Annotated in this window: 52 protein-coding genes and 1 tRNA gene (1 of these 53 only partly in view); 24 read left to right on the top strand and 29 right to left on the bottom strand. The window is 67.6% G+C overall.

Annotated elements, in window-relative coordinates; all coding sequences use genetic code 11:
- From nuoG to ABL840_RS13540, 16 genes are all read right to left on the bottom strand, one after another.
- Positions 1-1,905 carry the 5' portion of an NADH-quinone oxidoreductase subunit NuoG gene (gene nuoG, locus ABL840_RS13615; protein WP_093300646.1) on the bottom strand. Its footprint begins 267 nt before the window's first position, so 1,905 of the gene's 2,172 nt are visible here — the first part of the coding sequence; the start codon lies at positions 1,903-1,905; its stop codon lies off the left edge, out of view.
- Positions 1,906-1,922: 17 nt separating this feature from the next.
- On the bottom strand, positions 1,923-3,263 hold the full coding sequence (gene nuoF, locus ABL840_RS13610) for an NADH-quinone oxidoreductase subunit NuoF (protein ID WP_093204812.1): 1,341 nt from the start codon (positions 3,261-3,263) through the stop codon (positions 1,923-1,925).
- Positions 3,263-3,820 carry an NADH-quinone oxidoreductase subunit NuoE gene (gene nuoE, locus ABL840_RS13605; RefSeq protein WP_176947429.1) on the bottom strand — a complete coding sequence of 186 codons (558 nt, stop codon included), beginning with the start codon at positions 3,818-3,820 and terminating at the stop codon, positions 3,263-3,265. The genes nuoF and nuoE overlap by 1 nt, the downstream gene beginning before the upstream one ends.
- 10 nt (positions 3,821-3,830) lie before the next feature.
- The gene (locus tag ABL840_RS13600) at positions 3,831-5,084 is read right to left on the bottom strand and encodes an NADH-quinone oxidoreductase subunit D (RefSeq protein WP_093204809.1); all 1,254 of its coding nucleotides are present in this window, start codon (positions 5,082-5,084) and stop codon (positions 3,831-3,833) included.
- 5 nt (positions 5,085-5,089) lie between these two features.
- Complete coding sequence (locus ABL840_RS13595; protein WP_093204806.1) at positions 5,090-5,701, bottom strand: NADH-quinone oxidoreductase subunit C; 612 nt, start codon at positions 5,699-5,701, stop codon at positions 5,090-5,092.
- A 13-nt stretch (positions 5,702-5,714) separates the two neighbouring features.
- A complete protein-coding gene (locus ABL840_RS13590) occupies positions 5,715-6,194 on the bottom strand; it encodes a NuoB/complex I 20 kDa subunit family protein (protein ID WP_007837763.1) in 480 nt (159 codons plus the stop codon).
- A 15-nt stretch (positions 6,195-6,209) separates the two neighbouring features.
- Positions 6,210-6,569, bottom strand: a complete 360-nt coding sequence (locus tag ABL840_RS13585; protein ID WP_012748607.1) for an NADH-quinone oxidoreductase subunit A — start codon at positions 6,567-6,569, stop codon at positions 6,210-6,212.
- 67 nt (positions 6,570-6,636) lie between these two features.
- Positions 6,637-6,721, bottom strand: a tRNA-Leu gene (locus tag ABL840_RS13580).
- A 119-nt stretch (positions 6,722-6,840) separates the two neighbouring features.
- A complete protein-coding gene (gene secG, locus ABL840_RS13575) occupies positions 6,841-7,242 on the bottom strand; it encodes a preprotein translocase subunit SecG (protein WP_093204804.1) in 402 nt (133 codons plus the stop codon).
- Positions 7,243-7,279: 37 nt separating this feature from the next.
- Positions 7,280-8,044, bottom strand: a complete 765-nt coding sequence (gene tpiA / locus ABL840_RS13570; RefSeq protein ID WP_371287190.1) for a triose-phosphate isomerase — start codon at positions 8,042-8,044, stop codon at positions 7,280-7,282.
- A 20-nt stretch (positions 8,045-8,064) separates the two neighbouring features.
- Entirely contained in the window at positions 8,065-9,063 is a 999-nt protein-coding gene (locus tag ABL840_RS13565) for an NAD(P)H-quinone oxidoreductase (RefSeq protein WP_093300648.1), read from the bottom strand.
- Between the two features lie 91 nt (positions 9,064-9,154).
- Positions 9,155-11,470 carry a polyribonucleotide nucleotidyltransferase gene (gene pnp / locus ABL840_RS13560; RefSeq protein WP_093204797.1) on the bottom strand — a complete coding sequence of 772 codons (2,316 nt, stop codon included), beginning with the start codon at positions 11,468-11,470 and terminating at the stop codon, positions 9,155-9,157.
- A gap of 206 nt (positions 11,471-11,676) precedes the next feature.
- Positions 11,677-11,943, bottom strand: a complete 267-nt coding sequence (rpsO, locus tag ABL840_RS13555; RefSeq protein WP_007837783.1) for a 30S ribosomal protein S15 — start codon at positions 11,941-11,943, stop codon at positions 11,677-11,679.
- An 88-nt stretch (positions 11,944-12,031) separates the two neighbouring features.
- Positions 12,032-12,979: a DMT family transporter gene (locus tag ABL840_RS13550; RefSeq protein ID WP_093300649.1), complete on the bottom strand. Its 948-nt coding sequence runs from the start codon at positions 12,977-12,979 to the stop codon at positions 12,032-12,034.
- Between the two features lie 78 nt (positions 12,980-13,057).
- Positions 13,058-14,218, bottom strand: coding sequence for a pyridoxal phosphate-dependent aminotransferase (locus ABL840_RS13545; protein WP_093204792.1), 1,161 nt, complete (start codon positions 14,216-14,218; stop codon positions 13,058-13,060).
- 32 nt (positions 14,219-14,250) lie between these two features.
- On the bottom strand, positions 14,251-15,540 hold the full coding sequence (locus tag ABL840_RS13540) for a branched-chain amino acid ABC transporter substrate-binding protein (protein ID WP_093300651.1): 1,290 nt from the start codon (positions 15,538-15,540) through the stop codon (positions 14,251-14,253).
- A 124-nt stretch (positions 15,541-15,664) separates the two neighbouring features.
- Here ABL840_RS13540 and ABL840_RS13535 point away from each other — a divergent pair, with 124 nt between their 5' ends.
- Both ABL840_RS13535 and ABL840_RS13530 read left to right on the top strand, forming a co-directional pair.
- Complete coding sequence (locus ABL840_RS13535; RefSeq protein WP_019653399.1) at positions 15,665-16,036, top strand: Hsp20/alpha crystallin family protein; 372 nt, start codon at positions 15,665-15,667, stop codon at positions 16,034-16,036.
- Positions 16,037-16,225: 189 nt separating this feature from the next.
- A complete protein-coding gene (locus tag ABL840_RS13530; RefSeq protein ID WP_093204785.1) occupies positions 16,226-16,984 on the top strand; it encodes an alpha/beta hydrolase-fold protein in 759 nt (252 codons plus the stop codon).
- On the opposite strand, the gene tsaD is transcribed toward ABL840_RS13530, so the two are convergent.
- Positions 16,920-17,981 carry a tRNA (adenosine(37)-N6)-threonylcarbamoyltransferase complex transferase subunit TsaD gene (gene tsaD, locus ABL840_RS13525; protein WP_093300652.1) on the bottom strand — a complete coding sequence of 354 codons (1,062 nt, stop codon included), beginning with the start codon at positions 17,979-17,981 and terminating at the stop codon, positions 16,920-16,922. The two genes, ABL840_RS13530 and tsaD, sit on opposite strands and share 65 nt — an antisense overlap.
- A 117-nt stretch (positions 17,982-18,098) precedes the next feature.
- Between tsaD and ABL840_RS13520 the strand changes: the two genes are divergently transcribed.
- The 4 genes from ABL840_RS13520 to ABL840_RS13505 all read left to right on the top strand — a co-directional run bounded on the left by ABL840_RS13520 (position 18,099) and on the right by ABL840_RS13505 (position 22,714).
- Entirely contained in the window at positions 18,099-19,364 is a 1,266-nt protein-coding gene (locus ABL840_RS13520; RefSeq protein ID WP_418116264.1) for a nitrate- and nitrite sensing domain-containing protein, read from the top strand.
- A gap of 359 nt (positions 19,365-19,723) precedes the next feature.
- The gene (locus tag ABL840_RS13515) at positions 19,724-20,968 is read left to right on the top strand and encodes a CmpA/NrtA family ABC transporter substrate-binding protein (protein WP_093204781.1); all 1,245 of its coding nucleotides are present in this window, start codon (positions 19,724-19,726) and stop codon (positions 20,966-20,968) included.
- A gap of 10 nt (positions 20,969-20,978) precedes the next feature.
- Positions 20,979-21,908 carry a nitrate ABC transporter permease gene (gene ntrB, locus ABL840_RS13510; RefSeq protein WP_093301181.1) on the top strand — a complete coding sequence of 310 codons (930 nt, stop codon included), beginning with the start codon at positions 20,979-20,981 and terminating at the stop codon, positions 21,906-21,908.
- On the top strand, positions 21,905-22,714 hold the full coding sequence (locus tag ABL840_RS13505; RefSeq protein WP_093300654.1) for an ABC transporter ATP-binding protein: 810 nt from the start codon (positions 21,905-21,907) through the stop codon (positions 22,712-22,714). Before ntrB ends, ABL840_RS13505 begins: the two co-directional genes overlap by 4 nt.
- Positions 22,715-22,861: 147 nt before the next feature.
- On the opposite strand, the gene ABL840_RS13500 is transcribed toward ABL840_RS13505, so the two are convergent.
- A complete protein-coding gene (locus ABL840_RS13500) occupies positions 22,862-24,139 on the bottom strand; it encodes an ANTAR domain-containing protein (RefSeq protein ID WP_418116263.1) in 1,278 nt (425 codons plus the stop codon).
- Positions 24,140-24,408: 269 nt separating this feature from the next.
- Between ABL840_RS13500 and ABL840_RS13495 the strand changes: the two genes are divergently transcribed.
- Positions 24,409-25,674 carry an MFS transporter gene (locus ABL840_RS13495; RefSeq protein WP_093204770.1) on the top strand — a complete coding sequence of 422 codons (1,266 nt, stop codon included), beginning with the start codon at positions 24,409-24,411 and terminating at the stop codon, positions 25,672-25,674.
- A 20-nt stretch (positions 25,675-25,694) separates the two neighbouring features.
- On the opposite strand, the gene ABL840_RS13490 is transcribed toward ABL840_RS13495, so the two are convergent.
- Positions 25,695-27,407 (bottom strand): bifunctional protein-serine/threonine kinase/phosphatase, encoded by a 1,713-nt coding sequence (locus ABL840_RS13490; RefSeq protein ID WP_093301182.1) that lies wholly within the window; start codon positions 27,405-27,407, stop codon positions 25,695-25,697.
- A 78-nt stretch (positions 27,408-27,485) separates the two neighbouring features.
- Here ABL840_RS13490 and nirB point away from each other — a divergent pair, with 78 nt between their 5' ends.
- From nirB to ABL840_RS13410, 16 genes are all read left to right on the top strand, one after another.
- Positions 27,486-29,918 (top strand): nitrite reductase large subunit NirB, encoded by a 2,433-nt coding sequence (nirB, locus tag ABL840_RS13485; protein ID WP_093300657.1) that lies wholly within the window; start codon positions 27,486-27,488, stop codon positions 29,916-29,918.
- Positions 29,919-29,932: 14 nt separating this feature from the next.
- A complete protein-coding gene (locus ABL840_RS13480; RefSeq protein WP_093300659.1) occupies positions 29,933-30,733 on the top strand; it encodes a type IV pili methyl-accepting chemotaxis transducer N-terminal domain-containing protein in 801 nt (266 codons plus the stop codon).
- A gap of 16 nt (positions 30,734-30,749) precedes the next feature.
- The gene (gene nirD / locus ABL840_RS13475) at positions 30,750-31,148 is read left to right on the top strand and encodes a nitrite reductase small subunit NirD (protein WP_093204762.1); all 399 of its coding nucleotides are present in this window, start codon (positions 30,750-30,752) and stop codon (positions 31,146-31,148) included.
- A gap of 3 nt (positions 31,149-31,151) precedes the next feature.
- The gene (locus ABL840_RS13470; RefSeq protein WP_093300660.1) at positions 31,152-33,950 is read left to right on the top strand and encodes a nitrate reductase; all 2,799 of its coding nucleotides are present in this window, start codon (positions 31,152-31,154) and stop codon (positions 33,948-33,950) included.
- 62 nt (positions 33,951-34,012) lie between these two features.
- The gene (ybiB, locus tag ABL840_RS13465; protein WP_093300662.1) at positions 34,013-34,924 is read left to right on the top strand and encodes a DNA-binding protein YbiB; all 912 of its coding nucleotides are present in this window, start codon (positions 34,013-34,015) and stop codon (positions 34,922-34,924) included.
- Positions 34,921-35,730, top strand: coding sequence for a uroporphyrinogen-III C-methyltransferase (gene cobA, locus ABL840_RS13460; protein ID WP_093204754.1), 810 nt, complete (start codon positions 34,921-34,923; stop codon positions 35,728-35,730). Before ybiB ends, cobA begins: the two co-directional genes overlap by 4 nt.
- A 95-nt stretch (positions 35,731-35,825) precedes the next feature.
- Positions 35,826-36,947, top strand: a complete 1,122-nt coding sequence (locus tag ABL840_RS13455; protein ID WP_093300663.1) for an ABC transporter ATP-binding protein — start codon at positions 35,826-35,828, stop codon at positions 36,945-36,947.
- A gap of 70 nt (positions 36,948-37,017) precedes the next feature.
- Positions 37,018-38,286: an ABC transporter substrate-binding protein gene (locus tag ABL840_RS13450; protein ID WP_093204748.1), complete on the top strand. Its 1,269-nt coding sequence runs from the start codon at positions 37,018-37,020 to the stop codon at positions 38,284-38,286.
- A gap of 152 nt (positions 38,287-38,438) precedes the next feature.
- Entirely contained in the window at positions 38,439-39,356 is a 918-nt protein-coding gene (locus ABL840_RS13445) for an ABC transporter permease (protein WP_093300665.1), read from the top strand.
- A gap of 1 nt (position 39,357) precedes the next feature.
- On the top strand, positions 39,358-40,248 hold the full coding sequence (locus ABL840_RS13440) for an ABC transporter permease (protein ID WP_093300666.1): 891 nt from the start codon (positions 39,358-39,360) through the stop codon (positions 40,246-40,248).
- A gap of 62 nt (positions 40,249-40,310) precedes the next feature.
- On the top strand, positions 40,311-41,435 hold the full coding sequence (locus ABL840_RS13435; RefSeq protein WP_093204740.1) for a sterol desaturase family protein: 1,125 nt from the start codon (positions 40,311-40,313) through the stop codon (positions 41,433-41,435).
- A complete protein-coding gene (locus ABL840_RS13430; RefSeq protein ID WP_093300668.1) occupies positions 41,435-42,223 on the top strand; it encodes a YaeF family permuted papain-like enzyme in 789 nt (262 codons plus the stop codon). Before ABL840_RS13435 ends, ABL840_RS13430 begins: the two co-directional genes overlap by 1 nt.
- On the top strand, positions 42,220-43,464 hold the full coding sequence (locus ABL840_RS13425; RefSeq protein ID WP_093300669.1) for an NAD(P)/FAD-dependent oxidoreductase: 1,245 nt from the start codon (positions 42,220-42,222) through the stop codon (positions 43,462-43,464). The genes ABL840_RS13430 and ABL840_RS13425 overlap by 4 nt, the downstream gene beginning before the upstream one ends.
- Before the next feature lie 228 nt (positions 43,465-43,692).
- Positions 43,693-43,905, top strand: a complete 213-nt coding sequence (rpsU, locus tag ABL840_RS13420; protein WP_007833691.1) for a 30S ribosomal protein S21 — start codon at positions 43,693-43,695, stop codon at positions 43,903-43,905.
- A gap of 109 nt (positions 43,906-44,014) precedes the next feature.
- Positions 44,015-44,464: a GatB/YqeY domain-containing protein gene (locus ABL840_RS13415; RefSeq protein WP_093300671.1), complete on the top strand. Its 450-nt coding sequence runs from the start codon at positions 44,015-44,017 to the stop codon at positions 44,462-44,464.
- A gap of 2 nt (positions 44,465-44,466) precedes the next feature.
- Positions 44,467-44,937 (top strand): NUDIX domain-containing protein, encoded by a 471-nt coding sequence (locus ABL840_RS13410; RefSeq protein WP_093300672.1) that lies wholly within the window; start codon positions 44,467-44,469, stop codon positions 44,935-44,937.
- A 13-nt stretch (positions 44,938-44,950) separates the two neighbouring features.
- Here ABL840_RS13410 and ABL840_RS13405 read toward each other — a convergent pair whose 3' ends face one another.
- Positions 44,951-45,706, bottom strand: coding sequence for a sulfite exporter TauE/SafE family protein (locus ABL840_RS13405; RefSeq protein ID WP_176947448.1), 756 nt, complete (start codon positions 45,704-45,706; stop codon positions 44,951-44,953).
- A 109-nt stretch (positions 45,707-45,815) separates the two neighbouring features.
- Between ABL840_RS13405 and ABL840_RS13400 the strand changes: the two genes are divergently transcribed.
- On the top strand, positions 45,816-46,727 hold the full coding sequence (locus tag ABL840_RS13400; protein WP_093300675.1) for a LysR family transcriptional regulator: 912 nt from the start codon (positions 45,816-45,818) through the stop codon (positions 46,725-46,727).
- Here ABL840_RS13400 and ABL840_RS13395 read toward each other — a convergent pair.
- From ABL840_RS13395 to ABL840_RS13355, 9 genes are all read right to left on the bottom strand, one after another.
- On the bottom strand, positions 46,711-47,709 hold the full coding sequence (locus ABL840_RS13395; protein ID WP_093301184.1) for an SDR family oxidoreductase: 999 nt from the start codon (positions 47,707-47,709) through the stop codon (positions 46,711-46,713). The genes ABL840_RS13400 and ABL840_RS13395 overlap by 17 nt on opposite strands.
- On the bottom strand, positions 47,706-48,608 hold the full coding sequence (locus ABL840_RS13390; protein ID WP_093204723.1) for a bile acid:sodium symporter family protein: 903 nt from the start codon (positions 48,606-48,608) through the stop codon (positions 47,706-47,708). The genes ABL840_RS13395 and ABL840_RS13390 overlap by 4 nt, the downstream gene beginning before the upstream one ends.
- Positions 48,609-48,640: 32 nt before the next feature.
- Positions 48,641-49,978: a flavin-containing monooxygenase gene (locus ABL840_RS13385; protein ID WP_093300677.1), complete on the bottom strand. Its 1,338-nt coding sequence runs from the start codon at positions 49,976-49,978 to the stop codon at positions 48,641-48,643.
- Positions 49,975-50,796 carry an SDR family oxidoreductase gene (locus tag ABL840_RS13380; protein ID WP_093300678.1) on the bottom strand — a complete coding sequence of 274 codons (822 nt, stop codon included), beginning with the start codon at positions 50,794-50,796 and terminating at the stop codon, positions 49,975-49,977. Before ABL840_RS13380 ends, ABL840_RS13385 begins: the two co-directional genes overlap by 4 nt.
- Positions 50,797-50,911: 115 nt before the next feature.
- Positions 50,912-51,961 carry an NAD(P)-dependent alcohol dehydrogenase gene (locus ABL840_RS13375; RefSeq protein ID WP_093204717.1) on the bottom strand — a complete coding sequence of 350 codons (1,050 nt, stop codon included), beginning with the start codon at positions 51,959-51,961 and terminating at the stop codon, positions 50,912-50,914.
- A gap of 37 nt (positions 51,962-51,998) precedes the next feature.
- Entirely contained in the window at positions 51,999-53,111 is a 1,113-nt protein-coding gene (locus tag ABL840_RS13370) for an ABC transporter ATP-binding protein (protein ID WP_093300680.1), read from the bottom strand.
- Between the two features lie 32 nt (positions 53,112-53,143).
- Positions 53,144-53,986: a carbohydrate ABC transporter permease gene (locus tag ABL840_RS13365; protein ID WP_093301185.1), complete on the bottom strand. Its 843-nt coding sequence runs from the start codon at positions 53,984-53,986 to the stop codon at positions 53,144-53,146.
- The gene (locus ABL840_RS13360) at positions 53,983-54,867 is read right to left on the bottom strand and encodes a carbohydrate ABC transporter permease (protein WP_093300681.1); all 885 of its coding nucleotides are present in this window, start codon (positions 54,865-54,867) and stop codon (positions 53,983-53,985) included. The genes ABL840_RS13365 and ABL840_RS13360 overlap by 4 nt, the downstream gene beginning before the upstream one ends.
- Positions 54,867-56,111, bottom strand: a complete 1,245-nt coding sequence (locus ABL840_RS13355; RefSeq protein WP_176947449.1) for an ABC transporter substrate-binding protein — start codon at positions 56,109-56,111, stop codon at positions 54,867-54,869. The genes ABL840_RS13360 and ABL840_RS13355 overlap by 1 nt, the downstream gene beginning before the upstream one ends.
- Between the last annotated feature and the right edge of the window lie 135 nt (positions 56,112-56,246).

Genomic DNA, 56,246 nt, shown 5'->3' with positions numbered 1-56,246 from the left:
CAGCAGGTTGGCCAGCACGCGCAGCACCTTCCAGGCCGGACGCGTTTCGCCCTGCGGCTTCACGACGGCGTGGAAACCTTGCAGGCGGCCTTCGGCATTGACGAAGGTGCCAGGGGTTTCGGTGAACGGTGCGATCGGCAGCAGCACGTCGCTGAATTCGAGGTTGGCCTTGAAGGGGCTCAGCGTGACGACCATCTGCGCATTGCCGATGACATCGGCGGCGGCAGTACCTGCGGCCGAGTCGAACACCGGCTCGGTGTTCAGCAGCAGCACGGCCTTCAGGCCGGAGCCGGCGGCGAGCATGCGGCCGGCATCGAGGCCGCCGTTCTTCGGGAATGCGCCGACGATCTGCGCGCCCACGGTGTTGGCGGCTTCGGTCAGGTAGCCGACGGTGGCGCCGGTCTGCGCGCCGATCCAGTTGGCCAGCGCCAGCAGGCTGCTCGCCTGGGCGTGGTGCGCGGCGGCGTTGCCGAGCAGGATGGCCTTGCGCTCGCCGCTCAGCAGCGAGGCGGCGATCGCCTTCGCGGTGGCATCAGGTGCGTTCTTCGGTGCCAGCGGCGCAGCTGCACCGTTGGTCTCGCCGATGGCGGCGGCCACTGCTGCGAGTGCTTCGACCCACTGGCCGGCTTCGACGATGGACGACTGCGCCACGTTGATGGCCCAGGCGTCGCGGTCGGCCATCAGGCTTGCCGACGTGATCACCGACAGCGCGGCGCCCTTGCGCACGGCCTGGCGGATGCGTTGCGCGAACAGCGGGTGTTCCTTGCGCAGGTTCGAGCCCACGACCAGCGCGCGCTGCACTTGCGTGAGCGAGGCGATCGAGGTGCCGAGCCAGCGCACGCCTTCGAAGGCCGAGAATTCGGCGTTGCGCAGGCGGTAGTCGATGTTGTCGCTGCCGAGCTCACGCGTGAGCATGGTGGCGAGCTGCAGCTCTTCGAGCGTGCTGTGCGGGCTGACCAGCGTACCGATGCTCTGCGCGCCGTGATCGGCCTTGATCTGCTTCAGGCCATTGGCGACGTACTCGAGCGCCGTCTGCCAGTCGACCTGCTGCCACTGGCCGCCCTGCTTCAGCATGGGCTGCGTCAGGCGTTCCGGGCCGTTGAGGGCTTCGTACGAGAAGCGGTCGCGGTCGGCGATCCAGCATTCGTTGACGTCTTCGTTCTCGAGCGGCACCACGCGCATCACGCGGTTGTTCTTGACCTGGACGATCAGGTTGGCGCCGGTCGAATCGTGCGGGCTCACCGACTTGCGGCGCGACAGTTCCCAGGTGCGGGCACTGTAGCGGAAGGGCTTGCTCGTGAGCGCGCCGACCGGGCAGATGTCGATCATGTTGCCCGAGAGCTCGGAGTCGACCGAGTCGCCCACGAAGGTTTCGATTTCGGAGTGCTCGCCGCGGTTCGACATGCCGAGCTCCATCACGCCGGCCACTTCCTGGCCGAAGCGGACGCAGCGCGTGCAGTGGATGCAGCGGCTCATCTCTTCCATGCTGATCAACGGGCCGACGTCCTTGTGGAAGACGACGCGCTTTTCCTCTTCGTAGCGCGAAGAGGAACCGCCGTAGCCGACGGCCAGATCCTGCAGCTGGCATTCGCCGCCCTGGTCGCAGATCGGGCAATCCAGCGGGTGGTTGATCAGGAGGAACTCCATGACCGACTGCTGCGCCTTGATGGCCTTCTCGCTCTTGGTGCGGACGATCATGCCCTGCGTGACGGGCGTGGCGCAGGCCGGCATCGGCTTGGGCGCCTTTTCCACGTCCACGAGGCACATGCGGCAGTTGGCCGCGATGCTCAGTTTCTTGTGATAGCAGAAGTGCGGGATGTACGTGCCGGCCTTGTCGGCCGCATGCATGACCATGCTGCCTTCGGCGACTTCGACCTTCTTGCCGTCGAGTTCGATTTCAACCATATGTGTGTTTCTCGCGCTCAGGCCTTGACGGGCGCTTTCGGTACGTAGCCCGGGATCAGGGCCTCGAACTCGTGACGGAAATGCTTGATCATGGCGCGCACCGGCATCGCCGCCGCGTCGCCGAGGGCGCAGATCGTGCGACCCTGGATGTTGTCGGCCACCGAGTTCAGCAGGTCCATGTCGGACGCCCTGCCCTGCCCGTTGTGGATGCGGTCCACCACGCGGTAGAGCCAGCCCGTGCCTTCGCGGCAGGGCGTGCACTGGCCGCAGGACTCATGCATGTAGAAGTACGACAGGCGGCGCAGCGACTCGACCATCGAGCGGCTGTCGTCCATGACGATGACCGCGCCCGAGCCCAGCATCGAGCCGGCCTTGGAGATGGAGTCGTAGTCCATCGTGCAGTCCATCATGATCGACGCAGGCAGCACCGGGGCAGACGAACCACCGGGAATCACCGCCTTCAGCGTGCGGCCCTTGCGCACGCCACCGGCCAGCTCGAGGAGCTTGGAGAACGGGGTGCCCATCGGGACTTCGTAGTTGCCGGGCAGCTCGACGTCACCGCTCACCGAGTAGATCTTGGTGCCGCCGTTGTTCGGCTTGCCGCACTCAAGGTATGCCTGGCCACCGTTGCGGATGATCCAGGGCACCGCCGCGAAGGTCTCGGTGTTGTTGATGGTGGTCGGCTTGCCGTACAGGCCGAAGCTCGCCGGGAACGGCGGCTTGAAGCGCGGCTGGCCCTTCTTGCCTTCGAGCGATTCGAGCAGCGCGGTTTCCTCGCCGCAGATGTAGGCGCCGAAGCCATGAGCCGCGTGCAACTGGAAGTTGTACGTGCTGCCCATGATCTTGTCGCCGAGGTAGCCGGCGGCGCGCGCTTCTTCAAGCGCTTCCTCGAAGCGATCGTAGGTCTGGAAGATCTCGCCGTGGATGTAGTTGTAGCCCACGCTGATGCCCATCGCGTATGCGGCGATGGCCATGCCTTCGATCACGATGTGCGGGTTGAACTGCAGGATGTCGCGGTCCTTGCACGTACCCGGCTCGCCTTCGTCCGAATTGCAGACAAGGTACTTCTGGCCCGGGAACTGGCGAGGCATGAAGCTCCACTTCAGGCCCGTCGGGAAACCGGCGCCGCCGCGGCCGCGCAGGCCCGAGGCCTTGACTTCGGCAATCACCTGGTCGGGCGTGAGGCCCTCGGTGAGGATCTTGCGCAGGGCCTGGTAGCCGCCGCGCGCCTCGTAATCAGCCAGGCGCCAGTTGGTGCCATCGAGGCCCGCGTAGATCTGCGGCTCGATGTGGCGGTCGTGGAAACAGGTCTGGACACCCGTCGCCTGGAACTGCTGGAGCACTTGTTCGGGTGACATCAGGAAGCCTCCCCCTTGGTGGCCGGCGCGGCGTTGCGCAGGCCGTCGACCAGCTGGTCGAGCTTCTCGTTGCTCATGAAGCTGCACATCGTGCGGTCGTTGACCAGCATCACGGGCGAATCGGCGCAGGCGCCGAGGCATTCGCTCTGCTGCAGCGTGAACAGGCCGTCGGCCGTGGTCTCGCCCATCTTGATGCCGAGCTTCTTCTCGAGATGCACGAGGGCGGTGACTCCATCGCGCAGCTGGCAAGGCAGGTTGGTGCACACGTTGAGCTTGAACTTGCCCACCGGATGCTGGTTGTACATGTTGTAGAAGGTCGTCACCTCGTGCACGGCGATGGGCGCCATGCCGAGGTAGTCGGCGATCTCGCGCTCGCGCTGCAGGCTGACGTAGCCCTCGTCCTGCTGGACGATGGACAGGCAGGCCATCACGGCCGACTGCTTGCCCGCTTCGGGGTACTTCGCCACCTCGCGCGCAAAGCGCTCGAGGATCGCAGGCTCCAGAGGGGCAGAAGGCGCCGAGGGCGCCGTGTCATGGTGGTGGGTCGAGGAAGTCATTCGCTCTTTCTCACCTGTCGATCTCGCCGAACACGATGTCCATCGTGCCGATCACCGCGACAGCGTCGGCGATCATGTGACCGCGCGACATTTCGTCGAGGGCGGCGAGGTGCGGGAAACCAGGGGCGCGGATCTTCAAGCGGTACGGCTTGTTGGCGCCGTCGCTCACGAGATAGATGCCGAACTCGCCCTTCGGATGCTCGACGGCGGCATACGCCTCGCCTTCGGGCACATGGAAGCCTTCGGTGAAGAGCTTGAAATGGTGGATCAGCTCCTCCATGTTCGCCTTCATCGATTCGCGCGCAGGCGCGGCGACCTTGTGGTTGTCGGTGATGACAGGACCGGGGTTGGCGCGCAGCCAGGCCGAGCACTGCTGGATGATCCGGTTGGCCTGGCGCATCTCTTCGACGCGAACCAGGTAGCGGTCGTAGCAGTCGCCGGTCTTGCCGACGGGCACGTCGAACTGCATGCGGTCGTAGACGTCGTAGGGCTGCTTCTTGCGCAGGTCCCATTCGATGCCCGAGCCACGCAGCATGGGGCCGGTGAAGCCGAGGTTCAGCGCGCGCTCCGGCGAGACCACGCCGATGCCCACGGTGCGCTGCTTCCAGATGCGGTTGTCGGTGAGCAGCGTCTCGTACTCGTCGACCATCTTCGGGAAGCGCTTGCAGAAGTCGTCGACGAAGTCGAGCAGCGAGCCCTGGCGGTTCTCGTTGAGCTTCTCGATGGCCTTCGCGTTCTTGACCTTGCTGACCTTGTACTGCGGCATCGCATCCGGCAGGTCGCGGTACACGCCGCCCGGACGGAAGTACGCCGCGTGCATGCGCGCGCCGGAGACGGCCTCGTACATGTCGAACAGGTCTTCGCGCTCGCGGAAGCAGTAGATGAGCATGTTCATCGCACCGCAGTCCAGGCCGTGAGCACCGAGCCACAGCAGGTGATTCAGCAGGCGGGTGATCTCGGCGAACATCACGCGGATGTATTGCGCGCGCTCCGGCACCTCGAGGCCCAGCATCCGCTCGATGGCGAGGCAGTAGGCGTGCTCGTTGCTCATCATCGACACGTAGTCGAGACGGTCCATGTACGGCAGCGACTGGATGAAGGTGCGCGATTCGGCGAGCTTCTCGGTGGCGCGGTGCAGCAGGCCGATGTGGGGGTCGGCACGCTGGATCACTTCACCGTCCAGCTCGAGCACGAGGCGCAGCACGCCGTGCGCTGCCGGGTGCTGGGGACCGAAGTTGAGTGTGTAGTTCTTGATTTCGGCCATATCAGTCAGTGCAAACCGCCGCCGTAGTTGTCTTCGCGGATCACGCGCGGGGTGATTTCGCGCGGCTCGATGGAAACCGGCTGGTAGACCACGCGCTTCTGTTCTTCGTCGTAGCGCATCTCGACGTGACCCGACACCGGGAAGTCCTTGCGAAACGGATGGCCGATGAAGCCGTAGTCGGTCAGGATGCGGCGCAGGTCGTCATGACCTTCGAACACGATGCCGTAGAGGTCGAAGGCTTCGCGCTCGAACCAGGTGGCAGCATTCCAGACGGACTGCAGCGAGTCGACGACGGGGAAGTCATCGCTGTCCGCGAACACCTTGAGGCGCAGGCGCTGGTTGAGGCTCACAGACATCAGGTGGGAGACGACGCCGTAGCGCGCGCCCTGCCACTCGCCTTCGCGGTAGCTGGAGTAGTCCATGCCGCAGAGGTCGATCAGCTGCTCGAAGCGGCAGCCGGGCGCATCGCGCAGCAGCAAGGAGGCTTCGAGATAGTCGGCGGCGCCGACCACGACGGTCACTTCGCCGAGGGCAACGGTCACGCTCTTGGCCTTGGCGCCGAGAGTCTCGGCGACGGTGGCGCGCAGCACCTCCGGCGAAATTGCAAAGTCAGTCATCGTCGGCAATCCCTCAGGCGCGGGCAATGGTGTTGGTGCGGCGAATCTTCTGCTGCAACTGGATCACACCGTAGAGCAAGGCCTCGGCAGTGGGCGGGCAACCCGGAACATAGACGTCGACCGGCACGATGCGGTCGCAGCCGCGCACGACCGAATAGCTGTAGTGGTAGTAGCCACCGCCATTCGCGCACGAACCCATGGAGAGAACCCAGCGCGGCTCGGGCATCTGGTCGTAGACCTTGCGCAGAGCCGGAGCCATCTTGTTGCACAACGTGCCGGCCACGATCATCAGATCGGACTGGCGCGGGCTGGGGCGGAACAGCATGCCGAAGCGGTCGATGTCGTAGCGGGCGGCGCCCGCATGCATCATCTCCACCGCACAGCATGCAAGGCCGAAGGTCATCGGCCAGAGAGAACCAGTCTTCGCCCAGTTGACGACCGAATCGTAGGTCGTGGTGACGAAGCCTTCCTTGAGAACGCCTTCAATGGCCATCGTGTTTCTTCCTTGTCATTCCCAGTCGAGCGCACCCTTTTTCCACTCGTAGGCGAAGCCCACGACGAGGATGGCGAGAAAGATCATCATGGCCCAGAAGCCGACAGCACCAATCTCCTTGAGCGCAATGGCCCACGGAAAGAGAAAGGCAATCTCGAGATCGAACAGGATGAAGAGAATCGCAACGAGGTAATAGCGCACGTCGAACTTCATGCGCGCATCCTCGAAGGCTTCAAAGCCACACTCGTAGGGAGCGTTCTTTGCGGCGTCGGGCCTGTTGGGGCCGAGAATGTATCCGATGACCTGAGGGGCGACGCCTACGCCGACTCCGACCAGAATGAACAAAAGGACGGGGAGGTAGGAGTCGAGATTCATCGAGAGTTTTTCACCGCTTGCCACCGGCAGGAAGAACCTCTGGATGAGGTTTTCTGCCGATGAGATTTGGTGCGGTCGGCGAGACTCGAACTCGCACAGCTTTCGCCACTACCCCCTCAAGATAGCGTGTCTACCAATTTCACCACGACCGCGGTTTTTTCTGTTCGGATGGCATGAGGTACCTGCAAGAGGAATTTGGCTTTCCGAACAGATTTAGAGTTTACCCTGAAATGGAGCCATTTCTCACGGGCAACTCATGAAAACGAGTTGATTACTTGCTCGGAATCTGGCCCGCACCCGAAACAGGGGCTGCAGGAGCCGAAGCAGGAGCATTGGGAGCAGCAGCACCAGGAATTTCGTTGGCCGCACCGGAGGTCGGCGCAGCAGGCGCACCCACCGTTGCACGCTCCAGAAGACTGCCGCCGCCAGCGGGACGCGCGTGGCTGAAATAGGCAAGCAGCAGCGTGCATGCGAAGAACACGGCAGCGAGCACCGCCGTGGTGCGCGAGAGGAAGTTGGCACTGCCGCTGGCACCGAACAGGCTGCCCGCACTGCCGCTGCCGAAGGCCGCGCCCATGTCGGCGCCCTTGCCGTGCTGGATCAGGATCAGGCCGATCATTGCGAGGGCAGCCAGCATCTGCACGCCGACCAGAAGGTTGAGGACCAGGTTCATTCGTTCTTACTCCTAATTTGATGCAGCCGTTGCGCGTTCAGCGCGCAGCGGCGGAAATGATCTGCAGAAAGTCGGGCGCCTTGAGCGATGCGCCACCGATGAGGCCGCCGTCGATGTCGGCCTGTGCCAGCAGCTCGGCGGCATTCGCCGCATTCATGCTGCCGCCGTAGAGGATGCGGATGCCGGCGGCATGCTCGCTCGCCGCGTGATGCAGCTGTGCGCGCAGCACCGCGTGCACAGCCTGCGCCTGTTCAGGCGTGGCCGTCTTGCCCGTGCCGATGGCCCACACAGGCTCGTACGCCACGACGATCTCGCTGATGCAATGGCCGTTCACATGAATGACCGCAGCCAGCTGGCGCTTGACGACTTCTTCGGTCTGCCCTGCTTCGCGCTGTGCCAGCGTTTCGCCCACGCACACGATCGGCGTGATGCCGCCGGCCAGCGCCGCAGCCGTCTTGGCAGCGACCACATCGTCGGTCTCGCCGTGATACTGCCGGCGCTCCGAATGACCGACGATGGCATAGCGCACACCGAAGTCCTTCAGCATCGCGGCCGACTGCTCGCCGGTGAACGCACCTTGCGGATGCGCCGAAATGTCCTGCGCACCGAGCCCCAGCGCCGGCGAACCCGCCAGCAGCGATTGCAGTTGCGCGAAGTAAGGCGCGGGCGCGCACAGGGCCACGTCGCAAGCCGCCGGGCTTGCGGCCAGGCCCTGCTGCAGGGCCTTCACCAGCGCCTCGTTGGCAGCCAGGCTGCCGTTCATCTTCCAGTTGCCGGCGATCAGCTTCTTCTTGGTTGTCATCGCGTTCGTCTTCTCGTCACTCACCATGTCAGCACGATCTTGCCGATGTGCTGGTTCGATTCCATCAGCGCATGAGCCCGGGCCGCGCCGCTGGGCTCACCTGCTGCAGCAAAGGTGCTATGGATCACGGGCTTGATCGCGCCGCTTTCCAGCAGCGGCCAGACCTTCTCGCGCAACGCCTTGGCGATGGCACCCTTGAACGCCACCGGCCGCGGACGCAGCGTCGAGCCGGTGATCGTGAGCCGCCTGCGCAGCACGAGGCCCGCATTGATCTCGCTCTTCACGCCGCCCTGCACCGCGATGATGACCAGACGACCGTCTTCGGCCAGGCATTCGACCTCGCGCGCCACGTAATCGCCCGCAACCATGTCGAGCACCACGTCCACGCCCTTGCCACCAGTGAGCTTCTTCGCCTCTTCGACGAAGTCGCTCGTGCGGTAGTTGATGGCGTGGTCGGCGCCGAGCTTGAGGCAGGCTTCGCACTTGTCGTCGCTGCCGGCCGTGACGATCACGATGGCGCCGAGCGCCTTGGCGATCTGGATCGCCGTGACGCCGATGCCGCTCGAGCCGCCCTGGATCAGCAGCGTCTCGCCCTTCTGCAGGCGGCCGCGCTCGAACACGTTGCTCCAGACGGTGAAGAAGGTCTCGGGCAGCGACGCCGCCTCGAGATCGCTCCACCCCTTGGGCACGGGCAGGCACTGCGCCACGGGCGCCACGCACAGCTCGGCATAGCCGCCGCCGGCGATCAGCGCGCAGACGCGGTCGCCGACCTTGAAGCCCGCCTCGGCCAGCGCCGCGGCGTCGCCCGAGACGATCTCGCCAGCCACTTCGAGGCCTGGCAGATCGGACGCGCCCGGCGGCACGGGATAGTGCCCCTTGCGCTGCAACACGTCCGGACGATTGACGCCACTCGCCGCGACGCGGATCAGCAGCTCGCCTACGCCCGCCACAGGGTCGGGACGCTCGGCGACGCGCAGCACCTCGGGGGCGCCGTACGAAGTGATTTCAATGGCTTTCATGGTCTTTCGGCCTCCAACGCCCGCAGATGGGGCGAAGCTTGACGTTCAAAAGATAGCAGCGGCGGCCACAGGGACCGCCGTTGCGCCCTTCTTACTCCTGAGGCTCGCGCGGGGCCTGCTGCGGCTGCTCGCCGGCTGGGGCTTCGCTGCGCGGCTGCTGTTGCTGCTCGCCGTTGAAGCGCGGTGCGCGTTCGCCACGGTCGCCGCGATCACCACCACGGTCACCGCGATCGCCACGGTCGCCGCGTTCACGACGCTCGCCGCGGTCACCACGGTCTTCGCGGGGCGGGCGCTCGCTGTATTCCATGCCGGCCGGACGCTCGGTCAGGGCCTTCATGGACAGCTTGACGCGGCCCTTCTCATCCGTTTCCAGGACCTTGACCTTCACGATCTGGCCTTCGCTCAGATAGTCGGTCACCTTCTCGACGCGCTCGTGCGCGATCTGGCTGATGTGCAGCAGGCCGTCCTTGCCGGGCAGCAGGTTGATGAGCGCGCCGAAGTCCAGGATCTTGGTGACCGGGCCTTCGTAGACCTTGCCGATTTCGACTTCGGCCGTGATCTGCTCGATGCGCTTCTTGGCCAGCTCGGCCTTTTCCGGATCGGTCGAGGCGATGGTGATGGTGCCGTCTTCGTCGATGTTGATCGTCGTGCCGGTCTCTTCCTGCAGGCCGCGGATGACGGCGCCGCCCTTGCCGATCACGTCGCGGATCTTCTCGGGGTTGATCTTCAGCGTGGTCAGGCGCGGAGCGAACTGCGACACGTCGGCCTTGGCCTCGCCCATCGCTTCCTGCATCTTGCCGAGGATGTGCATGCGCGCTTCCTTGGCCTGTGCCAGTGCGACCTGCATGATTTCCTTGGTGATGCCCTGGATCTTGATGTCCATCTGCAAGGCGGTGATGCCGTTGGTCGTGCCGGCCACCTTGAAGTCCATGTCGCCCAGGTGATCTTCGTCGCCCAGGATGTCGGTCAGCACCGCGAAGCGGTTGTCTTCCTTGATCAGGCCCATGGCGATGCCTGCCACATGCGCCTTCATGGGCACGCCGGCGTCCATCATCGAGAGGCAGCCGCCGCACACCGATGCCATCGACGACGAGCCGTTCGACTCGGTGATTTCCGACACCACGCGAACCGTGTACGGGAACTCTTCCTTGTTCGGCAGCACGGCGACGAGCGCGCGCTTGGCCAGGCGGCCGTGGCCGATTTCGCGGCGCTTGGTCGAGCCCATGCGGCCCACTTCGCCGGTGGCAAAGGGAGGCATGTTGTAGTGGAACAGGAAGCGGTCTTCGTACTCGCCGGCCAGCGCGTCGATGCGCTGCGCGTCGCGTTCGGTGCCGAGCGTGGTGATGACCAGCGCCTGCGTTTCGCCGCGCGTGAACAGGGCCGAGCCGTGGGTGCGGGGCAGCACCGAGTTGCGGATCTCGATGGGGCGCACGGTGCGGGTGTCGCGGCCGTCGATGCGGGGTTCGCCCGACAGGATCTGGCTGCGCACGATCTTCGATTCGATGGCGAACAGCAGGTCGCTGACCTTGCCGGAGTCGAATTCGGCGCCTTCGGCCTTCAGGGCCTCGAGAACGCTGGCGTTGGCTTCGCGCAGGGCTTGCGTACGCGCCTGCTTGCTGCGGATCTGGTAGACGGCGCGCAGCTTGTCTTCGGCCAGGCCCTTGACCTTGGCGACGAAGGCTTCGTCTTCGGCGGGCGCCTGCCAGTCCCACACGGGCTTGCCGGCGTCGCGCACGAGTTCATGGATCGCGTTGATGGCGATGTTGGCCTGCTCGTGGCCGAACACCACGCCGCCCAGCATGATTTCTTCGCTGAGCTGCAGGGCTTCGGATTCGACCATCAGCACGGCGGCTTGCGTACCGGCGACGACGAGGTCCATCTGCGAATCCTTGCGGGCGGTCTGGCCCGGATTCAGCACGTACTGGCCGTTGATGTAGCCCACGCGGGCGGCACCGATCGGGCCGTTGAACGGCACGCCGGAGATCGACAGCGCGGCGCTCACGCCGATCATGGCGGCGATGTCGGCGTCGACTTCGGGGTTCAGCGAGATCGTGTGGATGACCACATGCACTTCGTTCAGGAAGCCTTCGGGGAACAGCGGGCGGATCGGGCGATCGATCAGGCGGCTGGTCAGCGTTTCGTGTTCGCTGGGCTTGGCTTCGCGCTTGAAGAAGCTGCCGGGGATCTTGCCGGCGGCGTAGGTCTTCTCGATGTAGTCGACGGTTAGCGGGAAGAAGTCCTGGCCGGGCTTGGCCGACTTGGAGGCGACCACGGTCGCGAGGATGACGGTGCCGTCGATGTCGACGAGCACTGCACCGCTGGCCTGGCGGGCGATTTCGCCCGTTTCCATGACCACGGTCTTGTCGCCCCATTGGAACGACTTGGTGACTTTGTTGAAGAGGCTCATGTTTTGCTCCTGTTTTGATAGCGAACTACACGGAGTCCGCAGGTGACGGAGGCTTCTCAGAACACGATGCCATTCCAGCGAAGCTCGGGGAGAACTTCATTGGAATGACACAGCTTCGCTCTGTTTGGGCACTCCGAAAGTGGATCGCGAAGTAAAAAACGCCTGAGCTAGCGGACTAACCCAGGCGTTTTTTCATGCGATTTGGATTACTTGCGCAGACCCAGCTTGGCGATCAGCGCGGTGTAACGGTCGGCGTCCTTGGACTTGAGGTAGTCGAGGAGCTTGCGACGGCGGCTCACCATGCGCAGCAGGCCGCGACGACCGTGGTGGTCCTTGGCGTGCGTCTTGAAGTGGGGGGTGAGCTCGTTGATGCGGGCGGTCAGCAGTGCGACTTGCACTTCGGGGCTGCCGGTGTCGTTGGCGGCGCGGGCGTTGTCCTTGACAACTTCGGCCTTGATGGAGGCTGCGATCATGTTGATTTCCTTGTTCCGGGATGTTTGACTTGCGGCGGGGACTGGAACTGCCCTCGCCGTGCGCCTTGCGGCATGCAAAGCCTTGGGATTATAGCCCGACCGCCCTTCCCGGGCTTTTCGCCCCCTTGGAAGGCCCGGAAGGCCTTCCGTCGAGCGACGCCAGCCCCACCGCACCCAGCACGCAGGCGGCCCCGCCGATCTGGCCCGGGCTGATGCTTTCGCCCAGCCAGAGCGCCGCCAGCACCAGCGCCGAAACCGGCAGCACGGCGGTGAAAAGCGCCGCCTCGGCCCCATTCAGCCGGGAAGATCCGGCGAACCACAGCACGAAGCCCAGCACCGTGGGCACCAGCGCGTAGTAGGCGACACCGGCCAGGGCGTCCGCAGGCAGGGGCTGCACCCAGGCCCGCTCGAACAGGGCGGGCACCAGCGACAGCAGCAGCCCGAAAGCCGTCATCAGCGTGGACAGCGCCAGCGGACTCACCGGCACCCGCAGCCGCTTGTTGAGCAGGATGAACATCGCCTCGCAGACCACGGCGCCCAGCACCAGCAGGTTGCCGATCAGCGCCGCAGGGGATTTCGAGTCCCCTGCCGAAACCGCCCCCGCCCCAGGCCAGCTGATCGCCAGCACCCCAGCCGTCGCCAGCACGATGCTGCCCACCAGATACCGCCCCGGCCGCTCGCGCAGCGCGATCACCGCCACCAGTGCCGCCACCGCCGGCAAGGTGCCCGCCACCACGCCCGCGCTGGCAGCCGGCGCCCAGCGCACGCCGAGGATCAACAGCACGGTGTAGCCCACGCTTCCCAGCCCGGCCTGGCACACCAGCAGCGCCAGGTCGCGCCGATCGGGCCTCGGCCACGGCGTTCGGGTCAGCCGCAGCAGCACCAGGAACACCGGCAGCGCCAGCGCGAAGCGCAGCGCGGTCGCGGTGAAAGGCGGCAGCCCCGCCGCGATGACCTTGCTGGCCACCACCGTGCTCCCGACCGTGACCATTGCCAGCGCGCAAAGCGCCATGCCTTTCAACCGTTGCGACGACATCCCGGGCCTTTCCGAAAAGAAAACCCGAGCTTCGCGGCCCCTGCGCGCCGCGTATTGAACGAAATTGCAGCCGGCGGACTACTTCTGCCGCGCCAGCCAGTCGCGCAGCCGCTCCACGCCCTTCACCAGCCGCTGCGGGTCCTTCGAGGCGAAGCACCAGCGCAGCCAGCCCTGCGCCTCGGGCGCGAAGGCATTGCCCGGCGCGAGCCCCAGGCCCGCCTCGGCCACCAGCCGCTTGGCCACCTCGAGCGAATCGCCGAAGCCTTCCAGACGGAAGAAGGCGTACATGCCGCCCTTGGCCGGCGCCACCTGCACGCCTGGCAGCGCAGCCAGCAGCGGCACCAGCGTGTCGCGGCACTGCTTGAGGTGCGCCACCACGCGCGGCGTGATCTCGGCCGTGTGCTCGATGGCGGCGATGGCGGCGCGTTGCGTGAACACACTGGCGCACGAGGTGTTGAACTCGATCAGCTTGCCGATGCCGTCCACCATCGAGGGCGGCAGCACCAGCCAGCCCAGGCGCCAGCCGGTCATCAGGAAGCTCTTGGAGAAGCTGTGCGTGACCACCAGGCGGTCATCGGGCTTCGAGATGTCGAGGAAGCTCGGCGCGCAGGCGTTGGGCGTGGGCTCGAAGTAGAGCCGCTCGTACACCTCGTCGGCCAGGATCCAGGTGCCGGTCTGGCGGCAGTGATCGAGCACGGCCTGCTGCTCCTCGCGGGTCATGGTCCAGCCCGTGGGATTGTTCGGCGCGTTGACGATCAGCAGCTTCGTCTTCGACGTGACCGCCGCGCGCAGCGCCGGCAGGTCGAGCGTCCACTGGCCATTCACCGGCACCAGCGGCAGCGTGCGCACGTGCGCGCCCATGATGGCGGGCTGCGCCGTCAGGTTGGGCCACACGGGCGTGACGGCGACCACGTCGTCGCCCGCGTCGACCAGCGCCTGCACGGCGAGCATCAACGCGCTCACGCCGCCCGAGGTGACGGCGATGCGCGCCGCATCGATCGTCGGATGCAGCGCGCTCGAATAGCGCGCGATGGCTTCGCGCAGCTCGGGCAGGCCGAGGTTGTGGGCGTAGAAGGTCTCGCCGCGCTGCAGCGATTCGATGGCCGCCTGGCGGACCACCTCGGGGGTGACTTCGTCGCTCTCGCCGAACCAGAAGGCCAGCACGTCGTCGCGGCCCATGCCGGCATTGGCGACTTCGCGGATCTTCGATGCTTCGAGGTTGTGGATGGCTTCACGCATGTCCGGTGTTCCTGTTCTTCGTCAACTTCAGGTCAAGGTTTCTTCATCTTGCACGAGGTCGGCAGCTCGGCGCGTTCGGGGGCGATCGTCTTGACCACGCGGAAGCCGTAGCCGGAGCCTTCCACGTCGAACTGCACGCCCGGCCTGCCCTGCCGGTCCATCACGCCGACCACGAGCTGCTGCTGGAACTGGTGGTCCGCCGCGCGCATGCGCCCGCGCTGGCCGTACAGGCTCACGTCGGCCTGCTCCAGCGCGCGCGCCACCGGCACCGCCTCGACGCTGCCGGCGCGCTCGACGGCCTGCACGAGCGCCTCGATCATCAGCTGCAGCCGCATGTGCACGTAGTCGTCGGATGGCTTCGGAAAGCGCGCCCGGAAGGCGCGATAGAAGGCCTCGGACTGTGCCGTCTGCACGTTGGGCAGCCAGTCGGCCACCGCGACCACACGCCCGATGCCCGCGTCGCCGATGGCCGCCGGCGCGCCCAGTGCATTGCCGTAGAAGGTGTAGAAGCTGCCGTTGAAGCCCGCTTCGCGCGCTGCCTTCACCAGCAGCGTGAGGTCGTTGCCCCAGTTGCCCGTGACCACCGCCTGCGCGCCGCTGGCGATGATCTTCGTTGCATAGGGCGCGAAGTCCTTCACCTTGCCCATGGGGTGCAGCTCGTCGCCGACGATCTCCACGTCGGGCCGCTGCGCGCCGAGCTGCCGGCGCGCCTCGCGCAGCACGGCCTGGCCGAAGCTGTAGTCCTGCCCGATCAGGTAGACGCGCTTGAGCGTTGCGTCGTCCTTCACCACGTCCATCAGCGCGGCCATGCGCATGTCGGCGTGCGCGTCGAAGCGGAAGTGCCAGAAGCTGCAGCGCTCGTTCGTGAGCGAGGGATCGACCGCCGCGTAGTTCAGGAAGATCGCGCGCCGCGAAGGATCGCGCTCGTTGTTCTTGTCGATGGCGTCGATCAGCGCAGCAGCCGTGGCCGACGAATTGCCCTGCAGCACGATGCGTGCGCCGTCGTCCAGCGCGGCGCGCAGCGCGGAAAGCGCTTCCTCGTTCTGTCCCTTGCTGTCGTAGCGGTCGAGCTGCAACGGGCGCGCCCCCCCGGGAACACCGGGCAGCTTGACCCCGCCGCGCGCATTCACACGCTCCACCGCCCACAGCAGGTTGCGGAACACGGCCTCGCCGGTGTTGGCGAACGGGCCGCTCATGCTTTCGATGAGGGCCAGGCGGATGGGCGCCGGAGGCGTCTGCGCAAGCGCCGCGAAGGGCCTCGCGCATAGCGCCAGCGCCGCGAATTTCAAGGCCTCGCGACGCAAATTAAAGGGGGGATTCATTGTCTTGAAACGCGTGCCGCTGCGCCTAGATGAGGTCTCAAGCGGCACTCACGATTGAACGGCCGCGCAGTGTAAGGGACACACATTCCTTGTCCCCATTGTGTTGATTCAGGAGTTCTTCATCATGTTTTTCGCCCCTACCCTTCGCACCGCCCGCTTCGCTCCCCGCGCGTATGACCGCTCGTTCGAACGCTTCGTGAACGAAGCCTTCGCAGGCGCCCGCCGCTCGCCCCTGGTGGAGCAGGACGACAAGAGCTGGACCCTCTCGCTCGACGTTCCGGGCTTCGCGCGCGAAGACCTCGCGATCAGCATCGAAGGCGCCGTCCTGCGCATCGAAAGCAAGGCAGAAGCCAAGCGCCAGTTCAAGGCCGCCTACGAACTGCCGCAGGACATCGACGTGGCCGCCAGCGAAGCGAAGCTCGAGAACGGCGTGCTCACGCTGAAGCTCGGCAAGCTGGTGCCGGTGAGCCAGGCCACGCAGTTGCAAATCAACTAATTCGGCCTATGCCCACAAGAGGAAAATGTTAGTAAGGCCCGCTTTTTGACTTTAAACGAGCACCTTATTCACAATAGCGCTGGATAACGTCACATGATGTGACGTTTTCTTAGAACTTTCTTCTTCGTGGGCGTCTTGTAAACGCACTGAACTAGCTACGGTGCGGTTCGGGTGCCCCCAAAAGGCACCATGAAAACGCATCTTCAGCCCGCCAATCCCAACGAACAATCCGACACGCTCCTGGTGTTCCTGCCCGGGGCGTACCTGAAGCCCGACGAGTTCGAGCGCGAGGGCTTCATCGACGCGGTGCGCGAACGCCATCTGGCGGCCGACGCCCTGCTGGTCGACGCGGACGTTTCCTACTACTACGAACAGACCCTGAGCGACCGCCTGCACACCGAGGTCATCGAGCCGCAGCGCGCCAAGGGCTACAAGTCGATCTGGCTCGTGGGCATTTCCATCGGCGGCTTCGGCGCGCTGATCCACGAACTGGCGCGGCCTGGCTCGGTCGACGGCATCGTGGCGCTCGCGCCCTACCTCGGACGCCGGGTGCTCGGCGCGGAGATCAAGAAGGCCGGCGGCCTGCGCGCCTGGCAGGCTCCCACCGGGCCGCAGCCCGACGAGGAACCCGACCGCAAGCTCTGGCCCTTCTTCCAGCAGTACCTGGAAGCCAAGCCGTCGAAGAACCTGCCGCCGCTGTACCTCGGGTTCGGGCTCGAGGACCGCTTCGCCAGCAACCACAAGCTGCTGGCCGACGCCCTGCCGCCGGGGCGCGTCTTCACGACCGAAGGCGGCCACGACTGGCCGCAATGGCGCCAGCTATGGCGCAATGTGCTGGACGTGCTGCCGCTGCCGGCCGCCGGCAGGTCGCCGAAGCAAACGATTACGCAGTCTCAGGTAACGCCGCCTCGGGCTCGGACAGCGACGCCATGGGCCATCGCGGCCTGACGTCGAAGGCATAGCGCTCGCTCGCCTGCGACAGCCCCGACTGCAGCCGCATCGCGGCGGCCATGGCGATCATGGCGCCGTTGTCGGTGCACAGGTGCAGCTCGGGGTAGTGCACCCGCACCTTGCGCTTGGCGCAGGCCGCATTCAGCTGCTCGCGCAGGCTCCTGTTGGCCCCCACTCCACCGGCCACCACCAGCCGCTTGAGGCCGGTCTGGTCCAGTGCAGCCAGCGATTTCTTCAGCAGCACCTCGACGATGGCCGCCTGCGTGGATGCCGCCAGGTCCGCCTTGCGGGCCTCGAGTTCGTCGCCCAGCTTCTTGGCCTGCGTGAGCACGGCCGTCTTCAGTCCGGCGAAGGAAAAGTCGAGATCGCCGCTGTGCAGCAGCGGGCGCGGCAGCTTGAAGGCCGCGACATCGCCGCCCTCTGCCAGCTTCGCCAGCCACGGCCCGCCGGGATACGGCAGCCCCATCAGCTTGGCGCTCTTGTCGAAGGCCTCTCCGGCCGCGTCGTCGATGGTCTCGCCGAGCAGCTCGTAGCGGCCCACGCCGTCCACGCGCATCAGCTGCGTGTGGCCGCCCGACACCAGCAGCGCGACGAAGGGAAACTCCGGCGGATCGGCGCTCAGGAACGGCGACAGCAGGTGCCCTTCGAGGTGATGCACACCCAGCACCGGCTTGCCCAGCGCCACGCCCAGCGCACAGGCCACGCCCGCGCCCACCAGCAGCGCGCCCGCGAGCCCCGGCCCGCGCGTGTAGGCCACCACATCGATCTCGTCCAGCGATCGGCCGGCTTCGGCCATGACCGTCTCGGTCAGCGGCAGCACGCGGCGGATGTGGTCGCGGCTGGCCAGTTCGGGCACAACGCCGCCATAGGCCTGGTGCATGGAGATCTGGCTGTGCAGCGCGTGCGAACGCAGCACCGGCAGCGCGCTGCCTTGCGACTCGACCAGCGCCACGCCGGTCTCGTCGCAGGATGATTCGATTCCCAACAAGAGCATGCCGCCGAGTGTAGGCGTCGGCCCCCTCCCGGCGCCCGCGAAGGGGAAAGCGGCGGCGATTGGCGCCTCGCGAGGCACGGATGTTGCAGTGACGCTGCCAGAGCCCCGCGCCCCACCATGAAATCCGGACTGAGTTTCCTCATCGCCGCCCGTCGCTGCGAAATCGACGAGCTGGACCGGCTCGCGCGCACCAGCGAGCTGGTGGGCCTGATCGGCCGGCTGGTCCATGCGCTGCAGCGCGAGCGCGGCATGTCGAACATGTTCCTCACCTCGCGCGGCGTCCGCTTCGCCGAGCAGCGCGGCCCGCAGATCGCCGAATGCGTCGTGCTCGAGCAGGAGGTCCGCGCCTGCTTCGACCAGCTCGAGGCCGACAACTACCACCGCGGCTCCGACGCCGGCAACAACGCGCGCCTGTTCAGCCGCATCGCCTGGGTGCTGCCGGGCCTGGACGCCCTGCCCGCCCTGCGCCGGCGCATCGACGCGCTCGAACTCAAGCCGGCCCAGTCCACCGCCGCCTTCGCCAAGCTCGTCGCCGGCCTGCTCTCGGTGGTGTTCGAGGCGGCCGACGGCGCCACCGACCCCGAGATCTCGCGCCTGCTGGTTGCGATGTTCAACTTCATGCAGGGCAAGGAGTTCGCCGGCCAGGAGCGCGCATTCGGCTCCGCCGCGCTCGCTCTGGGCCGCAGCGACGAGGCGCAGCGCCTGCAGTGGCTGCACCTGATCGAGTCGCAGGAGCGCTGCTTCCAAGTCTTCACCGACTTCTCGGGTGAAGAGGTGCTCGCGCTCTGGCGCGACAGCCAGCCCGACACCGAGGTGGCCGAGCTGGAGCGCATACGCCGGCGCGGCGCGGTTTCCGCGCCGGCCGACGTGCCGCTGAGCCAGGCCTGGTTCGACTGCTGCACCCGCCGCATCGACGCCATGAAGATCGTGGAGGAACGCCTGGCCGGCGACCTGCGCGCGCTGTGCGAGCACAAGACCGCGCAGGCCCGCAGCGAGCTTCGCGAATACCGCCAACTCCTCGACTCGCTGGCGCCCCAGGCCGGCGCCCTCTTCTTCGACGATGCCGATGCCCAGGCCGCCGCGCCGGCCCAGTTCGGCCGCCACCTGGAGCGCTCGGTGCTCGACATGGTCCGGGAGCAGTCGCGGCGCCTGCAGGCCATGAGCGACGAGCTCGAGACCGTGCGCGCCTCGCTCAACGAACGCAAGTGGGTCGACCGCGCCAAGGGCCTGCTGATGGCGCATCGCCGCCTCAGCGAGGAAGACGCCCACAAGATGCTGCGCCAGACCGCCATGAACCAGAAGCGGCGGCTGGTCGACGTGGCCGAGTCGATGCTCGCGATGGCCGACTACCTGCCCATGCTCGACCGCGCACCGCCGCGTTGAAGCGAGCGGCTCCGGCGTTCAACTTGGTGCACTGCACAACAACCGTGCCACCGCCCTGCGCCACCCCGGCCGCCCCTTCACCCGCGACGCCCTGCGACTTCGTGCGATATCCAGCTACTTTCTTGATAGCAGCCGGCGAATCTCGAAGCTGGCACACCGCTTGCAAGCAATAAGTTCGTAGGCCCTCGATGGGTCTCCAGGCAGGCGGCACCCAACGGCGGGTGCTTCCCACCGAACCGGACAAAGGCGTCCCCATCCCGCAAGGGCTCGTTTTCGAGCAGCCCCTGCGCGGTGCGGACGCCTTTTCGTTTTTGTCTCGCCCTGTTTGTTTTGTTTGTCTTCAACCGGAGCCCCGCCCCATGACCGACCTGCTCAAAACCCGCCTCAGCCGACGCCGCGTACTGCAAGCCGCGGCCATCGGCGCCGCCGGCATCGACCCCGCCCTGCGCGCGGCCGTCTGGGCCCAGGGCTCCGACAAGCCCGAGAAGGAAGAAGTGAAGATCGGCTTCATCCCGCTGACCGACTGCGCCAGCGTGGTGATGGCCTCGGTGCTTGGCATCGACAAGAAGTACGGCGTGAAGATCGTGCCCAGCAAGGAAGCCAGCTGGGCCGGCGTGCGCGACAAGCTGGCCAACGGCGAGCTGGATTTCGCCCACGTCCTCTACGGCCTGGTCTACGGCATGCACCTGGGCCTGAGCGGCCCGAAGAAGGACATGGCCGTGCTCATGACCCTCAACAACAACGGCCAGGCCATCACGCTGTCGAAGAAGCTCGCCGACAAGGGCGCGGTCGATGCCGCATCGCTCGCCAAGCTCATCGCCAGCGAGAAGCGCGAATACACCTTCGCGCAGACCTTCCCCACGGGCACGCACGCGATGTGGCTCTACTACTGGCTCGCATCGGCCGGCATCGACCCGTTCAAGGACGTGAAGAACATCACCGTGCCGCCTCCGCAGATGGTGGCCAACATGCGCGTGGGCAACATGGACGGCTACTGCGTGGGCGAGCCCTGGGGCCAGCGCGCCATCATGGACGGCATCGGCATCACGGCCATCACCACGCAGGACATCTGGAAGGACCACCCCGAGAAGGTGCTCGGCACCACCGGCGAGTTCGCGAAGAAGTACCCCAACACGGCACGCGCAGTGACCGCCGCGATCCTCGAGGCCGGCAAGTGGATCGACACCGGCCTGCAGAACAAGAACAAGATGGCCGAGACCATCGCCGACAAGAGCTACGTCAACACCAGCGTGGACGCCATCAACCAGCGCATCCTGGGCCGCTACACCAACGGCCTGGGCAAGAGCTGGGACGACCCCAACCACATGAAGTTCTACAACGGCGGCGCCGTGACCTTCCCGTACCTCTCGGACGGCATGTGGTTCCTCACGCAGCACAAGCGCTGGGGCCTGCTGAAGGAGCACCCCGACTACCTGAAGGTGGCCACCGAGATCAACCGCATCGACATCTACAAGCAGGCCGCCGCCGCCACGCAGACGCCGGTGCCCAAGGAAACGATGCGCAGCAGCAAGCTCTTCGACGGCTCCGTCTGGGACGGCAAGGACCCGAAGAAGTACGCCGACTCCTTCAAGCTCCATGCATAGGGAGAACACCATGGTCAGCGCAGTCTTCCACTCGCCGCTCGATGTGGCCGCCGCCCAGTCGGCGCCCTCCGCCCCGCCCAAGCCGGCCGCCTCCAAGGCGGCGGCTCCGCAGCCGGTGCCGGCCCCCGCACCCGAGCCTCGCACCCGCGCGCCGCTCGACCTGCGCGCCTTCTGGATGCGCGTGCTGCCGCCGCTCGCGGGCTTCGGCCTGCTGCTCTTGATCTGGGAGGTGGTGGCCGTGAAGAGCACCACCGGCTTCCCCACGCCAGCGGCCACCTGGCAGCAGGCGGTGACGGTGTTCAGCGACCCGTTCTACAGCAAGGGCCCCAACGACCAGGGCGTGGGCTGGAACGTGCTCTCCTCGCTGCAGCGCGTGGCGATGGGCTTCGGCCTGGCGGCGCTGGTCGGCATTCCGGCCGGCTTCGCCATCGGGCGCTTCGAGTTCCTCTCGCGCATGTTCAACCCGCTGATCAGCCTGCTGCGCCCGGTGTCGCCGCTGGCCTGGCTGCCCATCGGCCTGCTGGTGTTCAAGGGCGCCAACCCGGCGGCCATCTGGACCATCTTCATCTGCTCGATCTGGCCGATGGTCATCAACACCGCCGTGGGCGTGCAGCGCGTGCCCACCGACTACATGAACGTGGCCAAGGTGCTGAACCTCAGCGAATGGAAGATCCTCACCAAGATCCTCTTCCCCGCCGTGCTGCCCTACATGCTGACCGGCGTGCGGCTGGCCGTGGGCACCGCCTGGCTGGTGATCGTGGCGGCCGAGATGCTCACCGGCGGCGTCGGTATCGGCTTCTGGGTGTGGGACGAGTGGAACAACCTCAACGTCGCCAACATCATCATCGCGATCTTCGTGATCGGCATCGTGGGGCTGGTGCTGGAGTTCGCGCTCATCAAGCTGGCTACCGCATTCACGTTCGAAGAGGTGAAGTCATGACCGACGATTCGAAGTACATCGAGATCCACGGCGTCGAGCAGGCGTTCAAGACTCCGAAGGGGCGCTTCGTCGCGCTGCGCGACGTGAACCTGAACGTGGCCAAGGGCGAGTTCATCACGCTCATCGGGCACTCGGGCTGCGGCAAGTCGACGCTGCTGAACCTGATCGCCGGGCTCACCACGCCCACGCAGGGTTCGCTGCTGTGCGCCAACAAGGAGATCAAGGGCCCCGGCCCCGAGCGCGCGGTGGTGTTCCAGAACCACTCGCTGCTGCCCTGGCTCACCTGCTTCGAGAACGTGTACCTCGCGGTCGAGCGCGTGTTCGCGGCCAGCGAGAGCAAGGCCCAGCTTCGTGCACGCACCGACGCGGCACTGGCGCTGGTGGGCCTCACGCCCGCCGCGCAGAAGCGCCCCGGCGAAATCTCCGGCGGCATGAAGCAGCGCGTGGGCATCGCACGCGCGCTTTCGATGGAACCCAAGGTGCTGCTGATGGACGAGCCCTTCGGCGCGCTCGACGCCCTCACCCGCGCCAAGCTGCAGGACGAGCTGCTCGCCATCGTGCAGAAGACGCACAGCACCGTCGTCATGGTCACGCACGACGTGGACGAGGCCGTGCTGCTGAGCGATCGCATCGTGATGCTCACCAACGGCCCGGCCGCCACCATCGGCGAAGTGCTCGCGGTGGACATCCCGCGCCCGCGCAACCGCGTCGAGCTGGCGGAAGACCCGGTCTACGTGCATGCGCGCAAGGCGGTGATCGACTTCCTCTACACGCGCCAGGCGCACGTGGAGAAGGTCGCGGCCTGACAGATCGACGCGGCGTCCAGGCGCATCGAGCCATGACCGCCTTCCGGCGAACACCGCGGAACCGGCTTTGCCGGGCCGCAGGTGTTGCCCCCTGCAAGGGGGTTGGCGTAGCGACACGAAGTGCGCGAAGCCTGGGGTGTGCCAGGTTCAGGACATGATCACTTGCAGGCTGTGCTCGTACGACGCCGTGAGGCGTTCGAAGGTGTCGAGCAGCGCCTCGCTGGAACGCACCAGCGTGGCGCGTCCGTCGGCGCTGTCGAGTGCCTGCACGCCGCCGACCAGCCTCAGCCACTCGTCGCGTGCGCTCGCCAGCGCGGCGCGGATCTCGGCGGTGCTCAGCGGGGCGCGCTCCAGCTCGAGCAAGGCCGCTTCGAACTCGGCCATGGTCGGCACCAGCCGCGCGCTGGCGGCTTCTTCCTTCAGCGCGGCAGCCAGCAATGCGTCTTTCGCAAGCCGCTGCGCGCGCATGCGTTGCCGCCCGCAGATGTTGACGATGCGCAGCGCACGCCGCGCGCCCGAGGTTTCGAGCGCCTCGGTCAGGGCCTCGGCCGCAGCCAGCAGCACTTCGGCGCGACGGTCGATGTCGGCCAGCCCTGCCGCTGTCGGCTTCGCCGTGAGGGCATCCGCCAATCCGCTCCACGCGGCCTGCGCCTGCGCGAGAGCCTCGACACTGGCTGCGCCGAGCCCGAGGGCCGCGAGATGATCCAGGTTCTGCTGCACCCGCTCGGACGACTGCGTGCGCAGCACCCGCGCCCGCTGCGCGTCGATGCCGCCCAGCAGCTGTGCCGCCAGGCGCACCAGCCGCTGCGAGAGCATGCGCAGCTGCCCGGCGCGGTTGATCGCGTCCGCCCACTGCGCCGCCTCGATGACCGAGCGCGACACCTCGCCGAGCCGCAGGTTGGCGTGCATCGCCGCGCCGCGCAGCAGGCCGAAGGCCTCGTCCTCGCCGATGCCGCGCGCGGACATCAGCAGGCCCTTGGCGCGTTCGACGATCTTGCGTTCGTCCATGCGGGTGCGCAGGTTCTCCAGTTCGGTGCGCAGGGCGGCCTCGCGCTGCCATCGGGCCTGGGCGCGCGCGGTCAATGCGGCGACCGAATCCGCGTCGATGGCTTCGATTTGCATCCAGGCGTGCACGCCGAGTCCGACCAGTTCTTCATGCCCGGCGCCGCTCAAGGCCGCGCTGGCAAGGCTCAGCGCGCACGGCGGCTGGCCGGACCACGTGCGCAAGGCATCGAGCAGCTCAGGCGTAACCAGCGGCAACCAGATCAGCGCCTGCCCGGGAGCCAGCGCCTCGACCTGCCGGGCAAAGCCGGCGCAGTCCGCAAGGCCCAGCACATCGAGCCCGGCACCCGAAAGCGCCTGCGCAAGCGCCTCGGGCAGCACCAAGCCGGCAGGTTGATCGGGCAGGACAACGAGAAGCGACATCTTTGTGGGAAAGCGGTGTGGGAACGCACCGCGAGCATAGGCCACGCCAACGCGAACTCGCAGGCACGCCTCTTGCATGAAACAGGGCGCGGTGTAACGAAGCACCGCTTTGGTGAAGAGGCTGCAGGCTCCTGCATCCGGCCCGGCAACGCACATGCCGCGCGCACCTCCACGTCGACAGCGTCCGCTGCCGGCACCCCGCTCCCAACCCCGTCCGTCGACACGGCCTCTCCAGGGCCGCGCCGCGGCTTTTTGCATCTTTGAACGCCATGTCAGGTTTCAGGAATTTCTTGCAGTCAGGCCACAGTCCGACACTGTTCGCGGCCTTCCTGTACTTCTCGTTCTCCTGCTGCATCTGGGTGCTGAACGGCGCCATGGCGCCCTTCATCGGCGAGACCTTCAGCCTCTCGCCCGCGCAGAAGGGGCTGATGCTGTCGGTGCCGATCATCGCGGGCGCGCTCATGCGCTTTCCGCTGGGCATCCTCTCGCAGTACATCGGGCGCAAGAAGGCCACGCTGGTCGAGATGGCGCTGATCGCGGTGGCGATGCTCTTCGGCTTCTTCTTCGTGAAGAGCTTCAACGACCTGCTCGCCATGGGCGTGCTGCTGGGCATCGCGGGCGCGAGCTTCGGCGTGGCGCTGTCGCTGGGCTCGGGCTGGTTCCCGCCGCAGCACAAGGGCCTGGCCATGGGCCTCGTGGGCGCGGGCAACGTGGGCACGGCCGTGTCGGTGCTGGTGGCGCCGCCGCTGGCCAACTGGCTGGGCTGGCAGGCGGTGTACGGCGTGGCCGCCGTCGCCATCCTCATTCCGATGGTCGTGATGGTGCTCTTCGCCAAGGAGCCGCCGGACGTGAACGCCCATTCGAGCTTCCGCGAGCACATCGCCTGCCTGTTCGAAAAAGACGGCTGGGTGTTCAGCCTGATCTACGGCGTGACCTTCGGCGGCTTCATCGGCCTCACCACCTTCCTGCCCTCGTACTACTACGACCAGTTCGGCGTGAGCAAGGTGCAGGCCGGCCAGCTGACCATGCTCGCGGCCTTCATGGGCGCGGCGGTGCGCATCGTGGGCGGCTGGATCTCCGACCGCTGGGGCGGCGTGAACACGCTCACCGTGGTCCTGCTGCTGGTGACCGCGAGTCTCGTGCTGGTGGGTTTCTCCTCGGCCTCGCTGACCGTCACCACGCTGGTGCTGATCGTCTGCTTCGCGGCACTGGGCGCGGGCAACGGCGCGTTGTTCCAGCTGGTGCCGCTGCGCTGGCCCGCGAGCACCGCGGTGGCAGGCTCGATGATCGGCGAGATCGGCGCCCTGGGCGGTGGCCTCGTGCCCAACGCCATGGGCCTGTCGAAGCAGTACCTCGGCAGCTACCTCTGGGGCTTCATCTTCTTCGCGGCGCTCTCGCTCGTGATGCTGGGCGTGATGCGCGTGATGCAGATCCGCTGGACCCGCACCTGGGCCGAGAAGGGTGGCCGCGCGCGCGTCACGCCGGCGCCCGCCCCTGCGGCCGCCAACCACGTTCGCAAGGCAGCACGCTCATGACTCGCCCCGCCCGCATCCGCTCAGCGTGGCAGGAAGAGCAGCCACACGATGAGCAGCACGTTGAACAGCACGGACACGCCGAGCGCCAGCTGGTAGAGCGCGAGCGGATCGCGGCGGATCAGCGGCGTGGCGGCGGGCGCGCTCACGGGGCGGGATGCACCGCGCTCGAGCGCGAGCAGAAGCTCCTCGGCGGTTTCGAAGCGCTCGCGCGGATCGCGGGCCACGGCCTTGCGCACCAGATGGTCGAGCCAGATCGGCACGTCGGGCCGCAGGCGCGAGAGCGCGACCGGGTCGCGCCGGTAGCGCGCCACCTGGTAGGGCTCGATCTCGCCGTAGGGCAGGTGGCCGGTGAGCCACTGGTACAGCGTCACGCCGAGGGCGAACAGGTCGCTTCCCGCGTCGGCGACACCGCCCTCCTCCCACTGCTCGGGATTGATGTAGCTGGGCGTACCGGCATGCAGCTCTCGCTGGGCCGCGCCTTCCCGGCCGGACAGCGCCACGCCCAGGTCGAGGATGCGCCAGCGGCCGTCGTCGCCCAGGTGCAGGTTGCCGGGCTTGATGTCGCGGTGGATCACGCCCTGCCGGTGCAGCCGGCCGAGCGCGCGGCTGAGCTCGATGCCGGCGGCCACCACCTCGGCCACCGCACCGCGCGGGTTGGCCTTGCGCAGTTGCTCCAGCGTGCGCCCGCCATGCCAGTCGAACACGACATACAGCGCGCTCGCGTTCTCGGCGCGCTCGTGCACACGGACGAAGCCGTTGCCATCGACGCGCAGTCCCAGCCACGCCTCGTGCGCCAGCATCGCGCGCTCCTGCGGATCGCCGGCGCGCGAGGGATGCAGCGTCTTCAGCGCGACCAGCTCGCGCGTGACCGGATGGCGCGCCTGGTACAGCAGGTGCACGCCGGTGTCGGCCACCAGCGCGGTGACGGCGTAGCCGTCGAGCACGTCGCCCACCTTCAGCGCGGGCGGCGGTGCGAGCCGGCGGCCGTCGCCGAGTTCGTCGTCGAGCTGCCGGGCGTCGAGCCCCACCACGCGGATGACCAGCGCGGTCGCGTTGTCGCGCGTGCCGGCGTCGAGCGCCGCATTCACCAGCGCATCGCTGGCCGCCTCGGCGTCGCCCTGCAGGGCCAGCGCAGCCACCTGCTGCGGCCTGAGCACGCCGTGCACGCCGTCGGAAGTGAGCACGAAGCAGTCGCCCACGCGAACGTCGCCCTGCACGTAGTCGACGCGCACCTGGTCGTCGAGGCCGATGGCACGCGTGAGCCGGCTGCGCATGTCGGGATGGTCGAAGGCGTGGTCCTGCGTGAGCGGCACGGCCGCCTCGCCGCCGGCGCGCACGCGCCAGGCGCGGGTGTCGCCCACGTGGGCGAGCGTGTAGCTCTGGCCGTGCAGCACCAGTGCGGTGAGCGTGGTGAGCGCGGTGCCGCCCTCCTCCCTGCTCTGGCGGCGGCGGTTGTGATCGGCCAGCCAGCCGTTCTGCGCGGCGACCAGCCGGTCGAGCGCGGCGGTCGGCTCCCAGGTGGCGGGCGTGGCGAAGTAGTCGGCCAGAAGGCCCATCACCGTGGTCTGCGCCGCTTCGCGGCCGTGGCCGCCGCTGGACACGCCGTCGGCAATCGCGGCGATGAGCCCGCGCGCCTCGTCGCCCGGCGGCGCATGCACCGCGCCGGCGAAGTCCTCGTTCACCTCGCGCGGTCCGCGCCGGCTGCTGTAGCCGATGTCCACTTCAAAGCTCATGGCGCGATTCTCCACGCGCGCCAGGGGCACCTGTCTGCTTGATGACGTTTGCTTGATTTCCAGGAAAGGCGAAGCCCCATGAAGAAAATGAAACTCGTGATGGTCGGCAACGGCATGGCCGGCGTGCGCACGCTCGAGGAGCTGCTGAAGATCGCGCCCGACCTGTACGACATCACCGTCTTCGGCGCGGAGCCGCACCCCAACTACAACCGCATCCTGCTGTCGCCGGTGCTCGCGGGCGAGCAGACCATCGACGAGATCGTGCTCAACAGCTGGGAGTGGTACTCCGAGAACAACATCACGCTGCACGCCGGCAAGAAGGTGGTGGAGGTCGACCGCGTCAAGCGCATCGTGCGCGCCGAGGATGGCACCGAGGCCGCCTACGACCGCCTGCTGATGTGCACCGGCTCCAACCCCTTCATGCTGCCGGTGCCCGGCAAGGACCTGAAGGGCGTGATCGCCTACCGCGACATCGCCGACACCGACTACATGATCGAGACCGCGCGCACGCACAAGAACGCGGTGGTCATCGGCGGCGGCCTGCTGGGCCTGGAAGCCGCCAACGGCCTGATGCTGCGCGGCATGAACGTGACGGTGGTGCACGTCATGCCCTGGCTGATGGAGCGCCAGCTCGACGACGTGGCGGGCAAGCTGCTGCAGAAGTCGCTGGAAGACCGCGGCCTGAAGTTCCTGATGGGCGCGCAGACGCAGGACCTGGTCGGCGGGGAAGACGGCCGCGTGAAGGCCACCCGCTTCAAGGACGGCACCGAAACCGCGGCCGACCTGGTCGTGATGGCCGTCGGCATCCGCCCCAACGTGGAGCTGGCCGAGAAGATGCGGCTGCACTGCAACCGCGGCATCGTCGTCACCGACACCATGCAGACCGTGACCGACGCGCGCATCTACTCGGTGGGCGAATGCGCGGCGCACCGCGGCATCGCCTACGGCCTGGTGGCACCGCTGTTCGAGCAGGCCAAGGTGGCGGCCAACCACCTGGCGCAGTTCGGCATCGGCCGCTACCTGGGTTCGCTCACTTCCACCAAGCTGAAGGTGACGGGCATCGACCTGTTCTCGGCCGGCGAATTCATGGGCGGCGAAGGCACCGAAGAGATCGTCATGAGCGACCCCTTCGGCGGGGTCTACAAGAAGCTGGTCATCAAGGACGACAAGCTGGTGGGCGCCTGCCTCTACGGAGACACGGTCGACGGCAGCTGGTACTTCAAGCTGCTGCGCGACGGCCGCAGCGTGCACGACATCCGCGACAAGCTGATGTTCGGCGAGTCGAACATCGGCGACACCGGCCACGAGGGCCACAACAAGGCCGCGAGCATGCCCGACGACGCCGAGGTCTGCGGCTGCAACGGCGTGAACAAGGGCACGATCTGCAAGGCCATCAAGGAAAAGGGCCTGTTCACGCTCGACGAGGTGAAGAAGCACACCAAGGCCAGCGCGAGCTGCGGCTCGTGCACCGGGCTGGTCGAGCAGATCCTGATGTTCACCGCCGGCGGCGACTACTCCGCCACGCCGAAGAAGAAGGCCGTGTGCGGCTGCACCGACGCGAGCCACCAGGACGTGCGCGACGCCATCCGCAAGGAGCACTACCTGACGCACGACGAGGTGTACCGCAACCTCGGCTGGCGCACGCCCAACGGCTGCTCCACCTGCCGCCCGGCCATCAACTACTACCTGATCAGCACCTGGCCCAAGGAGGCGAAGGACGATCCGCAGAGCCGCTTCATCAACGAGCGCAGCCACGCCAACATCCAGAAGGACGGCACCTACTCCGTCATTCCGCGCATGTGGGGCGGCCACACCACGCCCGACGAGCTGCGCCGCATCGCGGACGCGGCCGACAAGTACAAGATCCCGACCGTCAAGGTCACTGGCGGCCAGCGCATCGACCTGCTGGGCGTGAAGAAGGAAGACCTGGAGAACGTCTGGAAGGACATCGGCATGCCCAGCGGCTTCGCCTACGCCAAGTCGCTGCGCACGGTGAAGACCTGCGTGGGCAGCGAGTGGTGCCGCTTCGGCACGCAGGACTCCACGCAGATGGGCAAGGACCTGGAGCGCGCGCTGTGGGCCATGTACTCGCCGCACAAGGTCAAGCTGGCCGTCTCGGGCTGCCCGCGCAACTGCGCCGAGGCGGGCATCAAGGACGTGGGCGTGATCGGCGTCGACTCCGGCTGGGAGCTCTACGTGGGCGGCAACGGCGGCATCAAGACCGAGGTGGCGCAGTTCCTGGTGAAGGTGAAGACGGCCGCCGAGGTGATGGAGTATTCGGGCGCATTCCTGCAGCTCTACCGCGAGGAAGGCTGGTACCTGGAGCGCACGGTGCACTACATCGGCCGCGTGGGCCTGGACTACGTGAAGAAGAAGATCCTGGACGACGTCGAGGGCCGCAAGGCGCTGTGGGAGCGCCTGCAGTTCGCGCTCGACGGCGAGCCCGATCCGTGGTTCGAGTCGGCGCAGGCCTCGGTCGACGTGCGGCAGTTCACGCCGCTGACGGTCTGAGCGGAGAAGACGGGTTGAAACGCAGAGTCTTCATCGCTTCAGCGGCGGCCGCCATGGGCGCGGGCCTGGGCGCGGCCACGGGCGTCCACGCCCAGGTCGCCGACCTCAACGACGCGATCAACAAGGCCGGCCGCCAGCGCATGCTGTCGCAGCGCGCCAGCAAGGCCTACCTTGCGCTGGTGCAGAAGGTGGAGTCGCGCAACGCGCAGCAGGTGCTCGACAGGTCGATCGCGCTGTTCGAGCGCCAGCTGGGCGAGCTCAAGGCCTTCGCGCCCAGCCCGGCCATCCGCGCCACCTACGAGTCGCTCGAGACGGCCTGGGGCGCGTTCAGGAACGAACTCACCGACGCCGCGCCGAGCAAGGAAGAAGCGGCCCGGGTCGTGAAGCTCGACGCCGCCGTGCTCGCGCTGGCCAACCAGGGCACCGGGCAGTACGAGGCCGCTTCGGGCAAGCCGGTGGGCAAGCTGGTCAACATCGCGGGCCGACAGCGCATGCTGTCGCAGCGCATGGCCAAGTTCTACCTGGCCACCGCCATGCAGATCGACCCGGCGGCCAGCACGGCCGAGATCGGCAAGTCGCGCACCGAATTCGTGAGCGCGCTCGAAGTGCTGCGCAACGCACCCGAGGCCACGGCACAGATCAGGCAGGAACTGGTGCTGGCCGACGCGCAATGGCTCTTCTTCAATCGGGGCCTGCAGCGCCTCGAAGGCGCCGGGGCATCGCCCGCGCTGATGTCCGACGTGTTCGTGAGCAGCGAGAACCTGCTGGCGATCATGGATCGCGTCACCGGCCTGTATTCGGAAATCAAGACTTAGACGAGAGAGCCCCACCATGAGCGATTGGAAAGTCATCTGCCGCATCGACGACATCCCCGTGCTCGGCGCGCGCCGCGTGGCGCGGCCCGCCGGCCTGGACGTCGCCGTGTTCCGCAACGCCGAGAACGAGGTATTCGCGCTGCTCGACCGCTGCCCGCACAAGGGCGGCCCGCTGAGCCAGGGCATCGTGTTCGGCACCAGCGTGGCCTGCCCGCTGCACAACTGGGCCATCGGGCTGGACGACGGCTGCGCCAAGGCGCCCGACGAAGGCTGCACGCCGAAGTTCGCCGTGAAGGTGGAAGACGGCGTGGTGCACCTCGACGCCGCCGAACTGGCGACGCATGCCATCGACCTGGAGCGCCCGGTCGCCGGCCCGAAGCCTTTCGCCGTGCTGTCCGTTCTTCCGCTGGAATAACCCATGACGCGGGAGACCCGGTCCACCTGCCCGTACTGCGGCGTCGGCTGCGGGGTGATCATCGAGTCGACCGGCGACGAGATCACCGGCGTGCGCGGCGACCCGGAGCACCCGGCGAACTTCGGGCGGCTTTGCACCAAGGGCTCGACGCTGCATCTCACGGCCAGCGCCACGGTCACGCGGCAGACGCGCCTGCTGCAGCCCATGCAGCGCCTCGCGCGCGGCGAAGCGCCCGCGGCCGTCGCCTGGGACACCGCGCTGGACAACGCCGCCGGCAAGTTCGCGCAGGTGATCCGCGACCACGGCCCGGACTCGGTCGGCTTCTACGTGTCGGGCCAGCTGCTGACCGAGGACTACTACGTCTTCAACAAGCTCGCCAAGGGCCTGATCGGCACCAACAACATCGACACCAACTCGCGCCTGTGCATGAGCAGCGCCGTGGCCGGCTACAAGCAGACGCTGGGCGCCGATGCGCCGCCGGCCTGCTACGACGACCTGAAGGACGCGCAGTGCCTCTTCATCGTTGGCAGCAACACGGCCTGGGCGCACCCGATTCTCTTCCGCCGCATCGAGGACGCGAAGGCCGCGAACCCGGCGCTGAAGATCGTGGTGGCGGATCCGCGCCGCACCGACACGGTGGAGATCGCCGACCTGTTCCTGCCCATCCAGCCCGGCACCGACGTGATGCTGTTCAACGGCATGCTGCACCTGATGCTGTGGGAAGGCTGGATCGACGCGAAGTACATCGCGTCGCACACCAATGGCTTCGACGCGCTGAAGGCCACGGTGCGCGAGTGCACGCCGGAGAAGGTGGCGCAGGTCTGCGGCATCCCGAAGGAAGACCTGCTCGAGGCAGCGCGGCTCTTCGCCACCTCGCCAGCCACGCTGAGCCTGTACTGCCAGGGCCTGAACCAGTCATCCAGCGGCACGGCGAAGAACGCCGCGCTCATCAACCTGCACCTGGCGACCGCGCAGATCGGCAAGCCCGGCGCCGGACCCTTCTCGCTGACCGGCCAGCCCAATGCGATGGGCGGGCGCGAGGTGGGCGGCCTCGCCAACCTGCTGAGCGCGCACCGCGACCTGGCCAACCCCGATCACCGCGCCGAAGTGGCCGCGCTGTGGGGCGTGCCCACGGTGCCTGAGAAACCGGGCAAGACGGCGGTTGAGATGTTCCAGGCCGCGGCCGACGGCGAGATCCGTGCGCTGTGGATCGCCTGCACCAACCCGGCGCAGTCGATGCCCGACCAGGCCACGGTGCGGCGTGCGCTGGAGCGCGCCGAGTTCGTGGTGGTGCAGGAGGCTTTCTCCACCACCGCCACCTGCGCCTTCGCCGACCTGCTGCTGCCCGCAACCACCTGGGGCGAGAAGGAAGGCACCGTGACCAACAGCGAGCGCCGCATCTCGCGCGTGCGCCCGGCCGTGCCGGCGCCGGGCGATGCGCGCAACGACTGGTCGATCGCGGTGGCCTTCGCTCACCGGCTCGAGCGGCAGCTGGGCCGCACTTTCACGCTGTTTCCCTACGAGACGGCCGAATCGGTCTGGAACGAGCACCGCGAATCCACGCGCGGCCGAGACCTCGACATCACCGGCATGAGCTACGCGATGCTGGAGACCGCAGGCCCGCAGCAATGGCCGCTGAAGGAAGGCGAAAGCACCGGCCGCGTGCGCCTGTACGAGGACGGCGTTTTCCCCACGCCCGACGGCCGCGCCCGCTTCGTCGACACCGCCTACAAGCCGGTGGCCGAGGCGCGCGAGGCCCGCTACCCCTTCTCGCTGAACACCGGCCGCCTGCGCGACCAGTGGCACGGCATGAGCCGCACCGGCACGGCCGGGCGCCTGTTCGGCCACGTGCCCGAGCCCGTGGTGCAGATGAACGCACAGGACATGGCACGCCGCCAGATCGGCGAAGGCGACCTGGTGCACCTGACCTCTAAGCGGGGCTCGATCATGCTGCCCGCGCGCGCCAGCGCCGAGGTGGGGCTGAGCCAGGCCTTCGTCGCCATGCACTGGGGCGAGGAGTACCTGAGCGGCTGCTCGTCGAACGGCACGCGGCTGGCGGGCATCAACGCGCTGACCACGCCGGCCTTCTGCCCCACGTCGAAGCAGCCGGAGCTGAAGCACACGCCGGTGAAAGTCCTCAAGGCCGAGCTGCCGTGGTCGCTGCTGGCCATGGCCTGGCTTCCCGCCGCCGAGGCGCTGGCCGCGCACCGCGCGCTGCAGCCGATGATGGCGCTGTTTCCGTTTGCGACCTGCGTGCCGTTTTCCGGCAACACGCAGGGCACCGAGCGCACCGGCATCCTCTTTCGTGCCGCCGCGCACGACGCACCCGACGACGCGCTGGTCGAGAAGATCGAGACGCTGCTCGGCCTGCAGGCCGCCGACGCGCTGCGCTACGCCGACCGCCGCCGCGGCCAGCGCCGGACGGCCCGGCTGGTGCGCCGTGCCGACGGCAGCGCAGGCCTCGAAGCCTTCCTGCTGGGCGGCGACACCAGCGCCGAGGCGTGGATCGCCACCCTGCTGCGCGAGGAACTACCCGCCCAGAGCTACGGCCGCCTGCTGCTGTCGCCGGGCTCGAAGGCGCCGGTGGCAGTGCAGTCGCGCGGCAAGACGGTGTGCACCTGCTTCAACGTGGCGGATGTGGCGATCCAGACCGAACTGGCCCGCTGCACCGGCAACGCCGACGAGCGGCTGGCGAAGCTGCAGGGGGCGCTGAAGTGCGGCACCAACTGCGGCTCGTGCATTCCCGAGCTCAAGCGCATGGTGCGGGCGACGCCCGCCGAAGCGCTGGCGGAGGCCCCGTGACTGCGCTGGGCATAAGCCGAATGACGTTTCGGCATAAGCGTTGCAGGACAATCCGCCTACCCATGGGAATCAGCCAATACATCAAGGAAATCGGCCGCGGCGCGCGAGGCGCCAAGCCGCTCACGCGCGAACAGGCCACCGACCTGTTCGGCCAGGTGCTGGACGGCACCGTGACCGACCTCGAGATCGGCGGCTTCTGCCTGGCCATGCGCATCAAGGGCGAGACGCCCGAGGAGATGGCCGGCTTCCTCGATGCCACCCATGCGCGGTTGAACCTCATTCCCGCCGGCGAACGCGCGCTGGTCGTTCTGCCGAGCTACAACGGCGCGCGCAAGCTGCCTGTGCTCACGCCGCTGCTGGCGCTGCTGCTGGCGCGCGAGGGCCTGCCGGTGCTGGTGCACGGCAGCGCGAGCGAAACCTCGCGCGTGCTGGCGTCGAACGTGCTGACGGCCCTGGGCCATGCGCCGATGACGGCCATCCGCCCCGTCGCCAGCGGCGAGGTGACCTTCGCGCCCACCGAACTCCTGAACCCCGCGCTCAAGCGCCTGCTCGACGTGCGCCGCGTGGTCGGCCTGCGCAACCCCGGCCACAGCGTGGTGAAGCTGATGCAGCCCACCGCCGGCCCCTGCGTGGTGGTGGCCAGTTACACGCACCCCGAATACGCCCGCGTCATGGGCGAGACCTTCGAGCTCACGGGCATGACCGCCCTGCTCTCGCGCGGCCTCGAGGGCGAAGTGGTGTCGGACCCGCGCCGCACCGCGCAGATCGACGGCTTCGTGCGCGGCGTGCGCACCGAGCTGCAGTCGCAGCAAGCCGGCACCGCCTCGGAGGTGCCGGGGCTGCCCAAGGAAATCGACGTTGCAACCACCGCCGACTACACGCGACGCGTGCTGGCCGGCGAGCTTCCCGTGCCGGAGGCCATCGCGACGCAGGTCAGGCACATCACGCAACTGGCATTGGCATCCCACGCATGAACAACGACAACCCCACCTCCCTCATCGCCGGCCGCTGCACGCTGGTGGGCGCAGGCCCCGGCGACCCGGAACTGCTGACCATCAAGGCCGTGAAGGCGATCCAGGCCGCAACGGTGCTGCTGGTCGACGACCTCGTGAACGACCAGATCGTGCAGGCCTACGCCCGCCCCGGCGCGCGCATCGTGCACGTGGGCAAGCGTGGCGGCTGCAAGAGCACGCCGCAGGCCTTCATCGAGCGGCTGATGATCACCGCCGTGCGCGAAGGCGAGACGGTGGTGCGCCTCAAGGGCGGTGACCCGTTCATCTTCGGCCGCGGCGGCGAGGAGGTGGAGCACCTGCGCGAAGCCGGCATCGAATGCGCCGTGGTCAACGGCATCACCGCCGGCCTCGCTGCCGTGACCGCGCTGGGCGTTCCGCTCACGCACCGCGACCACGCGCAGGGCGTGGTCTTCGTCACCGGCCATGCCAAGACCGGCGCCGGTGCCGCCGAAGACCCGACCGACTGGCGCGCGCTGGCCGCGACCGCGTACAACGCGCGGCTCACGCTGGTGATCTACATGGGCGTGTCGGGCGTATCGCACATCGAGCGCGAACTGCTGCACGGCCTGCCGGCCGACACGCCGGTGGCGGTCATCCAGCATGCGAGCCTGCCGCACCAGAAGCACATCGCGACCACGCTCGGCAAGCTGCAGGACGGCATCGCCGAAGCAGGCCTGGCAAGCCCGGCGGTGATCGTGGTGGGCGACGTGCTGCGCGGGCTGGCCGCGGCGGCGCTGCCGGTGGGCGCGGAAAAGTTCGGCACCTGACGGGTTCCTGACCGGGGCGGCGCCGGCGCCGCGCCCCGAACCGTCGTTCATGCCACGGTCCCCGGCGTGGCATGGATCGTGCTGCGCCGACGGCAATGAATGTCGTCGCCACGCCTGAACCCGCCGCGGTAGAAATCGTCGCCCTCACCAAGCGCTACGCGCCGGACACCCCGGCCGCCGTCGACCGGATCGACCTGCGCATCGCCAGCGGCAGCTACTGCTGCCTGCTCGGGCCCTCGGGCTGCGGCAAGAGCACCACCCTGCGGATGATCGCGGGGCATGAGTCGGTCAGCAGCGGCGACATCCTGCTGGACAACCGCAACATCACCAACCTGCCAGCCGCCGCACGCGGCACGGCGATGATGTTCCAGAGCTTCGCGCTCTTTCCCCACCTTTCGGCCACCGACAACGTGGCCTTCAGCCTCAAGATGAAAGGCGTCGGCAAGGCCGAGCGCCACCGGCGCGCCAACGAACTACTCGCCCGCGTCGCGATGGGCCACCTGGCCGAACGCAAGCCCGGCGAACTCTCCGGCGGCCAGCAGCAGCGCGTGGCGCTGGCGCGCGCGCTCATCACCGAACCCCGGGTGCTGCTGCTGGACGAGCCTCTCTCGGCGCTGGACCCCTTCCTGCGCATCCAGATGCGCGCCGAGCTGCGCCGTTGGCAGAAGGAGCTGGGCCTGACCTTCATCCACGTCACGCATTCGCAGGAGGAAGCGATGGCGCTGGCAGACACGATGGTGGTCATGAACCACGGCGTGATCGAGCAGGTCGGCTCGCCGCATGCGGTCTACAACCACCCGGCGAGCGAATTCGTGGCGCGCTTCATGGGCGGCCACAACGTGTTCGACACGCCGGGCGGCCCGATCGCGGTGCGCAACGATCGCATGCGGATCGCCGCGGCTTCGGAAAACAACGCTGGCAGCGCGGCCCTCGCCGCGACCGTCACCGACGTCGAATACCAGGGCACCTACGTGCTGCTCGGCCTCGCGCTCGACGGCGCCGCCGCCGGGCGCCAGAGCGTGTCGGTGCTGCTGGGCGAAGCCGCTTTCCTCGCTCGCCCCTATGCACACGGCGAAGCGGTGCGCCTCTCGTGGGCCGAAGCCGACGCGCGCGTGCTCGGCCCCGGCGTCAAGCCGCCGGGCGAGCGGGCGTCGGCGCCCAGCGGTACCGGGGCCGCCCAGCGCGACGACACCGCCGCGCTCGCCATGACCTTGTGAGCGCATCGGCAACCAGTTTCTTGTTTTCTCACGTTCGTTTCTTTCCACCTTTTTCTCTGGAGACTCAGCAATGACCGAACCCATCGACTCGTTCAACGGCGTCAAGCGCCGCACGTTGCTGCAAGGCACCGCCGGCATTCTGGCCACAGGCATCGCGCCCTTCGTGCACGCACAGGAAAAGATCGTGCTGCGCTACCTCGGCACCGCGGTGAACCAGGACAAGGCGATTGCCGAGAAGTTCAAGGCCGACACCGGCATCGAGATCCAGTACGTGGCCGTGACCACCGACGACGTGACCAAGCGCGCCGTCACCGCGCCCAACAGCTTCGACCTGATCGACACCGAGTTCTTCTCGCTCAAGAAGATCGTGCCGACCGGCAACCTGAAGGGCATCGACACCAAGCGCGTGAAGAACGCCGACAAGATCACCTCGCTTTTCACCAAGGGCGAAGTGGCAGGCAAGAAAGTCGGCAGCCAGGGCACGGCACCCGTCAAGGTGATCTACCTCGAAGGCGAGAAGAGCAAGGTTTTCGCCAAGGCGGCCACGCAGTACATGTCGCTGATCCCGACCACCTACAACGCCGACACGCTGGGCATCCGCCCCGACCTCATCAAGCGTCCCATCGGCTCGTGGGCCGAGCTGCTGAACCCCGAGTTCAAGGGCAAGGCCGCGATCCTGAACATTCCCTCGATCGGCATCATGGACGCCGCGATGGTGGTGGAGGCCAAGGGCCTGCACAAGTACGCCGACAAGGGCAACATGACCAAGGCCGAAATCGACCTGACCATCAAGGCGCTGATCGAGGCCAAGAAGGCGGGCCAGTTCCGCGCGCTGTGGAAGGACTTCAACGAATCGGTGAACCTGATGTCCTCGGGCGAGGTGGTGATCCAGTCGATGTGGTCGCCCGCGGTCACGGCCGTGCGAAGCAAGGGCATCGACTGCACCTTCCAGCCGCTCAAGGAAGGCTATCGCGCCTGGGCCTCGGGCTTCGGGCTGCCGGCCACGCTCTCGGGCAAGAAGCTCGACGGCGCCTACGAGTTCATCAACTGGTTCCTCGACGGCTGGGCCGGCGCCTACCTCAACCGCCAGGGCTACTACAGCGCCGTGCTCGACACCGCCAAGACCAAGATGGAAGCCTACGAGTGGGCCTACTGGATGGAAGGCAAGCCCGCCTCCCAGGACATCAAGAGCCCGCAGGGCGACGTGATCGCCAAGGCCGGCTCGGTACGCGACGGCGGCAGCTACGAACAGCGCATGGGCGGCATCGCGTGCTGGAACGCGGTGATGGACGAGAACGAGTACATGGTGAGGAAATGGAACGAGTTCGTGGCTGCGTAAGAAGGCTCGCCCCCAGGCTTCGCGCACTGCGTGTCGCTTCTCCCTCCCCCTGACCGGGGGCGACACCTGCGGCCCGGCAAAGCCGGTTCCGCGGTGTCCCACGAACAGGCATCGCTTCGCTCGCCCTTGGACACAGTCTTTCGCTTTCATCCATGAGTACACCCGTCGTGTCCAGCCATGCCGCCGCTGCCCCGGTTCATGCCGTGAAGGCCTGGTGGCAGGCGGCACCGTTCGCGCTGGTGTTCCTGCTGTTCTTCCTGATTCCGCTGGCGCTGGTCGCGATGGTCAGCCTGTGGAATTTCAACGAGTACGAGCTGATACCTGCCGTCACGCTGCGCAACTACCTCAGCCTGTTCGAAGGCTGCTCGAGGCTCACCGACAACGGCGACCTCTGCGTGACGCTGAACACCTACCTGAGCACCTTCAAGTTCTGCCTGCTGGTGTGGGGCATCACGCTGTTGATCGGCTTTTCGGTCGCGTACTTCCTGGCCTTCCACGTGCGCTCCTCGACCATGCAGACGGTGCTGTTCGTGCTGTGCACGGTGCCCTTCTGGACCTCCAACGTGATCCGCATGATCTCGTGGGTGCCGCTGCTGGGACGCAACGGGCTGGTCAACCAGGCGCTGATGGGCATCGGCCTGGTCGATCAGCCGCTGGAGTGGCTGCTGTTCTCCGACTTCTCGGTGGTGCTGGCCTTCGTGCACCTGTACACGATGTTCATGATCGTGCCGATCTTCAACAGCATGATGCGCATCGACCGCTCGCTGCTCGAGGCGGCCAGCGACGCCGGCGCCTCGGGCTGGCAGACGCTGTGGAACGTGGTGGTGCCGCTGTCGCGCACCGGCATCCTCATCGGCTCCATCTTCGTCATCACCATCGTTATGGGCGACTTCGTCACCATCGGCGTGATGGGCGGGCAGCAGATCGCCTCCATCGGCAAGATCATCCAGGTGCAGACCTCGTACCTGCAGTTCCCGCTGGCGGCGGCCAACGCCATGATTCTGCTGGCCGTGGTGCTGATGATCATCTGGGGGCTGACCCGGATGGTCGACATCCGCAAGGAGCTCTGAGATGCAGACACACATCGGCGCGCAGCGCGCGCCCGGATTCTGGCCGCTGGCCACCGTGTTCGGGCTCTTCGTGCTGTTCCTGTACGGCCCGATGATCACGATCTTCGTGCTGAGTTTCCAGGGGCCCGAGGGCGGGCTGACCTTTCCTCTGCGCGGGCTGTCGCTGCACTGGTTCCACAAGCTGGCCGAGGGCCTGGGCACGGTCGACATCGGCGCGGCCTTCAGGCGCTCGCTGGTGCTGGGCGCGGTGGTGATGGCGTTCACCGTGGTGCTGTCGGTGCTCGCCGGGCTCGCGTTCCGCAAGAAGCTCGCGGGCAGCAACGCCCTGTTCTTCGTGACGGTCGCCAGCCTCATCATGCCGTCGATCATCATCTCGCTGGGCATCGGCCTGCAGTTCCGGCTGATCGACACCGGCATCAAGAGCGTGCTGACGGCGATGGACGCCGCCGCGCTGCTCGAAGGCTACGGCACCGCGCTCGGCCTCTTCAGCTCCGCGCTGGGCGCGCACCTGACGTGGACGCTGCCCTTCGGCCTGCTCATCATGTTCGCGGTGTTCAACCGCTTCAATCCCGCCTACGAGGAGGCCGCGCGCGACCTGGGCGCCACGCCCTGGCAGACATTCCGCTTCGTGGTGCTGCCGCTGATCGGGCCCTCGATCGTGGGCATCGGCATGTTCGGCTTCACGCTGTCGTGGGACGAGATCGCCCGCACCTCGCAGGCCATCGGTGACGTGAACACGCTGCCGCTCGAGCTGCAGGGGCTGACCTCGACGGTAACCACGCCTTCGATCTATGCACTTGGTACCGTGACCACCGTGGTGTCGCTGCTGGTCATGGGCGTGGCGCTGGGCGCTGCCGCGCTGCTGCGGCGGCGCTCCATCCGCAGAAAGTGAGCGTTTTCCGGCAGCCCCTCTAAAATCGCGCCCCGACAAAAACACAAGCGAGAGAGGCGGAAATGCTCGAGAAACTCAACGAATTCACGGAAAGCCACGGCGAACTGCGCCGCGGCAAGGGGCTGGTCACCGGGACCATCGCGCTGAGCCTTGCCATCCTGTGCTTTCTGGGCGTGCTGGCCTTCCACTTCCCGCAGTACCTCACGACGCCGGAGCTGCGCAAGAGCTACAACGTCGACGTGATGCGCGTCATCCTGCTCACGGCGCTGGTCATCTCGGGCGGGCTTTCCCTGGTCAACATCATCTTCAACCGCTCGCGCTGGCTGTCTTCGGCCGCGTTCCTGCTGGTGGCGGCCTCGGCGCTGCTGGGCGGGCACAAGGTGCCGGTGCACGACTTCGCGGACAACACGCCCTACATCGGGCTCGACTGGTTCATCCTCGACCTGCTGGGCTCCTCGCTGATCTTCATCTTCATCGAGAAGCTGTTCGCGCTGCGAAAGGACCAGCCGGTATTCCGCGAGGAGTGGCAGACCGACTTCCACCACTTCGTGGTGAACCACATGATCGTGGGCTTCGTGCTGCTGGCGACCAACCTGATGGTGCACAAGCTCTTCGGCTGGGCGGCCAACGACGGCATCCGCGGCTGGGTGGGCAACCTGCCGTTCTGGGCGGGGCTGCTGCTCATCATTCTGGTGGCCGACCTGGTGCAGTACTGGACGCACCGCGCCTACCACGAGGTGCCCGTGCTGTGGCGCCTGCACGCGGTGCACCACAGCGTGAAGAGCATGGACTGGATGGCGGGCTCGCGCCAGCACATCCTGGAGCTGCTGATCACGCGCACGCTGGTGCTGGCTCCCATCTACGTGCTGGGCTTCAGCAAGGACGTGATCGACGCCTACATCGTGGTGGTGGGCTTCCAGGCGGTGTTCAACCACTGCAACGTGAGCGTGCGGCTCGGCCCGCTGCGCTACCTGATCGTGACGCCCAACTTCCACCACTGGCACCACAGCCAGGACCAGGAAGCACTGGACAAGAACTACGCGGCGCACTACGCCTTCCTCGACTACATCTTCGGCACGGCCGTGAAGAGCACCAAGCTCTGGCCCGAGAAGTACGGCGTGCTGGGCGACTACGTGCCCAACGGCTTCTTCAAGCAGCTGAAGTTCCCGTTCGTCTGGAAGGGCTGATGCGAATTCCTTTCCGGGCCGCCGCGGCCATCGTCGCCGCGGGCGCCGCCCTGCTGCTTTCCGCCTGCGCCACCCGCCTCGACCTGCCGACCAAGGACAACGGCCTGCGCCTGCGCGTGCAGAGTTCGGTGATCGCACCGGGCAACGGCGGCGAGCTCATCGCCGCCGACGCGCTGGCGCCGGGCGACATCCTGCTGACCTCGATCGCCACGGTGAACTCCTTCGGCATCCGGCTGGGCACCTTCTCGCCGGTGAGCCACGCGGTGCTGTACCTGGGCGACGGCCAGATCGCCGAGGCCGTCGGCACCGGCGTGCGCGCGCGGCCGCTCGCCGAAGTGGTCGACGAGGAGCAGATGGTCGTGGCATTCCGCGTGCCGGGCGTGGACGACGCCGGCGCCGCCCGCATGCGCGAGTGGGCGATGTCGCAGGTCGGCACCAGCTACAACACCGTGGGCGTGCTGCTGAACGCGCCCTTCGTGCTGAACCGCCGCCTGTGCGAGTTGCCGCTGATGCCCACCGCCGTCAGCCACTACTGCATGAGCGGCATGGCCATGGTGCAGCTGGGCGCGAGCCGCGACGACCAGTTCTTCTGCTCGCAGTTCGTGCTGGAGGCCTACAGGCAGGCAGGTCTGCCGATCACCAATGCCGACCCGCGCTGGGTGAGCCCGGCCGACCTGCTCCACATGCGCGAGGGCGACGTGCCCTCCATCGCCGCCACGCAGCCGCTGCGCTACGTCGGGCATCTGAAATACAACCCGCCGCCGATCCTGGCGGCCGACGGCCCTTGAGCGCGGCTGGCTCTTCTTCGTCGCGCTTCGACGTCGTCGTGATCGGCGCCGGGGCCGCCGGGCTCTTCTGCGCCGGCGTGGCGGGCCAGCGCGGGTTGAAGGTGCTGCTGGTGGACCACAGCGAGAAGGTGGGCGAGAAGATCCGCATCTCGGGCGGCGGACGCGCCAACTTCACGAACCGCGACCTGGACGTGCGCGCGCCGCAGCGGCACTTCATCGGCGACAACCCGAATTTCTGCCGCTCGGCGCTGTCGCGTTATGCGCCGCAACAGTTCATCGAGCTGGTGCAGAAGCACGGGATCGCCTTCCACGAGAAGCACAAGGGGCAGCTTTTCTGCGACGGCTCCTCGCAGCAGATCGTCGACATGCTGCTGGCCGAGTGCGCGGCGGGCGGGGTCGAGCGCTGGCAGCCGTGCAAGGTCGGGAGCATCGCTTTTTCCGCCTCCAATGCAGACGGAACGGGCGCAGGCAGCTATCGAATCGAGAGCAGCCGGGGGCCGGTCGAAACGCCAAAGATCGTGGTCGCCACCGGCGGCCTGTCGATTCCACAGATCGGCGCCAGCGACTTCGGCTACCGCATCGCCGAGCAGTTCGGCCTGCGGATGGTCGCGCCCCGCCCCGCGCTGGTGCCGCTGACCTTCGGCGGCGACGCCTGGGCGCCCTATGCCGAACTGGCCGGGCTGGCGCTGCCGGTGCGCATCGAGACCGGCGCCAAGAAGGAAAAGATGGCGTTCCTCGAAGACCTGCTCTTCACCCACCGGGGCCTGTCGGGCCCGGCGGTGCTGCAGATTTCGAGCTACTGGAAGCCCGGCGCCCCGCTGACCCTGGATTTCGCCCCCGGCGTGAACGTGGCCGAGGCATTGGGCGAGGCCAAGCTGCGGTCGAAAAAACGAATCGCCAACGAACTGGCCGCCCTGGTGCCCTCCCGGCTGGCGGACGCCTGGGTCGGACAGGACCCGGCCCTGCAGCGGCCGGTGAATGAAGCGGCCGACAAGGCGCTGGCGATACTGTCGGAGCGCATCGCCCGCTGGCAGATCGTTCCCAGCGGCACCGAGGGCTACAAGAAGGCCGAGGTAACGGCCGGCGGCGTCGACACCCGCGACCTGTCGTCCCAGACCATGGAGTCGAAGCAGCCGGGCCTGTATTTCATCGGCGAAGTGGTCGACGTGACCGGCTGGCTGGGCGGATACAACTTCCAGTGGGCCTGGGCAAGCGCACATGCGTGCGCCCAGTCCCTCTGACCTTCTCGCCCCCTTCAGAGACACCGAGGAACCGGCTTTGCCGGGCCTCAGGTGTCGCCCCCGGCGAGGGGGTTGGCGAAGCGACACGAAGTGCGCGCAGCCTGGGGGAGTGCTATACTCGCGGGCTAACTCTTGGCCTTACCTCAACGGCCGCAAAAGATTTCAGTTGAGGAACCCCGGCTTGGGGCCTCGATCTCTCCAAGCCAAATTCATTTCAACGATTCATCAATGACCACCATCCGCGTTAAAGAAAACGAGCCCTTCGACGTCGCCCTGCGCCGTTTCAAGCGCACCATCGAAAAGCTCGGCCTGCTGACCGACCTGCGTGCCCGCGAGTTCTACGAAAAGCCGACCGCCGAACGCAAGCGCAAGAAGGCAGCCGCGGTCAAGCGCCACTACAAGCGCGTGCGCAGCATGCAGCTGCCCAAGAAGCTGTACTAAGCAACGCCCCGGGCGGCAGGCCCAGACGAAAGTCAGCACCGCCGCTCCGTTGCCTCAGCCGCGCCAGGGAAACCTGCCGCGGCTTTTGTTTTTTCCGAAAGGTTGCCGAATGACTCTCAAAGCACAGATCAACGAAGACATGAAGACGGCGATGCGCGCCAAGGAATCCGAGCGCCTTGCCACCATCCGCCTGCTGCTGGCCGCCATGAAGCAGAAGGAAGTCGACGAGCGCGTGGAGCTCGACGACGCCATGGTCGTCGCCATCGTCGACAAGATGGTCAAGCAGCGCAAGGATTCCATCGCCGCCTTCACCACCGGCGGCCGCACCGACCTCGCCGACAAGGAAGCCGCCGAGATCAAGGTGCTGGAGGTCTACCTGCCCCAGCGCATGGGCGCCGATGAAGTCGCCGCCGAAGTGAAGGCCATCGTGGCCGAGCTGGGCGCCAGCGGCCCCGGCGACATGGGCAAGGTGATGGGCGTGGTCAAGACCCGCTTGGCCGGCAAGGCCGACATGGGCCAGGTCAGCGCAGCGGTCAAGGCCGCTCTGACGGGCGCCTGAGCATGAACGCCGGCAGCCCCAGCGTCACCATTCCCAAGGCCTGTGCCTGCCTGGTCGACGCCCGGGGCCGGCTGCTGGTGTTCCGCCATCCCGAGGATGGCGGCATGCAGCTCCCCAAGGGCACCATCGAGCCCGGCGAATCGCCCGACGTGGCGGTGCGCCGCGAGCTGCTCGAGGAATCGGGCATCGACTACGCCGGAGAGCTGCAGTCGCTGGGCACGCTGGACCGCGAATGCGAAGCCGGCGTCGAAGGCAACACGCACCGCCACCCGCAGCTGTGGCACCTGTTCCTGATGCGCGCCGAGGGCGCCCTGCCCGAGAGCTTCACGCACACGGCCACGGGCAGTCCCGAGGAAGAAGGCCTGGTGTTCCTGTTCAGCTGGCTCGAAGCCGGCGATCCGCTCGACGACTTCGCCCTGCCCTATCGCCAGACCATCGAGCGCGTGCGTTCGGCCCTGCTGCTCGCGGCCTGAGACGCCACCATCCTCACGCCCCGGCCGCGCGCACGGCCATGTACAAGCCCAGCAGCGCCAGCCCGATCAGGAAGCAGCGCCTGAACACCGCCACCGACAGCCTCTTGCGCAGCCAGGTCCCGAGCACCATGCCGCCGATGGCCGGCGCGAGCATCGCGACCGAGCCTCCGATCACCGACATCGGATAGCCCCCGTTCCCGGCCAGCCCGATGGCCAGCACCACCGTCGAGGTGGTGAACGAAATCCCCATCGCCTGGATCAGCGAATCGCGCTGGAAGCCCAGCGCCTGCAGGTACGGCACCGCCGGCACCGCGAACACTCCCGTCACCGCGGTGACCAGTCCGGTCACGATGCCCACCAGCGGCCCCACCCAGCGCGCCTGCGCGTCGGTCACATGCAACTGCCGCCCGGTAAGCCCCCAGACCGCATAGACGATCAGCGCCACGCCGAGCGCCACCGTCGCCCACGCCCCGGCCGGCACGCCCAGCCAGAGCGCGCCACCCAGCGTGCCGGCCACCACGCCCACCTGCATGCCGCCGATGCGCTTCAGCACCGGCATGAAGGTCGCGCGCGGCCCGGTCTGCCAGATGTTGGTGACCAGCGAAGGCACGATCAGCAGCGCCGCGGCCTGCGCCGGCGACATCCACAGCGCGAGCAGCCCCATCGACACCGTCGGCAGCCCGAGGCCGACCACGCCCTTGATCACCCCGGCCAGCAGGTAGACGGCCGTGGCGGCGGCCCAGAAGATCATCGTGTCGGTGGGTTGCATTGCTGTCATCGCGGCCGAGTCTGCCGATGAAGCCCGCGCCCTGAAATGCGGCATTCGCGCAGCCGGCCTCAGGCTGGGACTGAGGCTCCTGGTGCACACTCCGCCCACCATGCGCTTCGATCTCACAGACCTGCGGCTCTTCATCCACGTCGTCGAGGCCGGCAGCCTCACCGCCGGTGCCGGCCGCTCGCACATGACGCTGGCCTCCGCCAGCCAGCGCGTGCGCGGCATGGAAGACGCCCTCGGCAGCCCCCTGCTCACCCGCCACGCGCAGGGCGTGCGCCCCACCGAGGCCGGCCGCACGCTGCTGCACCATGCGCGCGTCGTGCTGCAGCAGATGGAGCGGCTGCGCGGCGAACTCGGCGAGTACGGCCAGGGCCTCAAGGGCCATGTGCGCTTCATGTGCGGCACCTCGGCGCTGACCGAGCACCTGCCCGAGGTGCTGAGCCGCTTTCTCGCCGAGCATCCGCGCATCTCGGTCGACCTGGAAGAGCGCCCCAGCCCCGACACGGTGGAAGCGCTGCGAGCAGGCCTGTGCGACATCGGCATCGTCTCCGACGCCATCGACAGCGAGGGCCTCGAATGCCATCCCTTCCGGCGCGACGACCTCGTGCTCGTCATGCCGCGCGGCCACGCACTGGCCGGGCGCCGCCGCCTGCGGCTGGCCGAAGTGGTCGACAGCGAATTCGTAGGCTTGCCCGCCGACAGCGCGCTGCAGCTGCTGATCACCCAGCACGTGCGCGCCCTCGGCAAGCACCTGGCCTACCGCGTGCGCGTGCGCAACTTCGAGGCCGTGTGCCGCATGGTCGAGTACGGAATCGGCGTCGGCATCGTCCCGCAGACCGCGGCCGAGCGCTGTGCCCGTTCGATGAAGATCGCGCGCGCCTCGCTCGCCGACGCCTGGGCCGAGCGCACGCTGATGGCCTGCGTGCGCTCGTCGGAAGACCTGCCGCTCAACGCCCGGCGCATGCTCGATTACCTGGTCGCGCCGCCGCCCGAGGAAGTCAGGAAGAAGCAGTGACAGGCCGACCCAGCCGCGCCCGCGCCGCCACGAAGGCATCGAAGGCCTCGCCGCTGGTCTTGCTCGGCGCATAGCCGAAGCGCTCCTTCAGCGCGGTGTTGAGCAGCACCGGCCGGTAGCGCAGAAAGTCCAGCTGCTCCGGCCCGTAGCGGCTCACGCCCAGCGCCGAGCCCACCGCCAGCGCCGTCTTCAGCACGCCGGCCGGCCAGTCGACTGCGTGCTTGCCCAGCCGCGAGGCGATCTCGTGGATGGTCAGCGCGCCGTCGCCCGCGAGGTTGTAGCAGCCGGGCGGCGCGCCACCGAGCGCATGGGCGATGGCACCTGTCACGTCCTCGTCCCACACGAACACGAAGGGACTCTCGCTGCCGCGGATCGCGATGAGCCGCTTCTTCTCGAACAGCGCCGTGATCTGGTTGTCCACCCGCTCGCCGAGGATGGTGCCGATGCGCAGCACCGTCTGCGCCAGCGCCGGATGTCGTTCGCGATAGCCGGCCAGCATCTCCTCGACCTGCCGCTTGTGGTCGGCATAGGCGAACACCACGTTGCCGCGCAACGGCTGCGACTCGGTGATCCACGCCGGGTTGCCCGCGTGGTAGCCGTAGGCCGCGCCGCTGGACGACACCACGATGTGCCGTACGCCCTTCGCCACGCAGGCTTCGAGCACGTTGCGCGTGCCTCCCACGTCCACCGAATGCTCGAAGGCACGGTTCGAGTCCTTGCCCGGCGTGACGATGGATGCGAGATGCACCACGGTGTCGACGGCATGGTCGGCAATGGCTTCTGCGATGCGCGAATCACGCACGTCCAGCTGCTGGTAGGCCACGCCCATCAGGCGTCGGTCGGGCGGCACCTCGCGCACGTCGACCGCGACCAGCGCTTCCAGCGTGCCCTGCTTCGCCAGCGCGGCGAGCAGGCCGCGCCCCAGGAAGCCGTCGGCCCCGGTCACCAGCACGCGGCGCGCGACGAGTCCTTCGCCGCTCATGGCTTCGCGGGCTTGCGGCCCCACCAGCTTGCCAGCGCAAGGCCGGCGATGATGTCCCAGAAGCCCCATACGCCGGCCACCACGGCCATGCCGCCGAGCCCGCCGAAGAAGCTGAAGATCAGCACCAGCCCGAGCCCGGCGTTGCGGATGCCCACCTCGATGGACACCGCGCGCCGGTCGTAGTCGCCAAGCCCCGAAAGCCGCGCGCATAGGTAGCCGGTGCCGAAGGCCAGCGCGTCGTGGATCACCACCGCCATCAGCACCAGCCCCACGTAGTCGAGGAAGAAGCGCCAGTTGCCCGCGATGGCGCCGAGGATGAACACGATCAGCGCGACGAAGCTCAGCACGCCCACCGGCTTCTTGATGCGCGCCGTGAGCGCCGGGAACCTGTGTGCGCAGGCCACGCCCAGCACGAAGGGAACGCCGATGATCGCCACGATATGGCCCAGCATGTCCAGCGGATCGAGCGCGATGGTCTTCAGCAGCGCCGAGGCCGTGGGATGCAGGCCGCCCCAGAACGCGAAGTTCAGCGGCATCACGACGATGGAAAGCGCGTTCGAGATCGCCGTCATCGACACCGACAGCGCCACGTTGCCGCGCGCGCGGTGCGTGAGGATCTGCGAGATGTTCCCCGGCGGGCAGCAGGCCACCAGGATCATGCCCAGCGCAATGCTCGGGCCCGGCTTGAGGATCAGCGTGAGCACGTAAGTCACGGCCGGCAGCACGATGAACTGCGCGCCTATGCCTACTGCCATGGCGCCGGGCATGCGCGCCACGCGCTTGAAGTCCTCGATGCGCGTGTCCAGCGCGATGCCGAACATCAAAAAGCCCAGCACCACGTTGAGCAGCACCAGCGAGGCCGGGTTGAAGTGCAGGCGTATCTCGTCGACGGGCAGCATGCGCGGGGCCTCCTTCTTTTCTTTCTTCGTCTTCAGGCAGGGTCGGCCAGCGCCGCGGCCGCGTTGCGCACGGCCGCGCGGTAGGTGTCCTTGTGCACGTAGTACGCCATGCGTTCCAGCTGCAGGTACTTGAAGCCGCCCGACAGGTCGGGCGCCGGCCCCTGCGCCGCGGCACGCAGCGCGCCAGCCCTGGGCGAGCCGCCCGCCTGCGCGCGAAAGTAGCGCGCCACCAGCTCGGCCTGCTCGTAGCGGCCCTGCCATCCGATGCCGCTGGCCTCGATCATCCCGAGCACCGCGATGTTCTCGAAGCGCGGCGAGAAGATGTTGAGGTACAGCCTCGGCGCCATGCCCTGCCAGTTCAGCAGCTCGCGGTCGATGAACGGGTAGTGCAGCGCATAGCCGGTGGCCGCGAGGATCAGGTCGTAGTCCCGCGCGCTGCCGTCCCTGAAGTGCACCGTGCACCCGTCGAGCCGCGCGACGTCGCCGCGCACGCCGATGTCGCCGTGGCCCACGTGGTGCAGCACCAGCGAGTTCACGATGGGATGCGACTCGTACATCCGGTAATCGGGCTTCGGGAAGCCGAAGCGCACCGGATCGCCGGTGAACCACTTGAGCACCGTCGAGTCGATGCGCTGCTTGAGCCATGGCGGCAACGGCCGCTTGCCGCCCAGCGTGTCGGCCGGCTTGCCGAACACGTACTTGGGCACGAAGTAGTAGCCGCGCCGCACCGAGATGTCGACGCTCCTGGCGTAGTGCACGGCATCCACGGCGATGTCGCAGCCCGAGTTGCCCGCGCCGACGATCAGCACGCGCTTGTCCTTGAAGAGCTCCGGGTGCTTGTAGTCGCTGGTGTGCAGAAGCTCGCCATCGAAGTTGCCGTCGAAGCTCGGCCGCTTGGGCTCGGCGAGCGTGCCGTTGGCGATGACCACGCCCCTGTATTCGGCCGTCTCGACGGTGCCCTCGCCGTCCTCGGTGGTGACGAGCCAGCGCGTATCGGGCGCGTCGCTCGCCGGCTCGACGCGCAGCACGCGCGTGTTGAAGCGGAAGTGTTCGCGCAGCCCGAAGCGCTCGGCGAAGTCGCTGAAGTAGCGGCGCAGCTCGCGGTGGCTGGGGTAGTCGGCCACCGTGTCGGCCATCGGGAACTCGGTGAACTCGGTGGTGCGCTTGCTCGAGATCAGATGCGCCGAGTGGTAGACGGTGGAGCGCGGATTGGAGATGTCCCACAGCCCGCCCACATCGCCATGCGCCTCGAAGCCCTGGAACGGCACGCCGTGCTTCTGCAGGTTGCGCGCACCGGCAAGGCCGGAGGGGCCCGCGCCGATCAGCGCGATCTGTTCGTGGGTCGGTACTGCGGCGGCGTTGGACGTCATCGGGGCGGAGGCTCCTTCGAAAGACCGGGAATGGCTGTCGCGCCCGCTTCGCCGACACGGGGCTTGCGCGGCTGGCCTCGCAACAGGCGGTCGTGAAGCTTCTCCGGCAGCAAGTCGAGCGCCTTCGAGAGCCAGCCGATGCGGCGCGGCAGCACGATCTTCTCGCGCCCCGCCGTCACGGCCGCCAGCAGCCGGTGCGCTGCCTCGTCGGCCTCCAGCAGCCCCGGCATCGCGAAACGGTTGCCGGCAGTGAGCGCGGTGCGTATGTAGCCGGGGCTGATCGTGTGCACCGTGAGGCCCGTTTCGCGCAGTTCGGCACGCAGGCTTTCCAGGTAGCGGATCAGCCCGGCCTTGCTGGCGCAGTAGGCGCCGTTGCCAGGCATGCCGCGCCAGCCGGCGATGCTGGCCATGCCGACCAGCGCGCCGCGCTGTTGCGCGCGCATCGCGCCCACGAAAGGCTGGAAGGTGGTGGCCGCGCCCAGCAGGTTGATCTCGAGCATGCGGCGGAATACGGCCAGGTCGTCGGCCTGCGCGGTGTCGTAGCCGCCCGCGACGCCGGCATTGGCGATCACGAGATCGGGCACGCCGGCGCGCGCCATCCAGTCGGCGGCCATGGCCTGCATGGCGGCGCCTTGCGACACGTCGGGGGTGTAGGCCGCACAGCGCTCGGGCGCGAGCGCGGCCAGTTCGGCGAGCCTGCCGGCATCGAGCCCCACCAGCGCCACGCTCGCCCCGTTGCCGATCAGCTCGCGCGCCAGCGCCTGTCCCAGCCCGCCACAGGCACCGGTGAGGACGACGTTGCGAAACGGCAAGGGCATTGGCGCGAGGGCTCCGGGTGGCAAAAAGCCCGGCCACTTTATCCGCGCACGCGCGCCGCGCCCCCCGGCATTTCCCCTTGCCCGGAGCCCCTGCGTCGAAGGCTTGCCGACGCCCTCAGGCGGCCGCAGGCTCCGGAAACTCGATCTGGATCTTCACGTCCGTCGCGCGGCCGGCCGCCGCTTCCTCGAAGGCCTTGATGCCGTCCTCGAAGGCGAAGGTGCGCGAGATGAAGGGCTTCACGTCGACCTGCCCCGACGCGATCAGCGCCAGCGCGCGCGGGAAGATGTTGGCGTAGCGGAACACCGACTCGATGCGCACCTCCTTCGCCTGGATGGCCACGATGTCGAAGGCCACCTTGTCGGCGGGTATGCCCACCATCACCAGGCAGCCGCCGGGGCACAGCAGGTCGAAGATGCCGTCGAAGGCGCGCGCGCTGCCGCTGGCCTCGAACACGACGTTGGCGCCCCAGCCGTCGGTCAACGCCTTCACCGTATCGGCGAGCTTGCCGGCGCGCACATCGACGGTGGTGACGGCCGGGTTGCCGGCGAACAGCGCCAGCTTCTCGGGCACGAGGTCCGCGAGGATCACGCGCGCGGCACCGCCAGCGAGCGCGGCCAGCGCCGTCATCGCGCCGATGGTGCCGGCGCCGATGACCACCGCCACGTCGCCCGGCTTCAGCGCGGCCTTCTTCGCTGCCTGCAGGCCGATGGCCAGCGGCTCGACGATGGCGCCTTCGCCGAAGCTCACGTTGTCGGGCAGGCGGAAGGTGAATGCCGCCGGGTGCACCACGAAGGGCGTGAGGCAGCCGTGGATGGGCGGCGTGGCCCAGAAGCGCACGGCAGGGTCGAGGTTGTAGATGCCCTCGAGCGTAGCGCGCGAATCCATGCGCGGGATGCCGGGCTCCATGCAAACGCGGTCGCCCGGCTTGAGGTGCGTGACCTCCGAGCCCACCTCGGCCACGATGCCCGAGGCCTCGTGGCCCAGCACCATGGGTTCTTCCACCACGTAGGGGCCGATGCCGCCGTGCTGGTAGTAGTGAACGTCGCTGCCGCACACGCCCACGGTGTGCATGCGGATCTTCACGTCGCGCGGCCCCACGTGAAGCGGGATGTCGAGCTCGCGCAGCCTGAGCTCGTGCGCTTTTTCCAGAACCAGTGCTTTCATGGTCTTGAGTCCTTGAAGGAGTGTTGTCGGTATGTGGTCAATGCAATGAGGTTTCAGCGCGCAGCAGCGAGGCGCCCGAATCGATGTCGAAGATGTGCACCTGTGCGGGGTCGGCCACGAAGCGCACGCGCTCGCGCAGCCCGGGGCACTGCGCGGAGGGCATGAGCGCGGCGATCTCGCCGTCGCCCTGGCCGAAGCTCACCAGCACCTCGTTGCCGAGGTATTCGATGAGCTGCACCTCGCCCTGGAAGCCGCCGTGCTGCCCGCCATGGGCATCCACCAGCAGGTGCGCGGGCCGCACGCCGAGCGTGACGCGCCTGCGGCCTTCGAGCGCGAACCGGTGCGCGTCGACCCGGACGGTGCCTTCACGGCCGAAGAGTTCGACTGTCGGCCCTGCCTGCGCGGCCTCGCGCACTTCCATCTCCACCAGGTTCATCGGCGGCGTGCCGATGAAGCCGGCCACGAAGGCCGAGCGCGGCCGCTCGAAGATCTCGCGCGGCGAGCCGACCTGCTCGATGCGCCCGTCGCGCAGCAGCACGATGCGGTCGGCCAGCGTCATCGCCTCGTGCTGGTCGTGGGTCACGTAGACCGTGGTGGTCTTCAGCGCCTGGTGCAGCCGGGCGATCTCGATGCGCATGTGATTGCGCAGCTTGGCGTCGAGGTTCGACAGCGGCTCGTCGAAGAGGAAAACCTTGGGCGTCTTGATCATCGCCCGCGCGATCGCCACGCGCTGCTGCTGCCCGCCCGACAACTCGGTGGGCTTGCGCTGCAGGTAGCGCTCCAGCCCCAGCGTGTCCGACACCTCCTTGATGCGCGCGTCGATCTCCGCCTTGGGCACCTTCAGCCGCTTGAGGCCGAAGGCGATGTTGTCGCGCACGCTCATGTGCGGATAGAGCGCGTAGTTCTGGAACACCATGGCGATGCCGCGCTCCTGCGGCGGCAGGTCGTTCACGCGCTGGCCGCCGATCATGAGGTCGCCGTCGGAGATGTCTTCCAGGCCCGCGAGCATGCGCAGGATGGTCGACTTGCCGCAGCCCGAGGGGCCGAGGAACACGACGAACTCGTTGTCGGACACGTCGAGGTCGAACTGATGGACGACCTGCGTGTCGCCGTAGCGCTTGATGATCTTGTGACAGCTGATTGCGGACATTTCGTTGTTCCGGGAAAGTGGGCTCTCTGGATTCATGCCGCGTCGCGCCTGCGCTTGAACGCCGCATTGAGGAAGCCGCTGAGCACGCCGACCATGAGCAGCGGCGGCAGCGAAAGCAGGATGACGGACGCGTTCAGGATGCCCCAGGGCACGTCGCGCCCGAGCTGGCTCAGCTCAGAGGCCACGATGGGCAGCGTCTTGGCGTCCGAGGTGGTGAGCATCAGCGCGATGAGGAACTCGTTCCACACCAGCACGAAGCCGAAGGCGATGGCGCCGATCAGCGAGCGCGCGGCGATCGGCAGCGCCACCTTGAAGAAGATCGCATAGGGGCCGTAGCCGTCGACGCGGCCGGCCTCCTCCACCTCCTTGGGTACGGCCTTGAAAGCGGGAATGGCGAGCCAGATCACGGTGGAGAGCGTGAGCAGCGTGTAGGTGACGACGAGCGCGATGCGCGTGTCGTACAGCTCCAGCTGCAGCCAGATCACCATCAGCGGAATGGCCACAGCCACCGGCGGCAGGAAGCGCATGGAGAGCACGAAGAACTGGATGTCGTTGGCCCAGCGCAGCGGGTAGCGCGCGAGCGCGTAGGCCGCGGGCAGCCCGAGCACGGCGCCAGCGATCACCGCCGCGCCCACCACCACGACGGAGTTGACGAGCCCCTGCGCCACTGCCTCGCGGCTGAGCACATACACGTAGTTCTCCAGCGTGGGCGTGAAGAAGAACTTGGGCACCGCCGAGACGATGTCGACCCGGTTCTTGAACGAGTTGAGAAAGGTCCACAGAACCGGCACCAGCGCCGAGAGTCCGGCCAGGATCAGCACCAGCCGCGCGAGCAGCGTGCCGACGGAGAACTTCTTCTTTGCAGCAGCGCTCATTTCGGCCGCGTCCATTTCCAGATGTAGGTGAAGGCCACGGTCGAGGCGACCATCATCAGCACCGCCATGCCCGAGGCATACGAGATGCGGCCCGACTCGATGAAGCCCTGCGAGAAGGCGTACATGTCCAGCGTCTCGGTCGAGATGCCGGGGCCGCCGCGGGTCATCACGTAGATGAGGTCGAAGGCGCGCAGCGACTCCACCATCTTCACGAAGCACAGGCTGACCAGCGGCGCCTTGAGCATCGGCAGCGCCACGTAGGCGTAGACCTCCCAGGTCTTCGCATGGTCCATGCGCGCGGCCTCGAAGGGCTGGGGCGGCAGCGTCTCGAGCAGCTTGAGCACGATGACGGCGAAGAAGAGGCCCCACTGCCACACGTCGACGAAAGCCACGGTGAGCAGCGCGGTGACCGGGCTGGCCAGCAGGTCGAGCGGCTCGCCGGTGACGGCCTTGTACGGCCAGGTCAGCAGGCCGAACAGCGGGTGGAAGGCGAACTTCCACACGAAGGCCGCCGACACGCGCGGCAGCAGAACCGGCACGATGAACAGCATCGACAACACATTGCGCCAGCGCGCGGTGGTGCACTGGAACATCAGCACGCCCAGCAACACCGCCAGGCCCATGGTGGCGCTGACCGTCAGCACCTCCCACACCAGCGACACGCGCACCGAGTTGAGGAAGCGCCGGTCGGAAAAGAGCTGGATGTAGTTCGACAGCCAGACCCAGGCCGTGTCGGCCTGCCCGAGCTCGCGGTCCTGCAGCGAGATGCCGATCGCGAAAAGGGTGGGCACCAGTGCCAGCACCGCCAGCACCAGCAGCCCGGGCCCGATGAAGACGAGAGGCAGCCTCGTCGTCTTCCTTTTTTTCTCCCTGAGCGTCATTACTTCTTGCGCCGCGCGACCAGTTGCTTCGCGTAGCCGTCGAGTTCGTCGAGGCCGGCCTTGATGTCGGTGCGCGAGCCGGTGATCAGCTCTTCGAGAATGATCCCCCAGCGGTCGCCGAGATCGGGCCAGGCCGGGTCCTGCCAGAAGTTCACGGCCGTGACCTTGCCGGTGTCGGCCAGCGCCTTGCCGAGGTCGGCGCCATAGCGCTTGGCGAACTCGGGACTCGACAGCACGCTGGTGCGGTTGAGCTCGCCGAACTGACCTTCCGCGAGGCGGCGCTGCTCCTGCTTCTTCGAGGTGGCCCAGGCGACGAACAGGCCCGCGCACTTCTTCGCCTCCTCGGTCTTGTTGGCCTTGGCGCCGATGGCCAGACCGTGGCCATAGCCGCCGCCGGTCAGCGGCGTGGGCGGCGGCAGGTAGGCGACCTTGCCGATCACGGTCGACATCTTCGGGTCGAGCGCGTTGCCGGCCAGCGGGGTCGACTCGACCAGCATCGCCACCTTGCCGGCCAGGAAGGCGCCGGTGGATTCGTCCCAGCCGCCGGTCTTGGTGCCGGGCGCCGAGTACTTGAACAGCTCGAGGTAGGTCTGCGTGGCCTTCACCGCGGCGGCCGAATCGAACACGGGCTTGTCGCCCTCGAACCACTGGCCGCCGTAGCCGCGGAAGAAGGGCATCCAGCGCCACACGTTGGCACCGGAGCCGCGCTGGCCGCGCAGCGCGACGCCATAGACGCCGTTGGCCGGGTCATTGAGCTTCTTCGCCGCGGCGACGAACTCGTCGAGCGTGGTCGGCGGCTTGATGCCGGCCTTCTCGAGCAGGTCCTTGCGGTAGACCAGCAGGTCGCCGCCGCCGGTGAGCGGAGCGAACCAGACCTGGCCGTCGAAGCTGGCGACCTTCTGGCGGCCGGGGTCGAAGTCGGCGTAGTCGTAGTCGGCGGGGTAGTACTTGGCCAGCGGCACGATCCACTTCGACTGGGCGAACAGCGGCACGTTGGCCTCGTCGACGTAGTACACGTGGTACTTGCCCACAGTGGAAGCGTCCGCGCGGGTCTTGGTGCGGCGGTCGTTCTCGTTGAGGTTGTCGATGTTGAACGAGGCACCGGCGAGGGCCTTGAACTCGTCCTTGTACTTTTCGAGCAGGGTCAGCCCGTCGCGGGGCTGGGACAGGACGCGCAGGTCCTCCTTGCAGACCTGCTGCGCCTGGGCCGCGCCACCCCATGCGGCCAGCGCCGCCAGCGCCATCGCGCAACCCGTCATCCGGTACCGGTTTTCTTGAACAGCCATCGCTTTTGTCTCCTTTGAGCCTGTCGTGGATTGCCGGGGAATCGCGGCGGAAACAGGTGGGACGAAGCGTAGGCAGCGGCGGCGCGGCGCCGC

The organism is Variovorax sp. NFACC27, from assembly GCF_048301545.1.
Taxonomy (GTDB): domain Bacteria; phylum Pseudomonadota; class Gammaproteobacteria; order Burkholderiales; family Burkholderiaceae_C; genus Variovorax; species Variovorax gossypii.
The sequence above is the reverse complement of the archived record's forward strand: the minus strand, read 5'-3'. Positions and strand labels throughout refer to the sequence as shown.

Coding starts and splice junctions, on each gene's coding strand:
- nuoF (WP_093204812.1), bottom strand. CDS start 3,263: ATGTCACCCGAACAAGTGCTCCAGCAGTTCCAGGCGACGGGTGTCCAG.
- nuoE (WP_176947429.1), bottom strand. CDS start 3,820: ATGACTTCCTCGACCCACCACCATGACACGGCGCCCTCGGCGCCTTCT.
- ABL840_RS13600 (WP_093204809.1), bottom strand. CDS start 5,084: ATGGCCGAAATCAAGAACTACACACTCAACTTCGGTCCCCAGCACCCG.
- ABL840_RS13595 (WP_093204806.1), bottom strand. CDS start 5,701: ATGACTGACTTTGCAATTTCGCCGGAGGTGCTGCGCGCCACCGTCGCC.
- ABL840_RS13590 (WP_007837763.1), bottom strand. CDS start 6,194: ATGGCCATTGAAGGCGTTCTCAAGGAAGGCTTCGTCACCACGACCTAC.
- ABL840_RS13585 (WP_012748607.1), bottom strand. CDS start 6,569: ATGAATCTCGACTCCTACCTCCCCGTCCTTTTGTTCATTCTGGTCGGA.
- secG (WP_093204804.1), bottom strand. CDS start 7,242: ATGAACCTGGTCCTCAACCTTCTGGTCGGCGTGCAGATGCTGGCTGCC.
- tpiA (WP_371287190.1), bottom strand. CDS start 8,044: ATGACAACCAAGAAGAAGCTGATCGCCGGCAACTGGAAGATGAACGGC.
- ABL840_RS13565 (WP_093300648.1), bottom strand. CDS start 9,063: ATGAAAGCCATTGAAATCACTTCGTACGGCGCCCCCGAGGTGCTGCGC.
- pnp (WP_093204797.1), bottom strand. CDS start 11,470: ATGAGCCTCTTCAACAAAGTCACCAAGTCGTTCCAATGGGGCGACAAG.
- rpsO (WP_007837783.1), bottom strand. CDS start 11,943: ATGATCGCAGCCTCCATCAAGGCCGAAGTTGTCAAGGACAACGCCCGC.
- ABL840_RS13550 (WP_093300649.1), bottom strand. CDS start 12,979: ATGTCGTCGCAACGGTTGAAAGGCATGGCGCTTTGCGCGCTGGCAATG.
- ABL840_RS13545 (WP_093204792.1), bottom strand. CDS start 14,218: ATGCGTGAAGCCATCCACAACCTCGAAGCATCGAAGATCCGCGAAGTC.
- ABL840_RS13540 (WP_093300651.1), bottom strand. CDS start 15,540: ATGAATCCCCCCTTTAATTTGCGTCGCGAGGCCTTGAAATTCGCGGCG.
- ABL840_RS13535 (WP_019653399.1), top strand. CDS start 15,665: ATGTTTTTCGCCCCTACCCTTCGCACCGCCCGCTTCGCTCCCCGCGCG.
- ABL840_RS13530 (WP_093204785.1), top strand. CDS start 16,226: ATGAAAACGCATCTTCAGCCCGCCAATCCCAACGAACAATCCGACACG.
- tsaD (WP_093300652.1), bottom strand. CDS start 17,981: ATGCTCTTGTTGGGAATCGAATCATCCTGCGACGAGACCGGCGTGGCG.
- ABL840_RS13520 (WP_418116264.1), top strand. CDS start 18,099: ATGAAATCCGGACTGAGTTTCCTCATCGCCGCCCGTCGCTGCGAAATC.
- ABL840_RS13515 (WP_093204781.1), top strand. CDS start 19,724: ATGACCGACCTGCTCAAAACCCGCCTCAGCCGACGCCGCGTACTGCAA.
- ntrB (WP_093301181.1), top strand. CDS start 20,979: ATGGTCAGCGCAGTCTTCCACTCGCCGCTCGATGTGGCCGCCGCCCAG.
- ABL840_RS13505 (WP_093300654.1), top strand. CDS start 21,905: ATGACCGACGATTCGAAGTACATCGAGATCCACGGCGTCGAGCAGGCG.
- ABL840_RS13500 (WP_418116263.1), bottom strand. CDS start 24,139: ATGTCGCTTCTCGTTGTCCTGCCCGATCAACCTGCCGGCTTGGTGCTG.
- ABL840_RS13495 (WP_093204770.1), top strand. CDS start 24,409: ATGTCAGGTTTCAGGAATTTCTTGCAGTCAGGCCACAGTCCGACACTG.
- ABL840_RS13490 (WP_093301182.1), bottom strand. CDS start 27,407: ATGAGCTTTGAAGTGGACATCGGCTACAGCAGCCGGCGCGGACCGCGC.
- nirB (WP_093300657.1), top strand. CDS start 27,486: ATGAAGAAAATGAAACTCGTGATGGTCGGCAACGGCATGGCCGGCGTG.
- nirD (WP_093204762.1), top strand. CDS start 30,750: ATGAGCGATTGGAAAGTCATCTGCCGCATCGACGACATCCCCGTGCTC.
- ABL840_RS13470 (WP_093300660.1), top strand. CDS start 31,152: ATGACGCGGGAGACCCGGTCCACCTGCCCGTACTGCGGCGTCGGCTGC.
- ybiB (WP_093300662.1), top strand. CDS start 34,013: ATGGGAATCAGCCAATACATCAAGGAAATCGGCCGCGGCGCGCGAGGC.
- cobA (WP_093204754.1), top strand. CDS start 34,921: ATGAACAACGACAACCCCACCTCCCTCATCGCCGGCCGCTGCACGCTG.
- ABL840_RS13455 (WP_093300663.1), top strand. CDS start 35,826: ATGAATGTCGTCGCCACGCCTGAACCCGCCGCGGTAGAAATCGTCGCC.
- ABL840_RS13450 (WP_093204748.1), top strand. CDS start 37,018: ATGACCGAACCCATCGACTCGTTCAACGGCGTCAAGCGCCGCACGTTG.
- ABL840_RS13445 (WP_093300665.1), top strand. CDS start 38,439: ATGAGTACACCCGTCGTGTCCAGCCATGCCGCCGCTGCCCCGGTTCAT.
- ABL840_RS13440 (WP_093300666.1), top strand. CDS start 39,358: ATGCAGACACACATCGGCGCGCAGCGCGCGCCCGGATTCTGGCCGCTG.
- ABL840_RS13435 (WP_093204740.1), top strand. CDS start 40,311: ATGCTCGAGAAACTCAACGAATTCACGGAAAGCCACGGCGAACTGCGC.
- ABL840_RS13430 (WP_093300668.1), top strand. CDS start 41,435: ATGCGAATTCCTTTCCGGGCCGCCGCGGCCATCGTCGCCGCGGGCGCC.
- rpsU (WP_007833691.1), top strand. CDS start 43,693: ATGACCACCATCCGCGTTAAAGAAAACGAGCCCTTCGACGTCGCCCTG.
- ABL840_RS13415 (WP_093300671.1), top strand. CDS start 44,015: ATGACTCTCAAAGCACAGATCAACGAAGACATGAAGACGGCGATGCGC.
- ABL840_RS13410 (WP_093300672.1), top strand. CDS start 44,467: ATGAACGCCGGCAGCCCCAGCGTCACCATTCCCAAGGCCTGTGCCTGC.
- ABL840_RS13405 (WP_176947448.1), bottom strand. CDS start 45,706: ATGCAACCCACCGACACGATGATCTTCTGGGCCGCCGCCACGGCCGTC.
- ABL840_RS13400 (WP_093300675.1), top strand. CDS start 45,816: ATGCGCTTCGATCTCACAGACCTGCGGCTCTTCATCCACGTCGTCGAG.
- ABL840_RS13395 (WP_093301184.1), bottom strand. CDS start 47,709: ATGAGCGGCGAAGGACTCGTCGCGCGCCGCGTGCTGGTGACCGGGGCC.
- ABL840_RS13390 (WP_093204723.1), bottom strand. CDS start 48,608: ATGCTGCCCGTCGACGAGATACGCCTGCACTTCAACCCGGCCTCGCTG.
- ABL840_RS13385 (WP_093300677.1), bottom strand. CDS start 49,978: ATGACGTCCAACGCCGCCGCAGTACCGACCCACGAACAGATCGCGCTG.
- ABL840_RS13380 (WP_093300678.1), bottom strand. CDS start 50,796: ATGCCCTTGCCGTTTCGCAACGTCGTCCTCACCGGTGCCTGTGGCGGG.
- ABL840_RS13375 (WP_093204717.1), bottom strand. CDS start 51,961: ATGAAAGCACTGGTTCTGGAAAAAGCGCACGAGCTCAGGCTGCGCGAG.
- ABL840_RS13370 (WP_093300680.1), bottom strand. CDS start 53,111: ATGTCCGCAATCAGCTGTCACAAGATCATCAAGCGCTACGGCGACACG.
- ABL840_RS13365 (WP_093301185.1), bottom strand. CDS start 53,986: ATGAGCGCTGCTGCAAAGAAGAAGTTCTCCGTCGGCACGCTGCTCGCG.
- ABL840_RS13360 (WP_093300681.1), bottom strand. CDS start 54,867: ATGACGCTCAGGGAGAAAAAAAGGAAGACGACGAGGCTGCCTCTCGTC.
- ABL840_RS13355 (WP_176947449.1), bottom strand. CDS start 56,111: ATGGCGCTGGCGGCGCTGGCCGCATGGGGTGGCGCGGCCCAGGCGCAG.